Source organism: Pseudomonas sp. LBUM1645, assembly GCF_059716185.1.
Window position 1 is genome coordinate 5,975,999 of the sequence record NZ_CP166811.1, and the last position, 57,671, is coordinate 6,033,669.

Genomic DNA, 57,671 nt, shown 5'->3' on the forward strand with positions numbered 1-57,671 from the left:
CAAGCCACTCGAAAACTTGACTGGCATGAGCTTACGCGCTCCAAGAAAGACCATGTAACCATCGAACACATCTACCCGCAAACTGAAACCGACTATTGGGCCGCGAAGTTCAATCCGTATACTAACGAACAGAAGCGTTTTCTTTCACACTCGCTAGGCAATCTGCTGCCCCTTTCTAGAGCCAAAAACGCCTCATTGCAGAATGACTCCTTTGCGCTTAAGAAAAACAATGGTAACGGTGTTGGATACTACAATGGCTCATGCGCAGAAAATGAAGTAGGTCAACTCGAATGGTGGAATCCAGGAGAGGTTCTTTCTCGTGGATTGAGACTTTTAAAATTTATCGAGGAGCGCTGGTCGATAGCACTTGGTGACGAGAATGTTAAGAGGCAGTTGCTTTGCTTAGACTTTGTCAAAGCTGATAATCAGCCAATTTGATAATGAACCATAAAGAGGAATTAAAATGAGCAGCGTCAACGTCTATATTCGTGAAAGCTCGGCGCCATCTGCTGGAAAAACATCTCGATTGACCCGCAACGGGTTCAATTCGGTACCTTAGCATTCAAGGAGCTGCGGCTTAGGTATCATGAGCTGTCTGGATATCGAGGCCATAGATGCTTACCTCGACACCGAATGCATACGACTTTTAAGCGCTTAATTGTGGGCACTGAGATTAATGATGGATACGCAACAGCTCACCCAAGGCCTGCGGCAGGCATTGTTTACAGAGAATCACCGAATCGTGTTCTGGTACGATCCTGAGCAGAGCTTTGTTAGCGAGCTGGAGCAACTCGACTTATCCGATGTGCAGGTGTTGAACATGCAGGGGAAGTCCACCTTCGGTACCAAGCTCAAGCTAGAGCTTGAGGACACAGAGGGCAAGTACCTGCTTTATTTCCCCTGCGCTGAGCCTGACGCGAACGATGACTGGCTACTAGACATCAAACTGTACTCGCGCAGTTTCTACGCTGATAAGGTGTCACTGATCTTCAATGAACTGGGCTTGCACCAGCAGGTACTCCGTGAACATCTAGCCAGCCGTGAGCGCTTCCTTAGCAGCAAGGCTCGCCTAGCCAGCCTGAAGCGTTTGGCCAAACCAACTGACACCGAGCATGAGTTGGATCTGGCGATGATTGCCGTTGTGCTAGCTGCTAGTGGCAGTGATGTCATGACGCTGCTTTGCACCTTGGCTGATGGTGCCGTCCGTGACGATCTGGGTCTTGAGCAAAATCCTGCGGTCATCGAGGAGCTGTACAAGTTCGGCCTAATACCGGCTTTGCTTCAGGCCCTGCGTGAAGAGGTGGGCTATCCGGCCTCCATCGAGGAAATCAGTGGCAATAAACCCTTCAGCTTTGGGCATTTTCTTATTCGACTGTTGGCGACCGGGTTCTGCGAAAGCATCGGCGATATACCCAGTTGGGCCTCAGCGATTGTTATTCCCTCAGCCAGCGCTCGCGCCACTTCACGTGCACTGCTTTCCCGGTGGCGTGACAGCTCACGTTTTTACCACGCCTATGATGAGATTTCCGGTTGGGTCGGTGAAGCCCTGCATATCACCCAGAAGATTGGTGAGATCTCGCTGGAGAGCTTGGCCAATGTTGCAACCTTCGAAGCTGTCGAGCGGCAGATCATTGTCGACCTGACCAGAGCTATTCCGGAGGCAGATCCACGTGATCTCGGTCTGTTTTCGAAGATCATCTCCGAGCGACTGGATAATTACTGGGCGACTCGCCATAAGGACGATGAGATCCGACGCAAGTACCGGCTGCTATACACGGCGCTGTCGTCTGCTATCGACCTGTTTACGCATCGTCACCAGTACGCTGCAGGCTTCCACTTCGCCAGTACAGAGGCGTTGTACAAAGCCTATGAGAGCGAGTTGTACCGTTTTGACACGGCTTACCGCCATTATTTCGCCGCCTCCCAACGCGCCCACGTCGAGTTGCTGAAGAAGCTCGATGAGGCCGTCGAGCAGTGCTATGCGTATTGGTATCTCGATCAGCTCGGACGCTCTTGGGGCGACCGTGTTGAGGCCGAACAGCGCTTGAAACACTGGAAAATACCCGGTGTTCCTAACCAGCATAATTTCTATGAGCGTTGGGTAGCACCTTTGTTGGAGGGGCATCGCAGCAAGCGCGTAGTAGTGATCATCAGCGATGCCTTCCGCTATGAAGCAGCTGTCGAGCTATGCCAACGCATCAATGAAAAGCGCTACAGCAAGGCCAGCCTGAATAGTCAGCTGGGCGTATTGCCGAGTTACACCACGTTGGGCATGGCTTCCCTGCTGCCACACCAGGCGCTGGAGTATCGCGAAGGCAGTGATGGTGTTTTCGTAGACGGGCTCAATACTGGCAACACCATTGCTCGCGACAAGGTGCTTTCCCTGCATGGCGGCATGGCCGTAACCGCACTGCAGGTCAAAGAGTGGTCCCGTGACGCTGGGCGTGAAGCGCTTAAGGATCAGCAACTAGTTTACGTCTATCACAACGTGATCGATGACCGCAGTGATAAGGGCGGTGGCTCCGAGGTGGATACCTTCCACCACGTCGAGTTCGCCATTGAGGAGCTGACCGAACTGACCCGCAAGATCCTCATGCACTTCAACACCAGCACAGTGTTGATCACGGCCGATCATGGGTTCCTCTTCCAGCAGAGCAAGCTTGAGGCGGCGGATCGAACCTCACTCGCAGAGAAGCCGGATAGTGCGATAAAAAGTAAGAAACGCTATGTCATTGGCCATACGCTGCCTGCTGCCAAGGATGTCTGGCAGGGATCGACCAAGCAGACTGCGGGCACAACATCGGACACTCAGTTCTGGATACCCAAAGGCGCGAATCGTTTCCACTTTGTCGGCGGTGCACGCTTCGTCCATGGCGGGGCCATGCCTCAGGAAATCGTTGTTCCTGTGCTGACGGTCAACCAGTTACGCGGTGAGAAAGCGGAGAAGCGCACCAAACGCAAAGTGGGGGTGATCTCACCGAAATCTACCCTGAAAATGGTCACCAATATACAGCGCTTTGACCTGATCCAGACCGAGTCTGTCAGCGAGCAAGTGCTACCAGTTACGGTTGCTGTGGCGATCTACGAAGCGGAGCAGCCGGTCTCCAGTGAGGAGGTTGTCACGTTCGACTGCGTGACGGACTCCATGAGCGAGCGCCTTAAGCAGGTACGCCTGTCACTATCAGGCAGCGACTTTGATCGGCAGAAAGATTACTTCCTGGTGATCCGCGATAAAGATCTGAACACTGAGCTTGAGCGCTACCGTGTGACGATTGACCTGGCCTTCACCGACGACTTTTTTTGAGGGCACGACACTAGATGGAAACCCAAGTGGATAAAGATCTCGATCAGTTGCTCAATGAGCACTTTGCCGGTCGCGTGGTGCGCAAGGACCTGACCAAGCTGATAAAGGAAGGCGCGAACGTACCGGTTTACGTGCTTGAGTACTTGCTGGGTATGTACTGCGCGTCCGATGATTCAGAGGTAATCGAACAGGGCCTGAAGAACGTCAAGAAAATTTTAGCGGAGAACTATGTTCGACCGGATGAGGCCGAGAAGGTCAAGTCTCTAGTTCGAGAGCGCGGCACATACAAGGTGATCGACCGAGTCACTGTACGGTTGAATGAAAGAAAAGACCGCTACGAAGCCTCTTTCAGCAACCTCGGCATCAAGGACGCTGAGATCTCTGCTGGCATCGTCAAGGAATACGAAAAGCTTCTAGTGGGCGGTATCTGGGTGATCGCAACGCTGAGCTATTACCACGAGGAAGGCCAATCGGGATCGCCTTTTGGCGTCACGCTCCTCAAGCCGATCCAGATGCCGAACATGAACATGCAGGAGCTGTTCGCCGGACGCGCAGCACTGAGCACACCGCAATGGCGTGAGGCTTTGATCCGTTCCATCGGTATGGAGCCCTCGACTCTGGATGAGTCCGTGCAATGGCATCTCTTGGCCAGGATGGTTCCTTTCGTGGAGAACAACTACAACGTCTGCGAGCTCGGCCCTCGCGGCACCGGCAAGAGCCATATCTATAAAGAGTGCTCGCCGAACAGCATGTTGGTGTCCGGCGGGCAAACCACCGTTGCTAACCTGTTCTACAACATGAGCAGTCGCCGCATAGGCCTGGTCGGTCTTTGGGATGTGGTGGCCTTCGATGAGGTGGCCGGCATCAACTTCAAAGACAAAGACGGAGTGCAGATCATGAAAGATTTCATGGCCTCTGGTTCTTTTGGCCGCGGGCGTGAGCAAATGGAAGCCTCGGCCTCCATGGTCTTCGTTGGTAATATCAATCAAAGCGTTGAATCGCTGGTGAAAACCAGCCATCTGCTGGCGCCGTTCCCAGAACAGATGATCGACGCAGCCTTTTTCGACAGATTCCATGCTTACATTCCTGGTTGGGAAATTCCAAAAATGCGCCCGGAATTTTTTACCAACAGATATGGATTAATAGTCGATTACCTAGCAGAGTTTTTCCGCGAAATGCGCAAACGAAGCTTCGCGGATGCCATCGACAAACACTTCAAACTTGGTAACAACCTTAATCAGCGCGATGTGATCGCTGTACGCAAAACAGTGTCTGGTCTGCTCAAGCTGCTCTACCCTCACGATGTATTCACCAAAGAAGACGTACGTCAGTGTCTCGAGTACGCGCTTCAGGTCCGCCGACGTGTGAAAGAACAGTTAAAGAAAATTGGGGGCATGGAGTTCTACGATGTCCACTTCAGCTACATCGACAATGAAACACTCGAAGAGCATTTCGTCACCGTCAAAGAGCAAGGCGGCGGGGGCCTCATCCCAGAAGGTCCAGGTAAGCCTGGTTTCATACATACCATAGGCTTGAGTGGTAAAGGTATGCCTGGGCTGTATCGGATCGAGCTTCAGGTCACAAAGGGCAGCGGAAAGCTGGCAACCTCTGGTCTCTGGAATTCCAGTATCGCCAAGGAGCAAGTGAAGATTGCTTTCGATTATTTTAAAGCCAATGCATCGCGCATCAGCGCTTCGGCAAAAGTCCTCGACCATGACTTCCACCTACATGTGGTTGAGCTACAAAACACCGGACCGTTAACCCATATGGCGCTCGCCAGCTTAGTAGCTTTCGCGTCCGGCTTACTTGGACGTCCAGCCCAAGGGCAGATGGTGGTCCTGGGCGACATGAGCCTTGGGGGAAGTGTCAATCCGGTTGAAAGCATTGCGGAGTGCCTACAGGTCGCCTTCGATGCAGGTGGAAAGCGGGTATCGCTACCGATGAGCAGCGCTAAAGACATCCCTACTATTCCGGCAGAACTCTTTACCAAGTTCCAGACAAGTTTTTATGCGGATCCGGTAGACGCGGTTTTCAAGGCTATGGGCGTGGATTGAGGTCGGATGTTCTGGGCGTTGAACGTAGGTGAGCGCAGGTCTGACACTCCTTGCGTAGCCTAGAAGACGCTCACCTATCTGAATTTTCTAAAATCTCGCCCGCTGAGCCGACAGCCTGATTTTTGGTTCAGGGCATCAAGAGGATGCAGGCAATCCTCCCGTCTCCCCGCTAGACGGGAACGCGCATCACCAACGAAACGGTGGTTCGTCTGCATCCATAATTCTTAAAAATGCAGAGAGCGTGCCCGCCTGTACATTCAGTTGCAACTACAAAATATTCGCGGGACTTGTTACTCCGGGCGATTAGCTTGCTTTCGTTCCGCGCGAACTTAAGATTTTTTGACTAGAATTTCCAGCCAACTGATCTCCCTAGGACTCCCCTAACTTAGCGTAGTGGTGACCTGATGTCTGCAAGTCCACAGGGGCATGCCATGGCTCAAATCCAGCATAATCGCTCAAAAAAAAGTGGCCGCCCTCGGTTGGAGACACAGTACGCTCGGTATGCGATACAGATAGCAAGTTGGGATTTCAGCTGGTCCTTCTATTTATCTGGACCTACGGATCGATGGCAGAGTAAGAGTCACTTCAAGGAAGTGGCCACTTTGACCTTGATGGGCCGCGTGATTGAGCCCGAGGGATTCAAATATCCTGAAGCCCTCCTGCGTCTGGTTGCAAATCCATGGCTGGACAGCCTGATAGAGCAACCAAAGGCCGTTGGCTCACTTTACATCAACGACCAACAGCTCACCGGCTATGTATCTATACCCAGCAAACAAATGTCCATACTGGTGAGCGCAGCAAGTCGATTGTTATTTGTTGAACTCGATGGGACTCCATTACGATATCGCAGGGCTTTGATCAACGCTCTTCATTTGAGTTCGACCCCTGACTAACATGCACCCGGATCGGCTTCACCTCATCCGGGTGACCTCAATTTTATTGCCGGAACTGGCAGTAAAAAGGCCACCGGCGCGGGCTTTTCTGTGGGGCGGCATTTAACGAAAACGCCGTTATTAGCAGTCTCGTTCGCTTACCTGGACTCGGCTTCGCAGTCGGACTGCAGCGGCTGAGGGATCGAACCAATGGACACAAATATCTCAACTGTCCGCGGGGTAAATATCTGGCAGCTACGACGGACCGGTAAGGGTCGAAAGCGCCCTAATTTCATTTACTCTTTTTGGTCAATCAATTAGCGATAACGCTCAAATTTCTTCCGCTGATTTTGGCGACATAAAGTGCCTTATCAGCGGCGCCGATCAAGTCGTCGGATGAATCTCTCCGACTTGGGGTGCAGGTATGGATTGATTGCAGGCCTTCACGACGGGCATCAATCGGCAAGAACCGGACGATCGTAATGTCAAAACGAGGGAAGGTTTCCTCCATGACAGTTCAAAAGTGATTTTCACTTGCCGACTCCATGAGCCCCCTCCTCAGCCAAGCCGGGGAGGCACCGTTACCACCGTCAGAAGGTCATTGCGATAAGCAGCCCTCGGGGATAGATTGGGTATTGGCGATTTTCGATCGCGCCGATAACTTTTGGGAGGTTGGTATGACTTTCAGTACTGACACGGTTGAAATCGTTCAGGAGTCGCTGGTGGTTGAGATTGAAACCCCATCTCAAGAAACGGAGGGCTCTGGGCATAAGATTGTCATTACCGTGGATGCGAAGTCACGGGACCTAGTCGACGCCTACGTATGCTCCGTAGAAATGCTCACCCAGGCATTTTTCGTCCACATTCACCCCCTCCCTGCCGATACGATTTCTTCCATCGTCTCCCTAATGGTTCCTAAGAAGCCGGTGCCGTCGACGTTGCTGCGTGAGGCCCGAATGCTGGCACAGGCGAAAACCGAGATCCTTCAAAGTAACGACTGGGTGACGGCCAACGAGATCTCGAATCTCGCACAGTTCAGCTCCGGCAACCCCAGCTCGCAGCCCAACAAATGGAAGCATGCCGGGAAGATTTTTGCTCTGCGCCATGAAGGGGTCGATTATTTCCCGATCTACGGACTCGACCCAGCACAAGGGTTTCGGCCGTTTTCTGCGCTGGAGAGTGTAATCGCGACGTTGGCCACGATGAAGGATGGGTGGGCACTAGCGTTCTGGTTTGCATCGCCAAATACCTTCCTCGGCGGGAAGCGGCCGAAGGAAGTGCTCTCGGCCAATCCCTCAGGGGTGCTCTCAGCGGCAAAGGAAGAGATGTCCGTCCACGGATGAGGTGTGTTCAAGCATGTGACGGAAACAGACGTCATGAATGCGGAAGTGCGTGACATGCGGCGCTTAGTATTCGTCTTGAGCCAGAGCGCTAGCTCTACCTAGTTAGCATCATAGAACTGTAGCCAACGTCTGCTTGGGACGATAGGGTAGGCTGACTGCACGCGGCATATGTTGCGAGACATTCGGACGCCCGATCAGTCGGTATTAGAGCGTCTACGCTGTCAAAAAACCAGACGTGCTACAAGCCCCTAGAAATGGAGTTGATGTGATAACGAACGTACCCTCCGCCGCCGATTTCTACCGTACCGGCAAGGAATTATTGGTATTCGCGTGGGATGCCGTCGCGAAGCTAATAGTGGGGTTGCATGAAGCAGAACAATGGGGGCATGACACTAAAGCGGTTTCGGAAGACTATTGGGCGCTGGCTCAGCGTCAATTGGCGACTTCCTTGACTGTCATGCAGCAGGGGTTGGAATTCATAATCAAAGGTCGCATCTGCGAGGTAACCCCTTTTATTCTGATATCAGATGCACCTTCAAAGTGGCCATCTCCTTATGTGGGTGACGTGGATTTCAGCAGATTTCGCACCATCGATGCCCAAGACCTGGTTAAGGTGCACGATTCATTTGCTGCTTCCAAATTTAGTAGCGTATTTATCGATAAGTTTAATGCGCTGCGCGAAACTCGAAACTCACTAATGCACTCTGTGAATGCTTCTCTGCAGGTGAATTATATGGAGGTTATCGAGTCCTTATTGTTCATGCATAAAGAACTATTTCCAAGGGAGGCCTGGGCTAAGCTGCGACGCGAATCTTTGGAGGTTACACCTGGAACTGAGCTGGGTGAATATCAGTATGTCTCGAATCAGGCGTGTCAGGAGTTATCGATAATCATAAAGCTGTTGGGTGCAGGGAGGGTTACCAATTACTTTAAGATTGATAAGAAGCGACGCGGGTATTTATGTCCGAAATGTCATTCCGATGCCAGTAGCGACATCGATTTTGATTATAAACTCGCAAGACTTACAACTACTAAGCCGAGATGCAAGACGATCTATTGTCCGGTCTGCGATGACGAATACACCGTTTCAAGGAGGAAATGCTCTAGTAAGGATTGCGCTGGAAATGTCCTCGGCGGAGACTTCGACAGCTGTCTGACCTGCGGGCAATAGCTAAAGATTTAAGTGTTCGACTCGACGCGCCCTGCTTACGCATGGACGGATTGCCCATGTTGAACAGGGGAGAGCCTTTTTATGCAGGGACTTCGTGTGTAACTGGTTAGTCAGATCAAATATTACTCTCAAGCTTTGGCAGCGCTAAGCAGCAGAATCGTACCTCGTTTAGTAACGTCTGCTATCGGCCCAGGCTGTGTGAAAACATTTTTACAGCAGATTTTACAGTCAGGACTGGAACGAAAACCACGTTTATACGCAAATTTCCGGCCGGCGAATTCACCAAACGATGGCAGATTTTACGTAGTAACGCAGACTTCCAAACGCGTATGCGTTTTCACACAGCCCTGGCCAAAAGCGGATCTTCTGCTTTGGGTCTATTTCCGGTCAAAAGCAGCAGTCGTGTAAGTGTAGGTCTTCAGGGGCGATTTAGAGCGAAGAACCGAGATAATTCGCTACCTCCTAAGCGCTTCGGGGGTTGAGCTGTACAACGTGTAGCCCTGTGTCGACTGGCTGAACGAAGACCGCCGCATCGTCACGTGCGCCTACAAGCTCGCAAGATGCTTTGCCACGATTGGCTCAATGGTTTGTTCTGTGAGGTGTTTGCAACATTACTTTTTCGTACAGAGTCTAGTTCTGACGGTGGACGTCATAAAGGCGTTTTGATATCGTGGACTTCTACGAGCTAGATGGTGACATGTCAAAATTTACGAACAGGCAATAGCCTACTTACAGGGACAAGTATTATGAGCAATTCAAGCCGACACATTCAGATTTTTCTCAAGGATGGATTCCGACCGGGAACCGTCCACGGTGATGACGTTGATACTGTGCTAAAAGCAATTGAAGGACATACGAAACCGTCGACGATTGGATTCGAACAGGGTGGCAAGCCCTTGGAAGGAGATTATATGGAAATTACATCGAATCTCAGAGTGTCACTAGATGCAAATCGTGCACAGTATCTTCAAGAGGGTCAAATTTTGGTAGTTGTCGGGGCTTACAATAAAGCTAACCTGCACTGATCGAAACCGACGATTGTCACTCGCGTTGAAAATATTCTCTTAAATCGAGTAAGAATAGTGCCGTCAATTTGGACTATAGCTGCAACAGTGGTGGCTGCAATTCTTGTAGCATTAATGGCGCGCCAACTGAAAATTTCGGAATTCAGGCAAGCATGGATTGATGGAGTAAGGGAGGATGTTTCCGAGTTTATTAGTAAAGCCCATGAATGGATTGATCTATACTTGGTCTTCAATGGTGAGCCAGATCAAGAAGTGAAGGCGGAACTATCAATGAGACTTGATCGCATAAAATACGATTCTTTCCACGTATTACGACGAATTGAGTTAAGGTTCAAGCCGGACGATGGAGAAGCTAATGACTTGTTAGTTTCATTGATAAATCTCCTTGACCCAGCAAAGCTTGTACCAAATCGCCAGTATAGTAGTTGGCGCGATTTGGCTGGCATCGCAGTTATGAAATCCAGGTATCTCCTGAAAGAGGAGTGGGAGAAGACGAAGAATCCCTTTCGAAGCCTTCAAAAAAATATTTATAATTTGATTTTCGGACGAATTTCTAATTAGAAAGAAGACTGCCTCGCGGGAAAGGTAAGAACGTAAGACTATTTTTTAAAAGTCTAATGTCTGCATCCCAATTACCAATACCAAGATTTCAACCAATGAAAAAAATTCGTTCATTTGATTTGCTCTGGCTGGCGGTTGCCGCCCTCGTTGGCTTTTTCGGCTCTATCTATCTTGCCGTTCTTATGGCTCAACCGGTCGTGGCTGGCTTCACCCTGATTTTGGCTTCCGTCGTTATGCTGGGTTTGGTAATTCGGATGCCGCTTAAGCGGATGACGAAAGGGCTTCTGCTTGTTGGGATCGCAGTGATTTCGCCAATGATCTATGCAATTGCTGTCGAGTCCCAATTCGATCGAATTCCAGCCGAGGGTATCGAATGGATCTCACAGCTATTTGGATGGGACAAAGTAGCCGTACTGAAAATCGGCCAAGACGTGCTGAAATCGATGTCTACATTCATCAACCTAGCATGCGCTGGTGCAGGTGGCAGCATCATTGCTGTTGAGGGTGACAAAACGATCATAGAGCCAACCCTCACTCCTGCCTCAGTCCAGAAAGTCGAGCAATCTCCGAGTCAGCCTGTGATTGATAACACAGCGGTGATCCAGTCAATCCCTGCAATGCTGGATAACCAAGAGAGAAAGGTTGATTCCTTGGACCAGCAGCTCACGACGCTTGCGGAAAAGCATGATCGCCTGGATCGGCAGCTACTGGGCATCGGTGGCGGGCTGGTATCAGCACTGGTAATTCTTTCCTTCGTAGCGCTCTTTCGTAGATGAAACTCAGCCATTAGATTCAGTGCAGCCGATTCCTTTTGACTGGCAGCTAAGGGTTGTGGAGCGTTCTTGCCACTCGGTCGAACACACGCCGATTGTGCTGGAGTATTCCGGTCGTTGAACCCCAACCCCGCATGTTTTCATGGGTTTCAACACCCTTTCCAGACGCACGCATAAATGCATTATTGACATTGAATAGCATTGTTTGGCGTACTGTTTACCCCATTTTGCCCCCCATCCCTAACACCCCCTCCTTTAGTTTACGGTCACTCCAGGTAATCCTAGCGATGGGTAATCTAAATTCCGCTGACAGTCGTTTCGCCCACAAGCGGTTTAGGCAACGTTGACATTTTCCGAATGCAGATCGGCGACGAGGCAACTTGCAATTCAGTTATCATTCGCCCCCATCAACGACATGGAACGCGGGAACATTTAGCGATGCAATTAGGAGTTGTCCTACAGCCAGCGCTTGAACTTCCCGGTAACGTCATTCTACCCCAGCCTCAGGCCGGGATTCCCAAGGACGAGAAGGAAGCTCAACGTGAGTGGATACGTACCAAACCCGCCGAAGGGCTACCGCAACAGCGGCGTTGAACCTGTTGAAACTCATGCCCAGCATTGGGCGGAATACAAAGATCTCTCACCGAAGACAGACGCTCAAGCCGCCCCCTTAGGCTGCGTGTTTGCTAAGAGCTGTAACCTTCCTGACGGTGCAATCAACCACAAGAAACCAGCCGGATTTGTGCCTGTTGAGAAACTGGCCGACTATGGGCTGTGGGCGGTGCTTGGCACCGGGGCAGCGATTACAGCGCAAGGCACCCCACTGCAGCTGGTAGGCGGGTCTGCTACTGGCAGTGCAATTGCTGAACGTCTTGGCGGATCACTCGCACTCATTTTGCTGAAAGGATCAACAGCTGTTTCGGCCGGCGCTGCATTGGGCACTGTTGCATTACTAATGCCGAACACCAGCATTTCGCCTGATAGCGCTTTCTACAAGAGCGAGCAGTACGCAACGCTTGATACCGGCCGCACGCGTGTGCGTGTCAACGTGAAGAACTTACCGGATGGCTCCGTTAACGCTTACGGTTTCTACACGGGCGGCAAAACGGAGTGGGAAAATGTCCGCGTCATCAAGGGCAAGAAAGACGGTGAGAGATTTGTTGCTGACATCGGCAACGGGATTGGGCTTACTTGGACGCCAGCGGCAAGCCCTGATGGTGTACTGGGCATCCCAACACTGGAAGGTGCTCCACAGCTACCGCCTATGTGGGTGTACCCACCCACAGCACAATCTGACACCGTGCTGGCGAGTCCAGAGCATCCGCCTGAGTTCCAAGATGCAATTATCTGGTTCCCTCATTCGGGCATTCAGCCAATCTACATTGTGCTCAGCACGCAGCTAGAGAAGAACAAGAAGAAGGGCAAAACCTTTGAAGACGTGTCTTATGGGGAATTCAGCGACACCAAGCCCGAAGCCGTCCGTGAGGTCACGGTTAAAACGGACAGTGGTGTTCGGACGCGTATTGATTTGGTGGGGCGAGACACTGACGGCGAGATTGCATGCGTTGAATGCAAGTCATCTGATACCGCACCACTGACCAAAAATCAGAAAGCAGCCTTCCCGGAAATTGAAAAAACTGGTGCAACCGTTGTAGGCAAAGGTAAACCCGGCTTCCCCGGAGGCACCAAGATTCCCCCCACCAGAGTCGAAATCCTTCGACCTGATCCGACCCTCTGAGGGAGCAGATATGTCCATCGTAGAAACGAAAGTCGTTGATATTATTGCCGTACCAGAGTGGGAGCCCAAGAACGTAATTCTGGTCATTACTGACCACCTCGAATGGGGCGACAAAGCCCAACAGGGCGAGCACCTGTTGTTGCTTCAAGAGAAAATCAACACCTACATTGCCTTCATTGAAAGCGGCGAGATTCTGGAGAGTTATCCGCCATCCAAAGGCAAGCTACCCATCATCCGCATTAATGGCCTGTACGAACTACCAGAGCAAGCCGAGTTCTTCGTTGACCGCGTTGCCCAGACACTAAAGGCAGTGGGAATCGGATTTGAGTTCGTGCTTAAAGCGGACGAAGACATTCGCAACATGTGACCGGCGATAATCCCAGGCCTAGCCTCCGCCCCGAAACCCGAGCACCTTTGCAAACGCCCGAGTTTCGGGCTGTAAAGTAAGATGGTTGCTCGCTCACACCTAAGGACTGTCATCCTGCACGGCGGTAAAACTGAGGATGTGAGCAAGCGATGGGGATTGTACCAGTAGCCCGTTTTTGCTGGGGATTTAGCACAAACTGAAATCCTCAGTATTGCCGGCGCCTGCAGGCGAGTGAGATCAGTCAGTTGCAGTCGCATCGGTAGATGCCTACCCAAGTCGCACCAGTCGAGGTGGGGGCAAACGATTATGTCGACTTTTTCTTCGCTTAAAAATTAAGCCGGTCAGTATTCTGCCGATATAACGTCGAATCCGGTTGTAAGGCACTAACGTGAATATTTCTTGGGAATGGCAACTGAGATTGGAGGCGCTTCGAGTTGGCGTATTCGCTATTGGTCGGGCTACTGTTCGGCTCGTTCATTTTTTTTGGCGGGTCGTATCCAGCGCGGGATTCTCGGGCGTCCTTTCACTCGCAGCGACGACTGCGTCTGCAATCGCCGCTTTGTATACGTGGCAGGCCGCACTGAGCGCAAACAAGGTCGCCGAAGCTTCACAGGCTTTCGCTCAGAAGATATATAACGACCAAATCGCGCTTGGCCACCCCTCGATCTCCGTTCTCTCTGGAGAGACGTTCATGTACGAAAAAAAGCAAGACTCGTATTCTGACCGGGTGACGAGAGACTATGCGACTACGATTATCTTGAGAAACTCCGGTCTACGTGATACAGCAAGAGCCTGGGTCGCACTTTCAGCTGATACGGGGTTTAACGATGCGGACAGCATTGCTGTTGCTCTAGTGAAGCTTCCTAAGGACACGGACGTTCCTGTTCGGTTCGAACTTCGCTGGCCACCGAGCACGGATTCAAATCGAAACTCCTAGTACGTCGGACTCGTGTACGAGGACGAGGTACCTGTCGAGGGTTTTAGTCCAACAAGTACATCACCGATAAAGCCCCCTCTTCGCGTGAGTTGCTCAGGTGCAGCAGTCTTTCAGATGTCCTCGTGGCCAAAAGATCTGGCTCAAGATACATCGGTCAGTACCCTTTCGTCGGGCTCCCCCGTGACTGTAGATCGAATAGCCTTCGATCAGTATGGAAGACCAGCGACGGCTACAACTATAGAAGCTATCAGGAATCGCGTGGTAAATGCCACCAGGGCCGCAGGCGCATGTTCAGATGTAACGTACTGAGATAAATGAGTTGTCTTGTCCCATAGTACCTTCCTTTCCTGAGCATATAACTCTCACCAGAAGGCACCTGCCAATGCTATTTCAAACTCAGCAAATTTAGCGTCAGCTCGAAAGCGAGAATGCTACGCACACCTGTTTGTTGGATAGCGGTCGTTTCGTGCCCCTTCTTGAATCGCGCTGAGATAGAACTCGGCATCGAACAACGGTTCACCCTGGCCACGTTGAACTTGGCCACTTTTCGTTATCAAACAGCCTTGTATTTCTTTGCGAGGGCTGTAAAGATATCTTCTGAAAATGACGGAGAAGAAGCATCTAGGCTTAAGACGATATCATAAAGATGTTCGTTGTCTTCTCTACCGCCCCAGATTTTTATATATGAACCCTCTTTGTAGCCATTATTTTGCCTGAAGATATTTAGGATGTTTTTGGACACGTACCCTACATACAAAGAATCCCAGTCCAAATTACATTTTTGCATTAGGCTTTGAAAAACCGTGAAATTTCTTTGTCGGAGAATAGATGTTGCCGCCAGCATCTCGAAAAGAGTTTGCACATCAACTGTTTCAGTATCGTATGTTAATTTATCGATTCGAATTTCTTTTGATTTGGTACCGCATTCATCTAGCATTATCAGACCCGCAGATCTAATGTCACCACCAGTATCCAGCAAAATATCAGAAAGATAAAAATGTAAAATGTCGGAGATTTCAATTTGCACTTGAGGAATATCAGGCTTTTGTTGCTTCCACCATTTCCATCCATAGTGTTCTAAGGCCTCAGCAGATTCTACAAAAGCCGCTCTCAGATATGGAAAGCGTTTGGCGATCCAGTCTTGGTCAACCAGAGAATTAAGCTTGAACTGTAAATCAAGCATAATTTCAATTTGGCTTACACTTGGATTAGTCAGATTCATGAAAACTCCTTCATAGAATAACAATCGTAAACTTGTGCCACGTACCAACGCCCCGCGATCGTTTTAATTTTTTGTCAGGGTGATCATACAAAATTCCTACCTGGCTTTGATTTAAACTGGCGAATAATGCTGTGGCCACTCCACATGGCTTAGTTCCGATGGGAGCAACAAACATCTGACACTCTGCCCCCAAAGAGTTTTTAGTCTTCTCCAACAGTTCATAAGCGGCACTAGGATCATTTGCTGCGCAGTACGCAATATCGAAAGACTTGTCGCTTAAACTCGGCAGATGAGGAATAAAGGAGTTTAGTTCCCAGCCTGGTTTAAACGCCGGAACGCCGAATACTACTTTAATCTCTTTAGAGGCAATCATTTGATACTCCTCTAATGCGCGTTCAAGCCGCTCAGGTTCGTACCCTAAAAAAAACACTCCTGCTTCCACACTATCGCTCGATAAGTCGACCACTGCGTTGGGGATTGGCCTATATCCAACTATCTTGTTAGAAAGCGCGAAAGATTCGCCGCCGAGGCGTTCTTGGGTGTAATCAACTGGCTCACCGTAAAGCACATCAAATTTCTTAACTCCCAGGCTTATCACGGATCGCATTGTGCAGAATAGCTCTGCAAGCCCTAAGGTAGTAGCTTCAAAAACTATCGGCGCAGATATGTATTGATGTAAAACAGGGTCGCAATTGTCTGCATCTACTTCTTCATCACCAATTTCTAATCGCATGGTCTCATGGAAATAGGAAACTTTTAGTTTTCTTGCAGTCTTAGACTTGTCAAGTGAAAGAGCATTTTCTCCTCTGTCATCCAAAGATTTTCCATGAAATAAAATGCAGTCATTTGGAAGTACTACGTCTTTTACGTCATTGAACCGACTAGTGAATATTCTTATTGCTGTCATAGCTCAAGCCCGAGCTGAAAGTCATCTTGCTGTTCCGTTTTTTTAAACAGGCTCGAAGCAAGCTCGCTATATTCGTCCTCAGTACCCATCGCCAAAGTATGGAAATTCTCAATTGAGAAATCAACTTTCCTCTTCCGGCGATAACTAATCATGAAGTATGGAGAATATATGGGGTTGAGCTGGAAGTCCGTAATATCAGTACTGACGGAGCTTTTGGCTTTTGTTTCTAGCATTTCGATTAAAATCGCGTATTTCTGTGCCTCTGAAATGAAAAGCATCTCTTCATCGCTTAGTGATCGTTCACCAGAGTTTATTGTAAATTGGTTTTGTTCGGGCTCACTCATACTCGGAGCTGATTGAAGTGTTCTAAAAATGTTACCCAAACGCAACACAAAACTACGCAACTGTTCGCCAAATTCGCCAAATGTTTTGATTTCTCGAATCAATTGATCCGCTGCTTCATACGCCGCCCGAGCTTGGATTTCTATGGAGAAAGAATCAGCGGGTTCATCCTCAAGCTCTGACATTTCCAAAACTTTATAGGAAAGTATTAAGAAGTGACGTAAATTTTTGTTTGACATAGCGATAAATGTATCAAACCCGCTATAGAGCGGGCAAAAAGTTCGATATGGCCTATACAACTCAAGAAGCGAACCGAAAAGATTGTTATGTATCCAATTGTCAAACTTACTAACCTTTTTATTGCTATAGCTAATTAGCTGAGACAAAACAAGTTCTGGCGAATTGGTACTTCGGTTAAGCAAAGCTGGAAGCACTACTTTGGCCTCGGCTGGAAACTCCGCTCCAAAGAAGTCATCTACCGTTAACGTGGTGGTTTTTTTGGAAAGTGCTTTACCTATACGATCCCTTAAGATATTGGAAATCCGGGAGGTTTCAAATGCCTCAACCGCAAATTGTTTGTGCTCTTTGGTAGGAAACCTTTTCTTAATTGTATCGAGAACGCCATCTTTGTAAGCTTTCTCACGCCGACTTTCTAAGAAATTCTGGTCGCGTACTAAACGCAACAATGTGGAATCGGATTCACCCGCTGCAAGGTCAAGATTTGCTAGAAATACTTCAGCAAAGAAACAAGACCGCTCGGTATCGTCCATAAGACTGTCAATGTAACAGAGGTTGTAGTCATTAGTAGCGCTTATAGACTCTTTGCCCGTAGTACCATTCTCGTCAGACAGCTCTTTAGATGTAAAGCTAACAATTAATGGCTGCTGGCTGTGCCGTAGATATGTATTCAAGACGCGCCGCTGATAAGCAACAAGATTTTCTACTTCATCAACGTAGACATAAAAACAACTTTTTTCAAGACCTGGTGTATTCCTTATATCCGCAATTAGCGAGTCTAGAAAATCCTTACCGGGAGGAAGTATAGGCCTGGGAGCAGATGATAAATTGGAGATCCATAGGCTAAAACTTTTACGGGTTTTGTCTAGAAACCTCTCAAGTTCGACCGGGTCTGTAGGAAAAGAATAGTCCGCCGAAGAAGGAAGCTTCATATTTTTGAAATCATCGGAGGTAAATTCGGCGTATGAGCTTGATGCTATACACTTTAACGACCGAATAATTTCACCGGCTATTGCGAGAGAAAAATAGCAATTAAAGACATTTATCCATTCTGCCTCTTCAACCCCTCTTAACTTCATCGAATTGCAAAACTGAGTATCTACACGCCAATATATTCCAATATGATTAATCTCATCAGAAGGAATCGTGATTCTGTTGTGTGAAAAAAGAGTATGATAATCTAGGTACTTCAGCAGCATTGTCTTGCCGCAGCCTCGCTTACCTACCAAATAAGTCGATTTTGTTGCGCCCTTCAAAGACAGCGAGTCAAAATAAGGGGGGACAAAAAATTTCCCCCACACATCGGCAGGATGCTCTTCAGCGCGAGTCTTAGCAAGTATTGAATGATCAATTATTGGTTGCATAGTTATCTCTCGAAAAGAGGCTCCCACTTACTAGAGCGTTGCCAAAGCAGAGGAAGAGTATTATCTGGTATACCATGCTCGTAAACTACCATTAACCCTAGCTTACCCCATCCCGCAGCAGCGTCAGACATTTCCGCCCGTTTTGCTACATCCATATACAAATCGTGAGGATCGATGTGTTCGTAGGGCCAAAGTTTGTTGGTTACCCATGAACTGCAAACTTGCCTGAAGTTGTCTCTCTCAGTCAGTAGCTCCCCGTAGAAAACTTTAACTTGCGGGAAATCGATATTGAGGCGCTTTATCGCCTCTTCATGAGCTATAGAAAGGACAATGCCGCCACGCTGATGTCCACGCATAAGGTTTCGGCAATTTTTTAAGACATCCGAAATTTGCGTACCTGTAAATGATCCATCATCAACAATCAACAGGTATTCGTCTTCGGCGAGTGATCGGTCTTCGCAATATGTCTGAAAGCTTCGGCTTATTCCGAAGTTCGAATGCAGCAAGCGCGCAATTAGCTCGCCGCTTTTTCCAGGTGCTGCGAGCGAATCCATAATTGGAGGAGCAAAAAAGAAAAATTTACCGCTGCGCACTGGAAGAGTATTTGCTAGGACACTACGCCAGTCGTAAGTAATTTCGGAGCTATTAGGAGGTTCAAAATGAAGCACTGCTTCTTTCAGTGCTTGGCGGAGACATGACTCTATCTGAGCAGAGGTACGATAGATTAGATTCTTAAGAATCAGAAGGGCAAGGGTTTGCTCTTCCTGAGTAGTAAACTGCTTTAACCATGTTCTTACGCGCTCCATAGTAAGGGGTGTGCGTATCTTGGTTGCACATAGCTTACGTATAACTTCCTTCAGTTTCGTATTATCGGTTGATACGTCCATGTTACTTCGCCTCGGTCTAGAGGGGGAATTTTATAAGGTCGGCCTTTGTTAAGAAACGCGCACATGCACCGTGTATGTGTGCCTGCAACCAAGCTTTACCTTCACTAGATGTTAGCGCGCCGTAGAGTTCACCAGGAGATCGATCTTGTGACCTCGCGACATACAAACAATCACTAATCATCGCGCTACCACTTTTTACTAGATTGATCCCTTGCGATATGTTTCGACCCACGCGGGGTATTAAGATATCACCAGGTTTGGCGATCACTTTACCGTCGATTGTAGCGGCGCTGCTAAAATGTTCTGCAAAATGTACTTCACCAGACTGGAGTTGGTCTTTCAGATCTGTAGTGTGAAAAACATTCCACCCTAACGCGCGAGCTTGATTTGTTGATATACCGCCTCGATAAATTTCAAGCCTCCGTGGCTCCCCCTTGGACGCTACTACTTTGCTGCTGTTTCTCCACTCATAATAGCTGTAATCCATCCGATTAACGGCTTCAGCTGGCGAGATCCAAATTGGAGCCTCCACACTACCACCCTTGTTGCAGCGAAGTAGCGCGATATTTTCCGTGCTTGGGTTGTTTTTAGAAAGGTTCAAGATAAAGGTTTTTACTTCTGTACCCTTAAATGCATTTCCAGGCAACTCTACAACCTCAGTGACACAATGCTGCGCAAGTAATGCTTCTCTAATTATAGTATTTCTGTCGCCGCAAATAATCCCTGCTGGAATTATAATTCCTAATTGACCTTTATCTTTTAAAAGCCAAAGATTTTGAGCTAAGAATAGCAAATCCGCGCCAACCCTCAAGGCTTTGCTCGGCATTGGAAATCCCGCACGGCCGAGTAACGTGGAGTACGACGATTTCCACTCCGCAGCAATAAATGGAGGATTGCAGACAGCCAAATCAGCAACTCCACTGCACAGCCCAATAACCTCATCCAGCTCCAGATTCAAGGCATCCGCGCAATAATGGGAATGCTGGAGAGGTCTTGGAGGTGGATGACGTGTATGTGCTGGATCGATGTCGACTGATACGCAACGAGCTTCCGGCCAACGGCCACTGACGGCGGATAGAAGGGCTCCGCCACCGACCCCAAGCTCAAGGGCAACAGACACAGCATCTTCTTGAAAGCGATTCACAAGAAGGTCGCCGTAGGCCGATTCAGTGTAGTACTGGCCGTGCAGCTTCTTCTTTGTTTGCGTCTGCATTCGGCGAAATCCCTTTGGAAAGCTTGCATGTTACATGGTAGGTGATGTTTGCTTCACTATTCAGCGTAGTGTTTTTTGGGCAAGGCACTTTCGTTAAGGCTTGGGGGAGGAAGGCTGCAATCCCATGACGGAACATATTGTGCCCTGTCTCATATACGCCTCTATCAAACGGCTTTTTTATAAGCATCTTCACGCCCGATTGACAGCGGACATTTTGGCTGACGCCGTCAAGATTAGTCGCAATGCTATCGACACCATTCCAGAATTTTGCTACGAGTAATGCTACCTATCTGTCAGCTTCCAAAACCGATAGCGATAATTCGATTCTCCTCACCAACTCGCCGACTCACGGTGCGAAATGCCGGATGCTACACGGCAGAGCCGAATTAAAAATGGTGACTCATGTTTGCTGAAATTATGGGCGAGAATGCTTACGAAGCCTATCGGATACGGCTGGAAGCTCTCCTCAATATCCCGACGGACGCCTCGGATCTACTCATCCACGAGCTGATAGAACTGGTTTCGTGGCTAGGAGCATCAAGCCCCTTTACGACCTTATCTCGATAAGCTCTCTGGAGTGCGGACAGATCATACCGCTCAAAACCCTAAATACGAGATTGGCGCGCGGTCAGCGACTGACGGTGAATGATAGTGATCACCTGTTCCGTGTTGCACACATCACGGCCATGTCCGAGGTCATCTTTGGGGGACGAGGTAAAGGCCAAGCATTGGCTCTCCAATTCCAAGGATCATTTTTCGGGCAAAAACCCAATCGCGATGCTCTCTACCGTCCCAGGAACCCGCCTGGTTGAGGAGATGCTGATTCAGGTAGCGAATGGATTTGCATTCTGATTCTGCGGAACATCAGAACTTCTTCGCCGATGATAGCTGAGTGAAGCCAATTACACCGATGTAGTTGGTGATGCTTTCCAGCGCGAAAAATCAAACAAATGCGAGTGGGTGGAATAACGATGTTCCACCTTGCTCATTTTCTTCAAAAAACGCTTGCCTACATTATGAAAACCAAAAGCTCATGGAGCCCGGCGTATGACCCGGTGTGTGCAATGCCACGCCGCAGCCGCAGGCCAGTTCTTCATCATCGGCCAACCAGCGATCCGGTGGCGGCACCGGCGTGTAAGGGACGCCGAACATCTGGCACTGCATCTCCAGGTTGTCCCACAGAAATTGATCTTCTTTGTGCAGATGCAGGGTTGCGCCGGTTTTCTCCTTCAACTGACCGGAAGCCAGGAAGTGGTCGAGGTGCGCATGGGTATGAATGATGCTGACCACTTTCAGACCAAGAGCGTCGAGCCGCGCGAGGATCAGTTCGTGATTACCGCCCGGATCGACCACGATGGCCTTTTTGGTGATCGGGTCGCCGATGATCGTGCAGTTGCACTGCAAAGGGCCGACGGGGAAGGTTTCGCGGATGAGGGCTGTATTCGGGGTTTGCATGGGGTTAATCCTGGTGCCAAGGCTGGGTACTGCGGTTATGATCCGCAAAATTGATAGGTTATCCTCGCGCCGCGCCTATTTTGAAACAAGACGGCAGGAAGCCAATGTCTGGTTCAAACGACTCTTGAAGCGTTTTTTGTAACGCTCAGCCCAAAAAGGATAATCCCATGCAAGAAGACTATCTCCTTCGTCAGGACATCAAAGGTACTGAAGCCCGGGCACAGGTCTGAACCATGCCTGAGATCCCGGAAGACTTCAGCTGTAAAACGACCTGCGCGTTTGTGCCAGGACGCTCGCACCTCCAGACTCAAACGCCTTGCCAGGACTATGTCGCGGCCAGAGAGTCCAACGAAGTGACCTGCATTTCATTGGCCGACGGGGATGACTCCAGAGCCAGATCCGACATCGGCGCCCAAGTAGCGGTCACGGCGACCCTGGCCTTTGTCTGCAAAAACTTTGAAAGCCTCTGGCAAAACATGGACAAACACAACGCGAAGGCAGCCCAGCGACTGGTTAATCGCTGCCTGGACGCGTTCAGACGCAAATCTGCAAAGCTCGGCGGCGATATCAACGACCTGGCCTGTACCTTGTCGTTCGTCGCTTACTCACGAGGCCGTTACCTGGCGGGCCACTTGGGTGATGGCGTTATCGCAAGCCTTGATGCGGACGGACAACTTCAGGCCCTTTCTCATCCAGAAAATGGCGAGCTCGCCAATACCACCCCGCTTCTGACTGACCATAAAGCGGCGTCGCGGCTCAGGTTGTACCGTGGGCAAATCGAAGCCACCACTGGCTTCGCGATCATGAGCGACGGCACCGCAGAAAGCCTCTATGACAAATCCAGCGCCGTCCCCGCCCCGGCGATCCAAGAGCTGCTGGAGTGGAATGCAACGTTGCCCAGAAAAAAAATGAGGGAAGTATTGGGAGACAACCTGCAACAGTCCATCGCCAGTAAAACCGAGGATGACTGCTCCATAGGCTTACTGTCGATCCTGAAGCACTCCATCGACGTTGGGCAAACATCCGGAGTGACGGTCTCAGAGGATAAATGACCGAAAACCTCTGATCGCAAGGCCCAACTTGTTTCGGAGGTCTTCAAACGGTGATTACTGCAATACACCCAACTCTTTCGCCCTGGCGACCGCTTGCGTTCGCCGCTCCACCCCAAGCTTGCTGTTGATATGGCTGGCATGGGTTTTCACCGTGTGCAGCGAAATAAACAACTGATCGCTAATCTCCTGATTCGAACAGCCTTGGGCGATCAGTCGCAGGACAGACATTTCCCGCGTACTGAGTTGTTCCGCCGCGGTGGATGACTCCGCGGGACGGGCTGCCACTGTCGGAAGCTGTTCTGAAAGGCTCTGTGACACGGGCGTCGGCGCACCGAGTTGAAGTTGTCCACGCAGCCAGTCCGAATGTTCAGCCAACAACCTGTCAAACGGTTGCAGCACTCCACCGGCCGCCGCTTCCAGCGCCTGACTCAGGGCCTTGCGGGCTTCGGGTTCGCGTCCGCACCCCAACAATAACGTCACTTTTTGAGTCAGTGCCATCACGCTGAGCAACTGCCTGCCCGTTTGCTGCCCATCCTCAAGCAACGCGTTCAATCGCCCTTCCGCCAGCATCGGCTGCCCTTGAATGACCTCCAGCAAGGCCTGCTGCAACTCGATATGCAGCGGCAGTTGCGGATGGAACTCCGGAGGGGCTGCCGCGTGTTCACCGTTGTAGGTCTGGCCCAAGCGAGCGAGCCAGGCTTCGGCCAGATCGGTACGCCCCTGAGCCAGCCAGAGTTCGCATTTGACCAGGGTGATCATCGCCAGGTAGTAGATCGGTGGCACGTCCCAGATGTGCATCAGGCGCTCGGCTTCGGCGAGTTCGGCGAAGGCTTTGGCGAATTCGCCGCTGCTGCCCTCAAGCCTGGCGATCACGCAGTGACCGATCAATACGCTGATATCACGACAGGCGCGTGCTTCATTCAAACCGGCTTGCAAGCGTGCCCGCGCGGCGTGGGGCTGCAAGCGCAGGGCTAACAAAAAGCCTTCGTACAAAGTCAGTCGGGCGCGTACGGCATAGAGCCGTTGCGGGGATAACCGTTGCAGGCGTTGCAACCCCTGACGCACTTCATCCAGCGAACGAAGGATTTCCCCTCGCGCTTGCAGCACGCGAGCGCGATCGTAATGGGCCAGCGCTTCGAACAGCGGGTTGCCGACCCGTTGCGCCAACTCCAGAGATTCACGGTTCAGCCCACGTGCACGCCACAAATCGCCGTCGGCAATGGCCAGGTTGGACAGGGTCGAGAGGCACATCAGGCGCTGCCCGTAGCGTTTGGCGGGCAGGCTCTCCTGCGCTTCGGTGCAATAGAGCAGCGTCAGCTCGCGATTGCCGCGCCCGCGAGCGATGATCCCGCTCAGGGCCAGCCATTGCGCCAGCATGGATTTCTGCGCCGTGGCCGATGGGGCCGGCAGGAAGCGACTCAAATGACTGGCCAGCTCCTCGGCGGCGTCCAGCTGACACGCCAGCCCCAACGCCCAGCTGTACAGCACGATCAGCCGTGGCGTGCTGATCAGCAGGCTGTCGGGCAAGTCCATTTTCCAGCGCAGCAACATGCCGACGTTCTGTTCGGCCAACAGTTGTTCTTCGGAGAGGTTCTGCACCAGGTTCGCCGCGACGTCCAGGTGCCCGGCACGCAACGCCTGCTCAACCGCTTCATCGAGCAGCCCCTGGGCATTGAACCAGCGACAGGCGCGCAGGTGCAGGCTGGCCGCCGGCACCATCGCTTGCGCGGTAGGCCGGGTGCGCAACAGATCGGAAAACAAATGGTGGTAGCGATACCAGTGACCGTTTTCATCCAGAGGCACCAGGAACACCTGATGGGCCAGCAGAAAACGCAGGATCTCGGCACTGTCATGGGCTTCGCGAACGGCGTCGCACAGTTCGCTGCAAAAGCGTTCCTGAGGTGCTGTGTCGTAAAGGAATGACTGCACCTCGGCGGGCAGACAATCGATGACTTCTTCGAGCAGATAATCGCGGATCAGCCCTTCCCCGCCATGCAAGGCCTGCGGCAAAGCACCCTGGGAGCCCGCTTCAGATGCCGCCAGCAGCCAGAAACGCAGTCCGGCGACCCACCCTTCGCTGCGCTGGATGAGACTCTCCAGCGCTTCGCCGCGCAAGGAGCTGCTGTGCCGATCAAGCAGGGTCAGGGCTTCATCGTGAGTCAGGCGCAAGTCCTGCTCATTCAACTCGAGCAGTTGCCGCGACAGCCGCAGGCGCGCTAGATGCCAGTCCGGCCGCTGCCGACTGGTGACCATGACCAGCAAGCCGTCAGGCAGGTGATTGAGGAAAAATTGCAGGCAGCGATCGAGAACCGGGCCCTGCGCCAGATGGTAGTCATCAAGCACCAACAGCAGAGGCGTATTCGAAGACAGGTGCACGGCCAACTCATCGAGCAAACCGTCCAGCCATTCTTCAAAAGCAAACGGTTGATGCCGCTGCCGCATTTTCAGCAGGCCCAGGGACTGGCTGCCAAGTTGCGGAAAATAGTCCTGGAGGCCTTCGAGCAACCGCTCAAGAAAACGTCCGGGATCGCTGTCTCGCGGACTCAAACCCAGCCACAGACTTTGCCAGTGAGCCGGCAAGCCCTGACAGAACTCCACCGCCAACGAACTCTTGCCAAACCCCGCCGGTGCGCTGACCAGCAACAGCCTGCCACCGAGGCCCGCACTCAGGCGCTCGCACAGACGAGGCCGCAGCACATGGCCGTCAGGCAACGGAGGCCGGAAAAAACGCCCGTCCAGTACCGCGACGGCAACGCTTGCAGGGCCCGGGTGTGGGGACAGATCAGTCATGGCCGGCTCTTGTTTGAATGGCGGTTGGCGGCGTTGCAGATGTCCGCAGACTAGCGGTAAACGAAGAGGGAATGAAGGTTATTGCTACAAATGGCTACAAAAAGAATACAAGCAGAAGTGTCGAACAAACCCGACAGTCACACCGCCCTCGTAGCAGCTGTCGAGCCTGCGAGGCTGCGTTCGGCTGCGAAGCAGTCGTAAAACCATGCAACGCGGTCTGTCAGACAAACCGCGTGCACCGAATTTGCGAGGACTTCGTCCTCGAACGCAGCCTCGCAAGCTCGACAGCTGCTACAACGATGGTTATGAAATTCAAAAAAAACGCCCCGAACCAGTCGGGGCGTTTCTCGAGGATGCGGCCTCTGTTCAGGGCAGCTTAGCGAACACCATCCTGGCGCAGAGCGGCCGGAGTGAAGTCGCTGGTGGTGGCGGTGAAGCCGAAGTCATACGCCGACTTCTCTTCGTTCTTCATACCCAGTGCCAGGTAGCGGCCCGATTGCAGGTCGTACAAGGTTTCCAGGGTGTACCACGGCACTTGAACGTTGTAGTAGTTCTGGGAGTGAGCTTCCGCCACACGCCACAGTTGATTACGACCGTCGTAGTGGTCGATCACGGCCGCTTGCCAGGTGTCTTCGTCGATGTAGAAGTCACGTTTGGCGTAGATGTGACGCTGACCTTCCTTCAAGGTAGCCACCACATGCCAGACCCGGCGCAGCTCGTAGCGAGCCAGATCCTGGTTGATGTGACCGGCCTTGATGATGTCGTCGTACTTGAGTTGCGGCGAGTCGAGTTTGTAGCTGTCGGAGGCGATGTACATCTCTTTCTTGCCTTCGAGCTTCCAGTCGTAACGATCCGGTGCACCGTTGTACATGTCCAGGTTGTCGGAGGTACGCAGGCCGTCGGCTGCGGTACCCGGCCCGTCATAGGAAACTTGTGGTGCGCGACGCACACGACGCTGACCGGCGTTATAGACCCACGCCGAACGCGGTTCTTTCACCTGGTCGAGGGTTTCGTGCACCAGCAGCACACCACCGGCCAGACGTGCCGGCGCGGTCACTTTCTGCTTGAAGTAGAACAGGATGTTGCCCGGGTTCGCCGGATCGTAATCCTTCATCTTGTCGCGGAACACGAACTGGTCCTGGAAGTACACCAGACTGTACGAGCCGTTCGGCTGCGGCGTGGCCTGGGTCACCAGACGGGTCACGCTGCCACCGCGATAGCGGGTGATGTGGTTCCAGATGACTTCGACGCCGGTCTTCGGAATCGGGAATGGCACTGCGGTTTCGAAGTTCTCCAGACCGTTGCCGCCGGACACCAGGTTAGTGGCGGTGGCATTTTTCTTGATGGAGGCAAACACGGCATCCGGCACGGTCGCGCCGCGATGGGACGGGTAGACCGGCATCTTGAAGGTTTCCGGGTAGCGCTTGAACATCGCGTACTGACCCGGAGCGAGTTTGTCTTTGTACTGGTCGACGTTCTGCGCCGTGATAGTGAACAGCGGTTTTTCACTGGCATACGGGTCGGACAGGAAGCCTTTGCCGTCGACGTTACCGGCGTTTTTCGCCATCGGTTTCCAGGCCGGGATCGATCCGTCAGCGTTGCCTGCCATCTCGGCGCCCATCGGGGTCAGGCTCTTGCCCAGTTTGTCCGCTTCGGCCGCAGGGACCGCCGCCATGACGCCGGTCGCCAGCAGCGAAAGCCCCAGAACACCGACGTGGAACAGACTCTTTGTTATTTTCATAGGTGTGTTCGTCCTGATAATGCAGTGCTTAGAAGTTCACGCCGAAGCTGAGCGCAACGAAATCGCGGTCATCGACGGTGGTGTACTTGCCATCAAAGAAGTTGGTGTAAGCCAGGCTCGCGGTGTAGGTGTTCTGGTACTCGGCATCGACGCCCAGGCTCACCGCTTTGCGACCTTCCTCGAAGTTGCCGCCAGGGCCAGGCGAGTAGCCTTCCACGTCATGAGACCAGGCCACGTTCGGCTTGAGGTTCACACCGGCGAATACGTCGTTGTATTCCCAGATGGCACGACCGCGGTAGCCCCAGGAGTTTGCGGTGGTGAACCCGTCGTTTTCGCAGTAGCGACTCACGTTGTTTTGTGGTCCGCCGGCCAGGGTGCCGCTGTTCAATGTCTGGCACTGACCACCTGGCAACGGGCCCGGGCCGTAGCTCGGGTCACGGCCGTAACGCGCTTTGTTAGTGCTTTCCAGACCACCAACGTGAGTAAAGCCGACCTCGCCCACCAGGGTCAGTCGCTCAGCGCCCATCACCTGGTCGAAGAAGTGAGTAAGGGTCGTCTGGAGCTGGGTCACTTCCTTGCGGCGATAGCCTTTTTGATCCGCCCCTGGCGTACCCTGGAGTACGGAAACGTTAGGGTTCAGAGGTGTCAGACCGGAAAAGAGAATGTCGGTGGTGTTGAGCTGAACCGGAGCATTCGGCCGGTAGCTGACTTCACCACTCCACGCAGTACCTGTCGGTAATGTGGTGGAGAAGCTCAAGCCATACAGGCGAATATCTTCAGGGTACTCGACGTAGTAGCTGGAGTTACCGGCCACATTCAATGGCAACAAGGTCGGTGCCAGGTTACGCGCGACAGCGAGAGGAACACCCCTGGCCACCAGCGAGCCCACCAGGCCCGCCGCGCTGTAAGCGCTCGCCGGAGCTCCTTTGCCGCTGAAAATCGGCGCACGGCTGTGGTAGTTCATGAAGTAGGCGCCGAACTCGGTGTCCAGCGGATCGAACATGTATTTGAAGGACACGCCAAATTGACCGCTGTCACGGGCATCGCGATCCGGACCGCGACGAACGATTACGCCTTCATCCGGGTCACCCCACGTCACGCCATTGGCAGCGAGGGTGTTGATGCTGGCATTACGCAGCGAAGCCGGCAGCCCTGCAGACGTCAGTGCGCTGTTGAGTCCGTTACGGGTGCGCAGTACGGCCAGGTTGTTGTCGCAGCCATCCGAAATCACGTCCGGTTGCGAGAAGAAGGTGCCGCAGTTGTCGGTAACGGTCTGGTCCCATTCGAGCTGGTAGAAGGCTTCGGTCGAGAGGTTCTCGGTGAGGCTCTGGGACACGTAGAACATGTTGACCGGGATCAGGCCTTCCTTGATCTCGGCACCGGGGCGACGGAACGCGGACACGTCGATCGGGTTGATCGAGTTGATACCCCCGCCGATGAAGGTACTTTCACCCCAACTCACTACTTGCTTGCCCAGACGCACGGAGCCCGGCTGATCGGCAACGGAGTAGTTGTGGTAGACAAAGGCGTCGAGGATCTGGCCACCGGAGGACTTGGCGCCTTCCTTGCGGTTGTTGTCGCTGATGTCCTTGAACGGACGGTCTTCGTCCTTGAGTTCAAAGTCGTACCAGTATTTGCCACGGACGAAAACGCCGGTGTCGCCGTACTTCAACTCAAGGTCATGGATGCCCTTGAAGATCTTGGAGAACGTTTCGCCGCTCTTGAAGTTCAGGTGACCGTCGTCGGAAGTCTGGGACAGGCCTCGGCCGCCGTTGTTGACACCGATGAGGTTCTTGTTGGCACTTTCAGTAGACCAACTGGCACCGATCGACAGGGACGAGTCGAACTGACCTTCGATTTCACCAACGTTGAAACTGACGCCGAATGCTGGCCCGGCGAGCGTAGAGGCAAGACTGACAGCCAGGGGCAGTTTTGCCCGGCGCCAGAACTGGTTTACTGATGTCATCGACGCTACTCCATGTGCATTATTGTTATGGCAGTGAGCACTTCTAAAAACGCTGTGGATGACTGGGAGCCAAGGTGTCCCTAAGTCATTCCAAAGTTGCATCGCCCCGGTTTGTGCGTTTGCTCCGTTCTTAAAAATCCTTGAGCGGACTATAGCCAGCAGGTAGTACTGCTTGATCCCTCTAAAGTGTGATTTGCAGCTGCCAGCCACTCTGGAACAGTCCTTTGCCAAGCCGACGCCCGTCGGCCCGTCTAGGATGGCTGAAAATTCGGATTTGACAAGCCAAGCGCTTGCTTGGTGGGGCTGGCGTGCCCTTTTGGGCACGCCAAGTGACGCTTAAAGCGTCGAGAGGAAGGTGCTGTTGTTGGCTTGCCATTCGGTGATGTCGACGCGAATACGTTTCTTGTCGAGTTTGCCGACACTGGTCTTGGGAATTTCAGTAACAAGGGCGATCTGGCTCGGGATGGCCCACTTGCTCAGGTGCCCCAGTTCCACGAACGGTTTGAGGTGTTCCTTCAGTTCTTTGGCCCCGATCACATGGCCTTCGCGGACCACCAGCAGTGCGAACGGACGCTCGCCCCACTGCGGATCGGCAATCCCCACCACTGCTACTTCGCGTACCGCAGGGTGGCGACTGATCAAGTCTTCAAGGTCCAGGGAGGAGATCCACTCGCCGCCGGTCTTGATCACGTCTTTGATCCGGTCGCGAATGTCGATCACACCCATGCTGTCCAGGGTCGCTACGTCACCGGTGTGCAGCCAGCCCCCGGCCCAGAGCTCGGCGCCCTTTTGCGGTTCGTTGAAATAGCCCTCGGTGAGCCACGGCGCACGCAACACCAGTTCGCCTTGGGTCTCGCCATCGGCGGGCAGGAAGTTGCCGTCGGTGTCGACGATCGCTGCCTCCACCAATGGCCCCGGCACACCGGCCTTGATCCGGTACGTGGTGCGTTCGTCTTCGGTGCCGGCCATCAGCTCATCGTTGAGGTGTGCACACGACACCAACGGCCCGGTTTCCGACATGCCGTAAGCGGCGGTCAGTTGAATGCCCTTGGCCTTGGCTGCGTCGTAAAGCGCACGGTTCAGCGCACTGCCGCCGATGACGATTTTCCAGCCACCGAAATCCGTGCCTTGCGCCGCTTTGGAATTGAGGACCATTTGCAGGATGGTCGGCACGCAATGGGAAAAGGTGACCTTCTCCTTGCGCCACAGCTCCACCAGGTACTCAGGATCATAGCGACCGGGATAGACCTGCTTGAGCCCGAGCATGGTCGCCACATACGGCAAGCCCCAGGCGTGCACATGGAACATCGGGGTGATCGGCATGTACACGTCGTTGGTGCCCAGCAACCGCACGCTGTCGATGGCGCCCATGATGGTCGACACGCCCATGGTGTGCAGCACCAATTGCCGATGGGTGAAGTACACGCCTTTGGGATTACCGGTGGTGCCGGTGGTGTAGAACGTGGTCGCGACCGAGTTTTCGTCGAAATCCTGGAAGTCGTACTGAGTGCTCGCCGCCGCCAGCAATTGCTCGTACTCGCCAATCAGGTTCGGCAAGTCGGCGGTTTTCTCCGGCAAATCGGTCAGCAGCAGGGTTTTCTCCACCGTGGTCAGGTGCCCGGCAATGGCCTGGTACAACCCGACGAACTCGCTGTTGACCAGCACAAAGCGGTCCTCGGCGTGGTTCATGGTGTAGAGGATCTGTTCCGGCGACAGGCGCACGTTAATGGTGTGGATCACCGCGCCGATCATCGGGATGGCGAACATGCACTCCAGATAACGATGGCTGTCCCAGTCCATCACCGCCACGGTATCCCCGGCCTTGACGCCGGCCGCCGTCAGCACGTTGGCCAGCCTTGCGACCCGTTCGATCAGGGTCGGATAGCTGTAGCGCAACTGGTCGCGGTAAATGATCTCGCGGGTTTTTTCATAACGAGCGCCGGACATCAGCAGCCGTTTAATCAGCAGCGGATACTGGTAAGCGCCTTCGGCTGGAGGGATAACGCGAGTCTGCAACATAAGAGTCCCTTTTCTGACTGCACGGTCGTGGCTGAAAGTAAGCACTTTAGTGCTCTTCCATGACAACCAAATCAGCCGAAGGAATGATTTGCAACATTCAGCAAATGCTAGCGTTGCGCCAGCATTCGTAGGCGCTACCGTAGGCTGTGATCTTTTGATCCTGGCTCTCTGAAAACCCCAAAAGATCGCAGCCTGCGGCAGCTCCTACCTCGATCAATGCATCTCGGTAAACGCGAGTTTCACACCGATGGCGATCAGTACCGCGCCCATCGTCCGATCGAACCAGTGGCCCATCCGGGCAAAACCTGCGCGCACGCGCTGCTGGCTGAACAGCATCGCCACCAGGCAGAACCACACAGCGGTGGCCACCGCGAGGTAGATGCCGTAGCCAGCCTGCACCGCCAGCGGCGTGTGCGGATTGATCACCACGGTGAACAGCGAGAGGAAGAACAGCGTCGCTTTCGGGTTCAGACCGTTGGTCACGAACCCCGACGTGAAGGCGCCGCGAGCAGTGCGCTCACCCGCTTCCTTGTGCAGATCGTCAGCCGCAGGTTGGGCCGGCTGTGCTCGCAAGGCCTTGAAGCCGATGTACAGCAGGTACGCGGCGGCAGCCCATTTCAGGGCATTAAACAACACGATCGACTGAGACACGATCAGGCCAATGCCGAGCAACGAATAGCCGACGTGCAGGAAAATCGCCGTGCCGACACCCAGCGCCGTCCAGGTGCCAGCGCGACGACCATGGGTCACGCTCTCACGCACCACCACGGCAAAGTCCGGGCCAGGGCTGGCCACGGCCAGCAAGTGAATCAGGGCAACGGTCAAAAACTCTGTCCAGTACATGGGGGGATCCTTTTCGCCAAGCGTAACTGTTTGTTTCATCTGGTAGGCTCGGAAGATTACGCCTTCAGTTCATTGCACAAAAGGTACAGTTGATGACGAACACTCACCGCGCCGTTTTCCTCGACCATCCGTCCCTGGACCTGGGCGACCTCGACCTCAGCCCGCTGCAAGAGTGTTTCAGCGACTTACAGCTTTTCGCCCAGACCACGCCGGAGCAGGTGATCGAGCGCCTCAAGGGCGCCACCGTTGCCATCAGCAACAAAATCCTGATCGACGCCGCCGCCATCGCAGCCAGCCCCGAGCTGAAACTGATTCTGATCACCGCCACCGGCACCAACAACGTTGACCTCGCCGCCGCCCGCGCCCACGGGATTACCGTCTGCAACTGCCAGGGTTACGGCACACCGTCGGTGGCGCAGCACACGATTATGTTGCTGCTCAATCTGGCGACGCGCCTGGCCGACTATCAAAAGGCAGTCGGCGAAGGTCGCTGGCAGCAGGCAAAACAGTTCTGTCTGCTGGATTATCCGATTGTCGAACTGGAAGGCAAAACCCTCGGCCTGCTCGGTCACGGCGAACTGGGCGGCGCGGTCGCACGACTCGCCGAAGCCTTTGGCATGCGTGTACTGCTCGGCCAGATTCCCGGACGCCCTGCCCGACCGGATCGTTTGCCACTGGAGGAGCTGCTGCCGCAGATCGACGCGCTGACCCTGCACTGTCCGCTCAACGAACATACCCGCCACTTCATCGGAGCCCGTGAGCTGGCCTCGATGAAACCCGGTGCGTTCGTGGTCAACACGGCACGTGGCGGCCTGATTGACGAACAGGCCCTGGCCGACGCCTTGCGCAACGGTCACCTGGGTGGCGCGGCCACCGACGTGCTGAGCGTCGAGCCACCGACCGCCGGCAATCCGCTGCTGGCCCAAGACATTCCACGGTTGATTGTCACCCCGCACAACGCCTGGGGCAGTCGCGAGGCACGCCAGCGAATCGTGGGCCAGTTGACCGAAAACGCGCAGGGATACTTCAGCGGTAAAGCACTGCGGGTCGTCAGTTGATAGACTGCGGCACTTTTTTTCACAGGAGCAGAGTATGGATCCGCGCAGTGAAGTACTGCTTCGTCAGGCCGAGTTATTCCAGGGGTCGGTGCTGCTGGCCGGTTTGCCCGCCGATGACCTGCTGGGCCGTCTGCCCGATGCTCATGGCTGGTGCTGGCATGCCGGCGATCAAGCAGCGCTGGATGCCCGCTTTGCCGAGCGCAGTCATTTCGGTGTGACTGTAACGGAACGCGCGTTCGACACCGCCGTGGTGTTTCTGCCCAAGTCCAAGGACCTGACCGACTACATCCTCAACGCCCTCGCCTCTAAACTGGCCGGTCGTGAACTGTATCTGGTGGGTGAAAAGCGCAGCGGCATTGAAGGCGCGGCCAAGCAACTGAACCCCTTCGGCAAACCGCGCAAGCTCGACAGCGCGCGGCATTGCCAGCTATGGCAGGTGACCGTGGCCACTGCGCCAGAAGCCAAGTCGCTGGAAAGCCTGGCCCAGACTTATGAGTTGCCGCTGGCCGAAGGTCCGCTAAAAGTCATCAGCCTGCCGGGCGTGTTCAGCCACGGTCGGCTGGATCGCGGCAGCGCGCTGTTGCTGGAACATTTGGACAAATTGCCGAGCGGCCATTTGCTGGACTTCGGTTGCGGCGCCGGTGTGTTGGGAGCGGCCGTGAAACGTCGTTATCCACACAACCAGGTCACCTTGCTTGATGTGGATGCGTTTGCCGCCGCCAGCAGTCGCCTGACATTGGCTGCCAACGGTCTGGAAGCTGATGTGATTACCGGTGACGGTATCGACGCCGCACCGATGGGTCTGAGTGCGATTTTGAGCAACCCGCCGTTCCATGTCGGGGTTCACACCGATTACTTCGCCACCGAGAACTTGCTGCGAAAAGCAGCCAAACATCTGAAAAATGGTGGCGAACTGCGCTTGGTAGCGAACAGCTTCCTGAAGTATCAGCCGCTGATCGAAGAGCATCTGGGCGTGTGTGCGATCAAGGCTGAAGGACAGGGTTTCAGAATCTATCGGGCCAAACGCGGCTAGAACCTCTTTTAAAAAAGAGGCTTGCCCAATCGGATTTGCCTAGGCAGAATCCGCTCCGTCCTAGGGGAGTAGTCTCCCACGAGCGCCATGCTCGTCCGGCATACGTCAACATACTTGGTCAACAGACCATGGCGTATGCGACCCAAGCGTCCGCATCAGACGGATCGCAGGGTTTGACAAGACCTATGACACGAACACCTTACCCGGGGCGGGAAGGCTGTACGTGTCATAGCCGTGTCGACCCGCCCCTTAGGAAAACCCTGATGCTGGATTCACTTCTCGTTCCCACCGCAATCGTTGCCTTGGCCGAAATCGGCGACAAGACGCAACTGCTCGCGCTCATTCTCGCCGCTCGCTTTCGCAAACCCTGGCCGATTATCGCCGGTATCGTCGCTGCAACCCTGGCCAACCACGCAGCAGCCGGCGCGGTAGGCGCCTGGGTCGGTAGTTTCTTCTCGAACGCGACGCTGCACTGGATCCTCGCCGCGAGCTTCACCGCGACGGCGTTGTGGACCCTGGTGCCGGACAAGATGGACGACGACGAAACCAGCACCGCCCGCAAGTTCGGACCGTTCCTGACCACGTTGATCGCGTTTTTCCTTGCGGAGATGGGCGACAAGACTCAAGTCGCCACGGTGATGCTCGCTGCGCAATACCCGGAACTGTGGCTGGTGATCATCGGCACTACCGCCGGCATGTTGATTGCCAACGTGCCAGTGGTTTTGGCGGGTAACTTTGCCGCGGATAAATTGCCGCTGACCCTGATCCGTCGCCTGGCGGCGTCGGCGTTCTTCGTCCTCGCCATTGTCGCGGTGTACAAGGCGATGCAGAGCAGCGGGTGGGTTTGACACGGTAGGCCAGAAGACCGCGTTATCGTTCATCGCGAGCAAGCTCGCTCCCACAGGGGTCAGCGTCGATCACAAAACCATGTGGGAGCGAGCTTGCTCGCGATAGCGTCAGTGGCCTCACCGTATGACTATCAGGACTTTTTGGCTTTCTCATACAGCGGCATGACTTTCGGAATCGCCGCCTGCAAAGAAGCAATACGACTCGACGACGCCGGGTGAGTACTCATGAACTCCGGCGGCGAACCTTCCGAGGCCTTGCTCATCTTGTTCCACAGGGTGATCGCGGCGTTCGGGTTGTAACCGGCGCGAGCGGCCAGTTCCAGGCCGATCAGGTCCGCCTCGTTTTCATTGGCGCGACTGTTGGGCAAGGTCATGCCGTAGTTGGCCACGGTATCCGCCAACGCCAGGCTGTCCTGACCCAGACCGAACAAGGCACCGGCGCCCTGCTTGGCCATTTCGATGCCGTAAGCCTTGGACATCGCTTCACGACCATGCTCGCGCAGGGCGTGGGCGATTTCGTGGCCCATGATCGCGGCGATCTCATCGTCGGTCAATTTCAGGCTGTCGATCAGGCCCGTGTAGAAAATGATCTTGCCGCCAGGCCCGCAGTTGGCGTTGAGTTCGTCGCTCTTGATCAGGTTGACTTCCCATTTCCATTGGGCCGAATCCGGACGGAAAACCGGCGCTTGGGCAATCAATCGGTCGGCAATCACCTGGACACGCTTGGCCTCGTTACTGGTCTTGTCCAGCACGCCTTTGGTGTTCGCCTCGCCGACAGTCTTTTGATAGGACTGGGCGTACATCTGGTTGACCTCGTCGGTCGACAGCATGCTGAACATGTACTGTTTACGCTCAACGCCTACCGCGCCACCGCTGGTGGTGTTGACCGATTGACAACCGGCGAGCAGCAAACCTGCGCTCAGTGCACACAAAACCAATGTCTTGTTCATCAAAAATCTCCCTGAAAATATGCGGCGTATCCTAGGCGGTGAATTGTATCGGCGCCAGATACAACGGACGTGTAGCACACACTAATTCATTTACGACATCAAACATTCCAAAACAGCCAATTCGCCAAACCCCGCTCATGGCCATCGACACCCCGCCGATACAGCACCGCAGACGTCCTCTTGCGTGCGGAGCACCCATGAAATTCAAGTCGATCCAGTTTTCCGTGGCGGCCCTCGCCGGCGCCATCGTTCTTAGTGTCGTAGCAGCCCTGGTGCTGTACGCGTTGTTTTCCGGCGCACGGACACAAGACATGGTCCAACAGCGGACCCAGGCACAATTCGAGCAAGTCATCGAACAACGCCTGACGTCACTGGCGCAAACCCAGGTCAGCCAGATCCAGCGCGAGCTCGAAGCGCCACTGCTGATTGCCGGCGGACTGGTGCGAGTCAACGCATTGATCGGCACACCGGGTGCCGATGGCCAGCCACAGTTGAACCTGAGCCGTGAGCAATTGATCAGCCTGATCAAGGAAAACGTCGTCAAGAACCCGAAAATTCTCGGCACCTACATCGGCTGGGAAAAAAACGCCCTCGATCACAACGACGCGGCCTACGTCGACACCCAGGTTGTCGGCATCGACGCCAGCAACGGCCGCTTCCTGCCGTGGTGGTTCCGCAACGAAGACGGCAGTCTGGGCCTGGACAAACTGGTGGACGTCGACGACCAGAAAACCTTGTCCACCGGCGTACGCGCCAGCGAGTACTACCTGTGCTCGAAAGAAACCAAAAAATCCTGCGTGATCGATCCGGCGCCCTACAAGGTCGGCGACAAGATCGTCATGCTCGCCTCCTTTATAGAACCGATCATGCTCAACGGGGCCTTCCAGGGCATCGTCGGCGCCGACCTCTCGGTGAACTTCATCCAGGAAATGCTCCTCGGCGCGAATCAGAAGTTGTACAGCGGCGCTGGTGAAATGGCCCTGATTGGCGGCAACAGCCGGATCGTTGCCTACACCAAGGACCCGAGCAAATTCGGCGAGAAAGTCAGCGACATCCTCGACAGCCAGCAGATCGCCAACATGGCCAATCTCAAGCGCGGCGAAGTCACCTACACCGTCGACAAGGCCCAGGGCCGGATCGAGTTGTACCTGCCGTTCGGTATTGGCCAGACCGACGCTCGCTGGACCCTCATGCTGCAATTGCCGCTGAACGCAGTGATGGCCGACCTGCAAAAACTTCAGGGCGATCTGGACGCCCAGCGCAAGTCCGACACCTTCGGCATGGCCATGGTCGGCTTGTTGATTGCCGGTATCGGCTTGCTGGTGATCTGGCTGGTGGGCCACGGCATTGCCCGGCCGCTGAAGCAGATGGTCGCGATGCTCGACGACATCGCGAAAGGCGAAGGCGACCTGACTCGCCGCCTGACCAGCGACCGCGCCGACGAACTGGGTGCGATTGCGAAAGGCTTCAATACCTTCCTGGCCAAGTTGCAGGCGATGATCACCCAAGTGGTGACTTCGGTGCAGAGCGTCAGTGATTCGTCGGAACACACCGCCGACATCGCCATCCGCACCAACATCGGCGTGCACAAGCAAATGGCCGAGATTGATCAAGTCGCCACGGCGGTGCATGAAATGACAGCGACCGCTCAGGACGTGGCGCGCAACGCGACTCAGGCTGCGCAAGCCGCCAGCCATGCCGATCAGGCCGCGGCGCAGGGCATGCAAATCGTGCGGGACACGTCGAACTCGATTGGCGTGCTGGCGATAGAAATCGGTAAGGCTGTCGGCGTGGTGCAGACCTTGGCCAAGGACAGCGAGAACATCAATGCGATCCTGACGGCCATTCGCGGGATTGCCGAACAGACCAACCTGCTGGCCTTGAACGCCGCCATCGAAGCGGCGCGAGCCGGCGAACAGGGACGCGGTTTTGCGGTGGTGGCCGATGAAGTGCGCAACCTGGCGCAGAAGACTCAGAAAGCCACTGAAGAAATTCAGACCATGATTCAGCAACTGCAACAAGGCACGCGCGATGTGGTGCGGGTGATGGAGGACAGTCAGAGCCGCACCGATGAAAGCGTGCAGCATGCGGCGAAAGCGGCCGAAGCGCTGGAGACGATTACTCAGGCGGTGTCGGTGATCAACGACATGAACACCCAGATTGCCAGTGCGGCTGAGGAACAGAGTGCGGTGGCTGACGACATTAATCGGAACGTGATCAACATCGGGCAAGTAGCCAATGAAGTGGCTGGCGGAGCGGATGAATCGAGTGCGGCGAGTGCGGATCTGACCAAACTGGCTGAGCAGCAGCGGCGGTTGATCAATCAGTTCAAGGTTTGATCCAAAGACCCCATCGCGAGCAAGCTCGCTCCCACAGGTTTTGTGAACGCCACAGACCCCATGTGGGAGCGAGCTTGCTCCGGGCGGCGTTCCGACGATGGCGGCGGTACAAGCGCCGAATCAGCCCGGAGTCAAACACTCCGGCCCATTCAGCTTCGGATCATTCACCAGATTCGCCAACACCCGCTCGCGCAACGCCGCGGGTTCACTGGCGAGCAACGCTTGCAAGGCATGCAACGGAGTCTCTGGATTGAGCCACGCCTCCTGCCCCGCCGCATCGAGAATCAACGGCCGACGCTGACTCGCCGCCGGCTGCGTGATCACCGCCGTGCTCAGCCACACCTGCTCCTGCACCGGATACGCTTCCCAAATCGCCGCAAAGAACAGCGTCGAGCCCTCCCCCGGTGTCAGCCAATACGGACGCTTGCGTGTGGTGCCGCGCCATTCGTAAAAACCGTTGGCCGGCAGCAGGCAACGGCGTTCGCGCAGGGCCTGGCGAAACATCGGTTGTTCGGCAACGGTTTCGGCCCGGGCATGGGCTGGCGTGCGGGACAAATCGGTCAGCCACGGCGGCGTCAACCCCCAGCGCGCTCGGGCCAACTCGCGCTGGCCGTCAACGCCCGCACGCAGCATCAGAACCGAATCGTTGGGAGAAATATTCCACTGGGCCTGCTGATCGGCGGGGAAGCCAGGCAGGGCCGCGAAGGCGGGGTTCCAGCGAAACAGGGCATAACGTCCACACATGGGGCAACACGACTCTTGATAAAACGAACGTCAGCCTAACAGACCAGCGTACCGGGAAAACTTTCCGGTTCATCGCCGGGCAGTGGCAGCGCGGCATTGTACGCAGTGATCAACTCCCGGGCGTACTCGGCCTCGTCGTTATCGACCGACAGGCCCAGCAGGCCAAAGATAGGCAATTCGCCGCTGCCACCGAGCAAATCGCGGCCCACCAAATGGGCTTCGATGCCCTCGCTGGCCAACATGCTTTGCAGCAACTCACCTTCCATGAGGTTTTCCGGCTCGTAGATTCGCTGCATGGGGTGCCCCTTCATTCGTTTTCGCTATGAACTTCGAGCAACCATTCCTGACCGTCAGTCTGCAGAACAAATGTGATCGGGCGACAACACACCGGACAGTCTTCGATATAGGTCTGATCGCCACCGGACAAGTCCAGAACGGCCTCAGCCTCTTCACCACAATACGGACATTCGTAGCGCTCGGTTTCCAGCATCGCGGTCTCCCAGGTGACTTGTGCGTATAATCGCCGGTCTATTTGCAGGGCTATTTTTGTCTGGCTAACTTTTCAGACCGTGCCCCGTTGGTTTTCGATCAAAACCTTTACTTACCCTAGCCGTTTCTAACAAGAGAGCATGATGGGCGAATTCGATGCCATCCGACCGTACGACGATAGCGAAGTCCCAGCGGTGCTGGACAGGCTGCTCGGCGACAAGGCGTTTCTAGACATCCTCATCCACTTCCGCTTCCCGCGCTTTGCCGGTGCTTTCGGCTGGGCGCTCAAACCTCTTATAGCTCATCGGCTGCGCCGTGAGTTCGCCGGCGTTACGTCGGTGGCCACGTTGCAGGATAAAGTCGAGATGTACGTCGACCACACCATCGAGCGAGCCACGGACGGTGTGACGTACACCGGCGTCGAGCAGTTCAAGTCCGGCAGCGCCTACCTGTTCATCGCCAACCACCGCGATATCGTGATGGACCCGGCCTTCGTCAACTACGCCGTGTACCACGCCGGCCTGCCGACACCGCGCATCGCGATCGGCGACAACCTGCTGCAGAAGCCCTTCGTCAGCGATCTGATGCGCCTGAACAAGAGCTTCATCGTGCACCGTTCGATCACCGGTCGACGCGAGAAGATGGCGGCGTATCAGCTGCTGTCGGCCTACATCAACCATTCGATCCGCAAGGATTGCGCCTCGATCTGGATCGCCCAGGCCGAAGGCCGGGCCAAGGACGGCGACGACCGCACCGAGTCGGCGATCCTCAAGATGTTCCACATGAGCCGCAAGGACGAGCCGTTCGGCGAGGTCATCCGCTCGCTGAACGTCACCCCGGTGTCGATCAGCTACGAATACGACCCGTGCGATCAAGCCAAGGCTCGCGAACTGTTCATCCGCGCCACCACCGGCAGCTACACCAAAGTGCCGGGTGAGGACGATGTGAGCATCGCCAAGGGCATCACCGGCTACAAGGGCCGTGTGCATGTGAACTTCGCCTCGCCGATCACCGAGCTGTTCGATGACACCAAGCAATTGGCGATCGAGATGGACCGGCAGATCCTTGGTGGCTACCGCCTGTTCCCTGTGCACTACCTGGCCTACGCCCAGTGGAAAGACGCCGACCCGCAATTGCAGGTGCCGAAAGCTGCCGAGGTGTTTGCGGCGGACGAACTGGCCAAGGCTCAGGAGCAATGGCAACAGCGTCTGGACGCGTGCCCTGAGGAGCATCGTCCGTTCATGGTCCTGCAATACGCGACGCCGGTGCGCAATCAGTACCGTGTGAAAGCAGGTTTGCCGCTGTAAGGTTTTTTTAAAGCAAGATCAAAAGATCGCAGCCTCGTTTCACTCGACAGCTCCTACAGGGCGAACGCTATCCCGTGTAGGAGCTGTCGAGTGAAACGAGGCTGCGATCTTTTGCTTTTTAGCGATTCAGACCCGTGTGCTGATCCACGACACCAGCAGCGCCAACCCCAGACAGGCAAAACCGAAACGATAGAAAAACCGGTTCATGCGCAAGGTCGCCCCATCCAGCATCAACGTCGGTTCATCGATACGACGACTCTCGCTTTGCGCTTCGAGAATGGCCCGCGCGCGCTGTTCGCGGCGACGAGTGGCATGCAGCAACCAACCGCCCGGAAAGGCAAACAACAAGGCCAACAGGTTGATCAACTTGGCGGGATGGTTGGTAAACAGCGAAATCAAATGCAACGACATCACGAACCTCAGCAAAACAGGTGGCAGACGCCGAACCGACGACCGCGGCGCGAATTCTACCGAAAGCCTCGCCTTGTGCCCTTGCTTTCCGACAAGTAACGAACCATTTGACCGATTGGGCATCAGCATGCGGATTTGCTGGAGATGGATTTGCTGACGGGCGTGAGTGTGCTGGATTTTTACTCCGAAGCAGCCTGACACCGCTGAACCCCTGTGGGAGCAGTCCCACCAAAAATCGACAGGCATGAAAAAACCCGGGACCATCACTGGCCCCGGGTTTTTTTGAATCCAGCGAACGCTTACTCGCCGAGAACCTGACCAATCGTCGGATCCTTGAACAGACGCGTCAACGCATCGCTCAACACATCGCTAACCAGCTTGGTATTGGTTTCCTGATTCGGCGCCATACCAAAACGCTGATCCAGGGACGCACCATAACGACCGCTGTAACGACGATTGGCATTCTGAACATCGGAACGGAACGTCGCGCCAATGGTGGCCTCAGTCACATACATGCCTTCTTTAGGCGACTGATACTTCAGCTCCGCCAGGGTCACGGTCAACTGCGGAGCATTCAGCGCATTGGAGGTTGGGGTGAAGCCCAACAACCGTACGGCCGCTTCGGCCTGAGCCTGCAACTTCGGCAGAATCTGCGCGCCCTGCACGGTGATCGCGCTGGTCTCAGGGTACAGGCCACCACGGGTGCCCAACGTCGGCGACGGACGACCGTCCACCACACGCACCACCACCGGTTGACCATGGCCGACCGGTGCCAGCTGAGTCGTCAGCTTAGGTTCCGGATTCAGTTGTTGCGGGCTGTGGGCGCAGCCAACCAGGGTCAAACTGGTCACAGTGATCAAACCGAACAACAGGCGTTGCAACATGCTCTTCTCTCCAGAATCAGGCACAAACAGGCCCGCAGTATAGCGGTGGGCCACTGTGGGTAACTAGCACCTCGCAGTGAATACTGAAATCTCTGACAAACCCTCAAGACTGCGGTTCCTGTCACAGATATGTCACCGCCCATACACTTGCTCGTCACGGCTCACTGGCAACCTTTACAGCAGTCACCCCACAAGGTACTTCGCCATGCGCTATCTCGTCTCGCTGTTCAACCCACGTCCTCTGCATCGCTGCTTCGCCCTACTCGACCGCAACGGCCACTGCCAGGCATTCAAACAGTGCAGCCTCCAGCCAATGGGCGATGGCTGGGTCGAAATCGAAGAAATCCGCCTCAACTGGTTGCACCATCCCCTGCCCCCTAGCGCCCGTGTCAGCCAGCGCCAGCCACGTGCGCGGGCTCAGCAACTGTTGACCACCTGACCAGACGCCTAATAAAAGTCATTAAACACGACCATTTCCCTGCGTTTCTTCGCTACAATCTCCCCCCGATTATAAGGACGTCTCCTGATCGGGCCTCGCAGCATCGTCAATGCGCTTGTATTGACACCCCGCACCGCCCACAGAGAGCCGCCCACACAGATCGAGTGAAGCTGGCGCGCTTGCTGTTCCTTGAGCAAAAACCCCACTTTTCGCGAATCTGCAGAGCTGTCATTACGCTCGGTCACTGAGCTGTTTGCCCGTTTTGACTGTCATGTATCCCATGGCGGCAATCCATCCGGGCACAGTGCCAGGCTGGGGCAGCCCTTTTTTGAGGTTCACGTCTTCAAAAGAGCGTGAAAAAAACGGGTTTTCACAACTTCACAAGAGTGTGGCGAGCAAATGAATAGTTTTGCGTCTGAATATGCACCATTAGCGTCTGAAACAGCCCAACGACACAGGACCGAGTACGCCTCGAACACCGGAGCCTGAAGCCTGTCCTCTACGGATTTGGTTGCACAAACGGATGTATCGACCATAAGTCGAATTGCCAGCCGCGCGTTGAAGTGAGTTCATGTAACTCTTTTAGACCCGGCCGGTAGCGTCCGTCGAAGTTGCAAAAAATTGCGAAGATTCGGACATGGCGATACTGCCATGGGTACTTGGGGCCTCACTGACACGCCCCTGAACGCCTGGCAGCCATGCCGACAATTTGGTGCTGCAGATTTTGGAGACGCGTTAAATGGCGCATAACGAAGCAGTCGACGTAGTACTGGTTGGGGCCGGCATCATGAGTGCCACCCTCGCTGTACTGCTCAAAGAGCTCGACCCCGCGATCAAGCTGGAAGTCGTCGAGCTGATGGATTCCGGTGCCGCGGAGAGTTCGAACCCGTGGAACAACGCCGGTACCGGTCACGCCGGGCTGTGTGAGCTCAACTACACGCCGCAGGCCGCCGACGGCACCGTCGACATCAAGAAAGCCGTGCACATCAACACCCAGTTCGAGGTGTCGAAGCAGTTCTGGTCCTACCTGACCAAGAAAAGCACCTTCGGCTCGTGCAAGACGTTCATCAGCCCGGTGCCGCACCTGAGCTTCGTCCAGAACGACGATGGCGTTTCCTTCCTCAAGGAACGCTTCAAGACGCTGAGCAAGCACCACGCCTTCTCGGACATGGAATACACCGAAGACAAGGCCACCATGGCCGAGTGGATTCCGCTGATGATGCCTGGCCGGCCAGCCGACGAAGTCGTCGCCGCCACCCGCGTCATGAACGGCACCGACGTCAATTTCGGCGCCCTGACCAATCAATTGCTCAAGCACCTGACCAGCGCACCCGATGCCCAGGTCAAGTACTGCAAGCGCGTGACCGGCCTCAAGCGTAACGGCAACGGCTGGACCGTCAGCATCAAGGACGTCAACAGCGGCAATTCCCGTGACGTCGACGCGAAATTCGTGTTCCTCGGCGCTGGCGGCGCGGCACTGCCGCTGCTGCAAGCGTCGGGCATCGAAGAAAGCAAAGGCTTCGGCGGCTTCCCGATCAGTGGCCAATGGCTGCGTTGCGACAATCCAGAAGTGGTCAAGCACCACCAGGCCAAGGTTTACAGCCAGGCGGCCGTGGGTTCGCCACCGATGTCGGTGCCGCACCTGGACACCCGCGTAGTCGATGGCAAGAAGTCCCTGCTGTTCGGACCTTACGCCGGTTTCACCACCAAGTTCCTCAAGCACGGCTCCTTCATGGACCTGCCGATGTCGGTTCGCGCCGGCAACATCGGCCCGATGCTGGCCGTGGCCAAAAACAACATGGACCTGACCAAGTACCTGGTCAGCGAAGTGATGCAGTCGATGGAGCAGCGCCTGGATTCCCTGCGTCGCTTCTACCCTGAAGCGAAAGCCGAAGACTGGCGCCTGGAAGTGGCCGGCCAACGGGTGCAGATCATCAAGAAAGACCCGAAAAAGGGCGGCGTTCTGCAGTTCGGTACCGAACTGGTCGCAGCCAAGGACGGCTCTCTGGCCGCCCTGCTCGGCGCTTCGCCAGGCGCGTCAGTGACCGTTTCGATCATGCTGGAACTGATCGAAAAATGCTTCCCGAACAAAGCGTCCGGTGAGTGGGCTGCCAAATTGGCGGAAATCTTCCCGGCCCGGGAAAAGGTTCTGGAAACCGATGCTGCGCTGTATCGCAAGATCAATGTGCAGAACAACGTCGCGCTGGAACTGGTTGAAGCCAGCAATGAGACCGAAAGCTACGCTTGATTCGGCCGCATAAAAAACGCCCCGTTCTCATTGAGAGCGGGGCGTTTTTTATGACCGGTGAAACGGATAATTCAAGATCATCAGTGTTTGTTCCGGCCCCATCGCGAGCAAGCTCGCTCCCACAGTGGATTGGTGTACACAAATCCACTGTGGGAGCGAGCTTGCTCGCGATGGGGCCAGCACCAACAACCGGTATCTCTGGGGTTAACCGCGAGCTTTGTTGATCAGTTCGATGTACTCGGCCGCGTTGCGCTGATCTTTGATCAGGGCGACGAAGTCATTGCCGTGCTCATCCTTGCCGTCCAGATCCAGACCGGCTTCGACGAAGAACGTCAGAAAACGCTCGAAGTCATCGATGCGCAGGCCGCGATAGGCCTTGATCAGTTTGTGCAGCGACGGCGACGTGGCGTCGACCGGTTCGAAATCGAGGAACAGCTTGATCTGCTCATCGCCGATCTCGTCACCAATCACTTGCTTCTTATCTTTACGCATTGCCGACTCCAGCTCGCAGACATTTCACGGGGCGGGCAGTTTACCCCTCCCTTGCCACCCGGCTCAACGCGGACGAACAGCGCCCGTGTGCAGATCGGCCCAAACATGACCGTTGGCGTAGCTGAGGAACTGGCAATACACCGTGTCATTGCGCAACAAGTCGATCACCACCCGGTACTGAGCCATCGGGTAAAACAGCGTCAGGGTTTTGCTTTTGTCGTCGTAGATCGGCTTTTTCAGGCTTTTGCTTTCGCCATCGAAATTGACCAGCACCTGGTTGATGGTCGCGCCCTTGTTCAAGGATTTGCCCTTGAGGCGGATCAGCAACGGTGAGGTCACCGGAATTGGCTGCTGGTTGGACTGGCGCTGGCTGCCGACCACCACCGAGTACTCGGTAACCTGCAACAGCTGTTGCTGCTCGGGTTCCGCGTCACGCAGGGTCAGGTCATCGGGGGGCAGGAACTGCGCGTGCATCGGCGCCGGGGCCGCCGCCAGAGGCAGGCTGACGGTCAGCAACAGGGCGGCGCAGCTGCGGATCAAAAGGCTCATGACAGGCTCCGGAGGGCGAGGCCGAGCACTGTAGCAGCTGACTGAACATCAATCGAACTGCGCGCGCATCCACGCGTGATACTCGGCCACACCCGGCTCGCCTTCGCGCGGAGCCCAGTGCGCAAGCTCACCCTCACCGACCGGGCGATAAGGGCCAGCCTTGCATTCGAACATCAGGCTGTCGGCTTCCAGTACCACCAGACCATGGAACACACCGGTCGGCAGGTCCACGCCAACACAATCGCCACCGGCCACAAGGACTTGTTTCTTCAGGACCGCGCCAGACTCATCGAAGATCAACACACCCAGTCGCCCTTTGAGGACCAACAGGGTTTCAGCCTTGTTTTCCCCCAAGTGCCGGTGAGGCGGAATGTAGGTGTCGGGCTGCAAGCCAACCACCATGCGATGACAGGCGTCTTCCATCTGATGGAAGTTGTGATGCTGACGCCCGCGAGGATTGGCCGCGGCTTTCTCGGCCAATTCAGCGAACAGGGTTTGATCGAGAAAACTCGGCGTGGTCATGTTCTTACATACCTTTAACAGCAAAAATCCCGTTGGCGTTACGCCAGTAGCCTTTGTAGTCCATGCCGTAACCGAAGATGTAACGGTCGATGCATGGCAGGCCGACGAAATCGGCTTTCAGGTCCGGACGAGCCTTGCGGTCGTGGTCCTTGTCGATCAGCACGGCGGTGTGCACCGCGCGGGCGCCGGCGTGTTTGCAGAAGTCGATGATCGCGCCCAGGGTGTGACCTTCGTCGAGAATGTCGTCGATGATCAGCACGTCACGGTCAATGAACGACACTTCCGGCTTGGCTTTCCAGAACAGATCGCCGCCGCTGGTTTCGTTGCGATAACGGGTGGCGTGCAGGTAGGACGCTTCCAGCGGGAAGTTCAGATGGGTCAGCAGCTTGCCGGAGAAAATCAGCCCGCCATTCATCACGCAAAACACCACCGGATTGCTTTCAGCCAGCTGGTCGTTGATTTGTGCACCGACGCGGGCGATGGCCGCCTCGACTTCAGCTTCGGTGTACAGGCAGTCAGCCTCTCGCATGATTTGACGGATATGCTCGAGATCAGCGGACATGGCGCTCTCCTGGGGGGTGGTAACGGGGGGGACTAAGTGAGGAAAAGCGGGCAAAGGTACGCATCAAGCGAGGCCAGATCAAGCGTTTGTGGACTAACGTACTTTATGTCTATAGGACAACACCCTCGGATAGATTAATCTAGGCCGGTTTTTTTGCCCGCCGCCGGAGCCTTTCCCATGCCCATCCTCGAGATCCGCCATCCGCTGATCCGCCATAAACTCGGCCTTATGCGCCGCGCCGACATCAGCACGAAGAATTTCCGTGAGCTCGCTCAGGAAGTCGGTGCCCTGCTGACCTATGAAGCCACCAAAGACCTGCCGCTGGAAACCTACGATATCCAAGGCTGGGCCGGCACTGTGTCGGTCGAGAAAATCGCCGGCAAGAAAATTACTGTAGTACCGATCCTGCGCGCCGGCATCGGTATGCTCGAAGGCGTGCTGAGCCTGATCCCGGGCGCCAAAGTCAGCGCCGTCGGCGTGGCTCGCAACGAACAAACCCTGCAGGCCCACACCTATCTGGAGAAACTGGTTCCGGAAATCAACGAACGCCTGGCGATGATCATCGACCCGATGCTCGCTACCGGCAGCTCCATGGTCGCGACCATCGACCTGCTGAAAAAAGCCGGTTGCCGGGATATCCGCGCGATGGTGCTGGTGGCTGCCCCTGAAGGTATTGCCGCCGTAGAGAAGGCTCACCCGGACGTGACCATCTACACCGCGTCCATTGACGAAAAACTCAACGAACACGGTTACATCATCCCAGGCCTGGGCGATGCCGGTGACAAGATCTTCGGTACCAAGCAGAAGGACGCTTGAGCATGCAGCAAGAGTTCAACGATCCGCTCTGGCGCACGGTGCTGTCGGGTGCGCAGATGCTGTTCGTGGCCTTCGGCGCCCTGGTGTTGATGCCGCTGATTACCGGCCTCGACCCGAACGTGGCGCTGTTCACCGCAGGCCTGGGGACGATTCTGTTCCAGATCGTCACCGGGCGTCAGGTGCCGGTGTTCCTGGCGTCGAGCTTTGCCTTTATCACCCCGATCATTCTCGCCAAGGGCCAGTTCGGCCTCGCGGCGACCATGGGCGGCGTGATGGCGGCCGGTTTCGTCTACACCTTCCTCGGCCTTGCCGTGAAGATCAAAGGCACCGGTTTCATTGACCGTCTGTTGCCACCGGTGGTGATTGGCCCGGTAATCATCTCCATCGGCCTGGCCATGGCGCCGATCGCCGCCAACATGGCGATGGGCAAGGCCGGCGACGGCACTGAGCTGATTCATTATCAGACGGCGATGCTGATCTCGATGCCAGCACTGCTGACCACCCTGATCGTCGCAGTGTTCGGTAAAGGCATCTTCCGCCTGGTGCCGATCATCTCCGGTGTGCTGGTGGGTTTTGGCATGGCGTTCTACTTCGGTGTGGTCGACACTGCGAAGATTGCCGCTGCACCGTGGTTTGCCATCCCGCATTTCACCGCGCCGGAATTCAACTGGCAGGCGATTCTGTTCATCGTTCCGGTGGCCCTGGCCCCGGCCATCGAGCACATCGGCGGCGTGATCGCAGTCGGTAGCGTGACCGGTCGCGATTACCTGAAGAAACCCGGCCTGCACCGCACCCTGCTCGGCGATGGCATTGCCACCACCGCAGCAGGCCTGTTTGGCGGCCCACCCAACACCACCTATGCCGAAGTGACGGGCGCGGTGATGCTGACCAAGAACTACAACCCGAAGATCATGACCTGGGCGGCGATCTTCGCCATCAGCCTGGCGTTCGTCGGCAAGTTCGGCGCGCTGCTGCAAAGCATTCCGGTGCCGGTGATGGGCGGGATTTTGTGCCTGTTGTTCGGTTCGATCGCGGCGGTGGGCATGAACACGCTGATTCGCCACAAGATCGACCTGGGCGAAGCGCGCAATCTGGTGATTGTCTCGGTGACCCTGGTGTTCGGGATTGGCGGCGTATTGGTCGGCACCGGCACAGGGCCGGACGACTTCGGCCTCAAAGGCATCGCGCTGTGCGCGGTGACGGCGATTGCGCTGAACCTGTTGCTGCCGGGTAATGACAGCTGGAAGCACAAGAAGGCGAATGATCAGCTGCTTTGAAGACTTAAGGTCTTTATTGCAGTGAGATAGCCATCGCGAGCAAGCTCGCTCCCACACTGGATCTTCAGTGAGCACAAAGATCAAATGTGGGAGCGAGCTTGCTCGCGATGCTTTTAAAGCGCCAACGGTGCTCTTTCGCACAAGGTGCTCAACGCCCGCGCCCACTGCGGATCGTCGTTGAGGCACGGCACCAATACCAACTCCTCTCCCCCCGACTCGCGGAACAGCTCTTTACCGCGATCACCGATCTCTTCCAGCGTCTCGATGCAATCGGCAACGAACGCCGGGCACATCACCAGCACTTTCTTCACGCCCATTCCAGCCAACTCATCAAGGCGAGCTTCAGTGTAGGGTTCGATCCATTTGGCCCGTCCCAGACGCGACTGGAACGACACCGACCACTTGCCGTCCGGCAAACCCATGCGTTTGGCAAACTCTGCAGCCGTACGCAGGCATTGCCCGCGATAACAGGTCGCGACCACTTCCGGTGGCGCACCGGCGCAGCAATCGCCGCCACCCTCAAAACTGTGGCCAGGATTGAGCTTCTTCAGATGCCGCTCCGGCAAGCCGTGAAAGCTGAGCAGGAGGTGATCGTAATCCTGCTGCAGATACGGCTTGGCACTGGCCACCAGCGCATCGAGGTATTCCGGTTGATCGTAGAACGGCTGGAGAATCGAAAACTGCACATCAAGATTCTTTTCCCGCACGACCCGTTTGGCTTCTTCGATCACTGTGGTCACGGTGCTGTCGGCGAACTGTGGATAGAGCGGCGCGATCGTGATCCTCTTGTGACCCTGAGCCGCCAGGCGCACCAGCGTCGATTCAATAGACGGCTCACCGTAACGCATCGCCAGTTCCACCGGACCGTGGGTCCACTGGGCCGTCATGGCCTGTTGCAGGCGACGGCTGAGCACCACCAACGGCGAACCCTCCTCCCACCAGATCGAAGCGTAGGCGTGGGCAGACTGCTCCGGGCGCTTGAACAGGATCAGCGACACCAGCAAACGTCGCACCGGCCATGGCAGGTCGATCACATACGGGTCCATCAGAAATTGATTGAGGTAACTGCGCACATCTGCCACCGAGGTGGAAGCCGGAGAGCCCAGATTGACCAGAAGCAATGCGTGATCGGTCATGCAACGTCCTATTTCAAAGGCGGCTGGAAAGGTCGTCCAGGGCCGCGCGCAAATCAGTGAACTGGAAAGTGAAACCCGCTTCCAGCAAGCGAGCCGGTACGGCCTTCTGGCCGCCCAGCAACAGCAATGACAACTCGCCCAGGCACACCTTTAACGCCAGGGCCGGCATGGGCATGAACGTCGGGCGGTGCAGCACGCTGCCCAACGTCTTGGCAAACTCGCGGTTGCGCACTGGCTTGGGCGCGCAGGCATTATAAGGACCACTGGTGTCTTCCTGATGCAGAAGAAAATCAATCAGGGCGATTTGATCGTTGATATGGATCCACGGCATCCACTGCCGGCCACTGCCGATAGGCCCGCCCAGCCCCACTTTGAACGGCAGCAACAGCCGCGACAAAAAGCCGCCCTCGGCCGACAACACCAGCCCGGTACGAATGAAGATCACGCGAAGGCCCAAGCCTTCGGCACGCTGGGCGGTTTCTTCCCAGGCGATGCACAACTGACTGGCGAAATCATCGATGACCGGTGGAGACTTCTCGGTCAATTCCCGCTCGCCCCCGTCACCGTACCAACCGATCGCAGACCCCGAAATCAACACCTGCGGTTTTTGTTCACGGGTTTCGAGCCAGGCCAACAGGGTTTCAGTCAGGGTGATGCGACTGCTCCACAACAGTGCTTTGCGTTTGGTCGTCCAGGGGCGATCAGCAATCGGTGCACCTGCGAGGTTGATAATCGCATCCACCGGCTCCTGGCCGATGTCCTCGAGGCGGGCCACTCCGCGCACTTGGGCACCACAGATTTTCGCGACTTTTTCAGGCTTGCGACTCCAGACCGTCAGGTGATGACCCTGACTCAACCAGAGGCGGCAGAGTTGACGTCCTATCAAACCAGTACCGCCGGTCAGCAATATGTGCATGACTACTTCCTCGCGTAGCGTTTTACCCTGATCACTAGTCTATTTTTATAAGCAGGGATCTTTGGTATCGGGCAGGCTCTGTGATTAACAATAGGCCAAGCTGTCAGAACGAGAACGCTAAAAGTTATACCAAAAAACAATATTGTACAGGTTTCAACCACGGCGTAGTCTGTACAGAAAGGTAAACGAGGCCCCTATGACTGTACCTATCGCAATCATCGGCACCGGCATCGCCGGGCTCTCCGCCGCCCAGGCCCTGACAGAGGTCGGGCATGTCGTACAACTTTTCGATAAAAGCCGCGGCAGTGGCGGACGCATGTCAAGCAAGCGCAGCGATGCGGGTGCTCTGGACTTGGGCGCGCAATATTTCACTGCCCGCGATCGCCGCTTCGTCACTGAAGTCCAGCGCTGGCAAGGCAACGGCTGGGTCGCTGAATGGATGCCGCAGCTCTACACCTACCACGGTGGCCAGCTCAACCTGTCACCGGACGAACAGACGCGCTGGGTCGGAACGCCGCGCATGAGCGCCATCACCCGTGGCCTGCTCGGCGACCTGGAAGTGCATTTCGCCTGCCGCATTACCGAGGTCTATCGCGGCGAAGAGCACTGGCATCTGCAGGACGCCGAAGGCTTCACCCACGGCCCGTTCAGTCATGTGATTATCGCCACGCCGGCGCCTCAGGCGACTGCACTGCTGGCCTCCGCGCCGAAACTCGCCGGTGCCGCCGCCGGGGTGAAAATGGACCCGACCTGGGCTGTCGCGCTGGCGTTCGAGACACCGCTGGATACGCCCATGGAAGGCTGCTTCGTACAGGACAGCCCGCTCGACTGGCTGGCTCGCAACCGCAGCAAACCCGGGCGCGATAACACTCTCGATACGTGGGTGCTGCATGCGACCAGCGCCTGGAGCCGGCAACATATCGACCTGTCCAAGGAAGCGGTTATCGAGCAATTGCACGGCGCATTTGCCGAGCTGCTGCACAGCGCCATGCCCGCCCCGACCTTCAGCCTCGCTCACCGCTGGCTCTACGCCCGGCCCGCCAGCAGCCATGAATGGGGCGCCCTGGCCGATGCCGATCTGGGCCTCTATGTGTGTGGCGACTGGTGCTTGTCCGGTCGTGTCGAAGGCGCCTGGCTCAGCGGCCAGGAAGCCGCCCGCCGCTTGCATGCGCATCTGCAGTGAACCGCATCGATCCGGTAGGAGGCCCGACGGCAAAACCTATACAAACAATTTGACTTGTACACCTTGGAATCTATGATGAAGTTATGTTGTACAGATCGAGCAGTCTGTACAGGTTTAGATTCGAGGTGCTCCGATGCCCCACGTGACCGTGAAACCGAAGATCGCCATCAGCGCCTGCTTGATGGGCGCAGAAGTGCGTTACAACGGCGGGCACAAGGCGTCGCGGCTGTGCAGTCGCACCCTCACTGACTATTTCGATTTTGTCCCGGTCTGTCCGGAAGTGGCCATCGGTCTCGGCATTCCCCGTGAACCGATCCGTCTGGTGGGCGATCCACAACATCCAGAAGCCATCGGTACCGTTAACCCAGCACTCAATGTCACCCGCCCGCTCGCCGAGTACGGTCAGAAAATGGCCACGGAACTGGGCGACATCTGCGGCTACATCTTCATGCAGAAATCCCCGTCATGCGGCCTGGATCGGGTCAAGGTCTACCACGCCAACGGTGCGCCGGTGGACGGTGGTGGTCGTGGCATCTACGCCCAGGCGTTCTGCGCGCGGCATCCGGATTTACCGGTGGAAGAAGACGGACGACTCAACGACCCGGTGCTGCGAGAAAACTTCCTCACCCGCGTGTTCGCCTACAGTGCCTGGCAGCAGTTGCTGCGCGAAGGCCTGACTCGCCGTGGCCTCACGGACTTTCACTCGCGCTACAAATACCTGCTGATGGCCCACAACCCGGAGCAATACAAAATTCTGGGCAACCTGCTGGGCAACATGGGCCAGACCGACCCGAACGAACTCGGCCCACGCTATTTCAGCGAGCTGATGGAGGCCTTGAAAAAATGCGCCACACGCCGCAGCCACACCAACGTCCTGCAACACATCAGTGGCTATCTCAAACTGGCAATCAGCCCTGAAGACAAACAGGAAGTGCAGCACGTCATCGGTCAGTATCGCCACGGCATCGTGCCGCTGGTGGTGCCGCTGACGCTGCTCAAACACTACTTCCGTCAACACCCGGATCCATACATTGCGCAACAGGTTTACCTGCAACCGCATCCGGAAAATCTCAGCCTGCGAAACGCGATCTAATGACAATCCAATGAAAAGCCCACTCGACACCAGCGCCAGCGAAGACCTCGGCGCCGACTTCAAGAAAGCCCTCGACGAAGGCTGGCTGCCGATCCGTGAAGTCGCGCGGCAGACCGGCGTCAACGCCGTCACCCTGCGGGCCTGGGAGCGGCGTTATGGCTTGATCGTGCCGCAACGCACGCCCAAGGGTCATCGGCTGTTCTCTGCCGAACACGTTCAACGCATCCTGATGATCCTCACCTGGCTCAACCGTGGCGTGGCCGTCAGCCAGGTCAAGCAACTGCTCGACACCCCGCAGGCCTTTACCGAATCTGTCGAAAACGATTGGCAAGTGCTGCGCCATACGCTGCTGCAGGCGGTCACTCAACTGAACGAGCGCACTCTCGATGACACCGTCAATCAGGCCATGGCGTTGTATCCACCACGGACCTTGTGCGCACAACTGCTGATGCCGTTGCTGGCGGAACTGGAGCAACGCTGGCAAGGCCAGTTCGGCGCGCAGATGGAGCGAGTGTTTTTTTACTCCTGGTTACGTAGCAAATTTGGCGCACGCATCTACCATAACAACCGTCAGTTACGCACTGCGCCACTGTTGTTGATCAATCAATCGGACCTGCCACTGGAACCTCACCTGTGGCTGACCGCCTGGTTGATCAGCAGCGCCGATTGCCCGGTGGAAGTGTTCGACTGGCCACTCCCCGCCGGCGAACTCGCGCTGGCGGTCGATCATCTGCAAGCCCGCGGCGTACTGCTGTATTCCAGCAAAGCCATAAACCTTTCGCAGCTGCCGAAACTTTTGAATGGTGTCAGTTGCCCAAAAATGATTGCCGGACCCACGGTGTGCATCCACCACGCCGAGTTGTCCGCACGAACGTTCAAGATTACTGACTTGTTCCTGGCTGAAGATCCGTTAACAGCGCATCAGGGCCTGGTTCAGCGTGGGCTCATTTAATGGCGAATTTTTAATGAATCGTGCGGACACCTCTCTGCAATTGATCTGGTTGCGCAGCGACTTGCGCCTCCATGACAACACCGCCCTCTCGGCCGCCGCAGCCCGCGGCCCGACTGTGGCGGTGTATCTGCTGAGCCCGGAGCAATGGCTGGAGCACGATGACGCGCCGTGCAAAGTGGATTTCTGGCTGCGCAACCTGAGCGAGTTACGCAGCGCGTTGGGTGAGCTGAACATTCCCTTGTTGATCCGCAAGGCATCTCGCTGGGAGGACGCACCCAAGGTGCTGCTCGACCTTTGCCAGCAGCTGAAAATCCACGCGGTGCACGTCAACGAGGAGTACGGCATTCATGAAAGCCGTCGTGACGCAGCTGTGGCCGAAACACTGAAAGCCAATGCCATCGAGTTTTACAGCTACCTTGATCAACTGCTGTTAAAACCGGGCACCGTACTGACCAAAACGGGCACTTACTTTCAGGTTTTCAGCCAATTCCGCAAGGCGTGTTACGACCGCCTGCGCGGGTCGTTACCGAAGCGGATCTCAGCACCCGCCGTACAGGCACCGCTGGCGATCGGCAGCGACAAGATCCCATCAAGCGTTGAAGGCTTCGCAACGCCCAGCGAAAACTTGCGCAGTCTTTGGCCTGCCGGTGAAGCCGAAGCCCACCGCCGCCTCGTCACCTTCGCCGATGCTCAGATCGACTACTACAAAAACGAACGCGACTTCCCGGCCAAACCCGGCACCAGTCAGCTGTCGGCCTATCTCGCCGCCGGGGTGATTTCCCCCCGGCAGTGTCTGCACGCCGCGCTGCAAAGCAATCAGGGTGAGTTCGAAAGTGGCAAGGTAGGCGCCATCACATGGATCAACGAATTGCTGTGGCGCGAATTTTACAAACACATTCTGGTGGGCTACCCACGGGTCGCGCGTCATTGCGCCTTCCGCCCGGAAACCGAAGCCCTCGCCTGGCGCGATGCCCCGGATGAACTCCTGGCCTGGCAAGAGGCCCGTACCGGCCTGCCGATTATCGACGCGGCCATGCGCCAATTGCTTGAAACCGGCTGGATGCACAACCGCCTGCGCATGGTGGTGGCGATGTTCCTGACCAAGAACCTGCTGATCGACTGGCGTGAAGGCGAGCGTTTTTTCATGCGTCATCTGATCGATGGCGACCTGGCGGCGAACAACGGTGGCTGGCAGTGGAGCTCGTCCACTGGCACCGATTCGGCGCCCTACTTCCGGATTTTCAACCCGCTGAGCCAGTCGGAGAAATTCGACCGCGAAGGTCTGTTTATCAAGCACTGGCTGCCGGAACTGGCCGGGCTGAACAAGAAAGAAGTCCACAACCCGGCGAACGTCAGCGGGTTGTTCGGCGCGGTGGATTATCCGTCACCGATCGTCAATCTGAGTACTTCCCGCCTGCGAGCCCTGGCCGCATTCAAGAACCTGCCATCACGACAAAATGACGGGCGATTGCCTGGTTGAAAAGGAGAAGGGGATGAGTTTTACACCTCCACGGCGCTACTGGTTGACTGGCGCCAGCAACGGCATCGGTGCCTCGCTGGCCGAAGAAATACTGAAAACCGGCGCTCACCTCGCGGTGAGCTCTCGCACGATGGCGCCACTCAAAGTCTTGTCCCAGCGTTATCCGGGACAAGTGCTGGTGGTGGCCGGAGACCTGACCAACAGCCAGACCGTGCGAGAAATCGGCGAGCGGATTGCCGGGGAGTGGGGAGCTCTGGACACGGTGATCCTCAACGCCGGCACTTGCGAATACGTCGACGTTCAGCAGTTCGATTCGTCGATCGTCGAGCACGTAGTGCGCACCAACCTGCTGGCCAGCAGCTATTGCATCCAGGCCGCCCTGCCACTCTTGCGCGCCGGCATCGCGCCGCATCTGGTGGGTGTCGCCAGCTCGGTCACCTACCTGCCGCTGCCGCGGTCCGAGGCTCATGGCACCTCAAAGCCCGGGCTGCGATACCTGTTTGAATCGTCGCGCATTGATCTTGCACCGGAAGGCATCGAAGTCACCGTGGTCAGCCCGGGGTTTGTCGAGACGCCGCTGACGGCGCAAAACGTCCCCATGCCACTCAACTGGCCGGTGGGCAAGTCCGCACGCTACATCTTCGCCGAACTCAAGAATCGTCCGCTGGAGATAGCCTTTCCGGCGTTGTTCATGGCCGACCTCTGGCCACTGTCGAAAACACCCATCCGGGGGAAACTGGCGATCGGCAAACGCATGGTGCGCAGCAATCCGCCGATCAAGGACCAGCCGTGAAATCACCATCGCCGGTAGCCGCATCTCGGGGCTGATCGCACCTGGCTGCTGAATCGCAGCCATGAGATCACCCTGTTCGAACCCGGCTACCAAGCGTCCGTCAGGCCTTTCACACAGCACCGGCCCACTGCCTTACACTGGGCGCCATGAAAACCATTCCCCATACGCAAATCGCCGAGCCTGCGGTCACCTGCTCGACCTGCGCAGCTTGCTGCTGTCAGCTCGAAGTCATGCTGATCACGGACACGGGCGTGCCCGAACGTTTTATCGATACCGATGACTGGGGCGGGGAAGTCATGCTGCGTCTGGATGACGGCTGGTGCGCCGCGCTGGATCGCAACACGATGATGTGCACCATCTACGAAAAACGCCCGTTGATCTGCCGGGAGTTCGAGATGGGCGCACCGGAATGTATCGAGGAACGCCAAGGGATTACCACGGCGTATCGCTGATCGAGAAAATACCGAAGATCTAATGTGGGAGCGAGCTTGCTCGCGATGGCGGCCTGTCAGTCAACATCAGTGTTGAATGTTAAATCGCTATCGCGAGCAAGCTCGCTCCCACATTGATTGGCAGTGTGTTTAGAGCGGCATCGTGTAATGCAGTGCGTAGCTTTCTACACCATCGTTCGGGCTGCTCAGCCCGGCATTTGAATAGTGCGTCGCACGAATCCCGACTTCATGTCCGCCCGTAAAGCGCAGCCCAAAACCGAACCGGTCTTCAAACTGAAAGGCATTGCCGAGATTGTTGTTTTCGACTTCGGTATTGGCGAACACTGCTACGCCAACTCCCAACTCAACATAAGGTTTGATGGTCTGCCCGGCAAACTCGTAAACCAGCACCGGTGCGAACGACAGGCTGTGGTTGCTGGAGGTCTTGTCGCCTTCCCAATAGGTGTAGGCACCGCTCCAGTAACCAGTCAAACGACCGATATCACTCTGCAACCAGCTCTTGTCCCAATCGAATT

General features: G+C 55.5%; 51 protein-coding genes, 2 pseudogenes and 1 riboswitch (2 of these 54 running past the window's edge). Of the genes and pseudogenes, 29 read left to right on the forward strand and 24 right to left on the reverse strand.

What is annotated here, in order from left to right; translation table 11 throughout:
* From ACA079_RS27130 to ACA079_RS27180, 11 genes are all read left to right on the forward strand, one after another.
* Positions 1–438: the 3' portion of a DUF262 domain-containing protein gene (locus ACA079_RS27130; protein ID WP_497701566.1), read on the forward strand. It extends 1,485 nt beyond the left edge of the window; 438 of the gene's 1,923 nt are visible here — the last part of the coding sequence; its start codon lies off the left edge, out of view; it ends in the stop codon at positions 436–438.
* 241 nt (positions 439–679) lie between these two features.
* On the forward strand, positions 680–3,304 hold the full coding sequence (gene pglZ, locus ACA079_RS27135) for a BREX-1 system phosphatase PglZ type A (RefSeq protein ID WP_497701567.1): 2,625 nt from the start codon (positions 680–682) through the stop codon (positions 3,302–3,304).
* Positions 3,305–3,318: 14 nt separating this feature from the next.
* Positions 3,319–5,358 (forward strand): protease Lon-related BREX system protein BrxL, encoded by a 2,040-nt coding sequence (brxL, locus tag ACA079_RS27140; protein WP_497701568.1) that lies wholly within the window; start codon positions 3,319–3,321, stop codon positions 5,356–5,358.
* A gap of 431 nt (positions 5,359–5,789) precedes the next feature.
* On the forward strand, positions 5,790–6,251 hold the full coding sequence (locus ACA079_RS27145) for a hypothetical protein (protein WP_497701569.1): 462 nt from the start codon (positions 5,790–5,792) through the stop codon (positions 6,249–6,251).
* Between the two features lie 656 nt (positions 6,252–6,907).
* A complete protein-coding gene (locus ACA079_RS27150) occupies positions 6,908–7,573 on the forward strand; it encodes a hypothetical protein (protein WP_497701570.1) in 666 nt (221 codons plus the stop codon).
* Between the two features lie 265 nt (positions 7,574–7,838).
* Entirely contained in the window at positions 7,839–8,744 is a 906-nt protein-coding gene (locus ACA079_RS27155) for a hypothetical protein (protein ID WP_497701571.1), read from the forward strand.
* Positions 8,745–9,490: 746 nt separating this feature from the next.
* Complete coding sequence (locus tag ACA079_RS27160) at positions 9,491–9,769, forward strand: hypothetical protein (protein WP_497701572.1); 279 nt, start codon at positions 9,491–9,493, stop codon at positions 9,767–9,769.
* A gap of 57 nt (positions 9,770–9,826) precedes the next feature.
* A complete protein-coding gene (locus tag ACA079_RS27165) occupies positions 9,827–10,330 on the forward strand; it encodes a hypothetical protein (protein WP_497701573.1) in 504 nt (167 codons plus the stop codon).
* Positions 10,331–10,425: 95 nt separating this feature from the next.
* Positions 10,426–11,106: a hypothetical protein gene (locus ACA079_RS27170; RefSeq protein ID WP_497701574.1), complete on the forward strand. Its 681-nt coding sequence runs from the start codon at positions 10,426–10,428 to the stop codon at positions 11,104–11,106.
* A 538-nt stretch (positions 11,107–11,644) separates the two neighbouring features.
* Positions 11,645–12,841, forward strand: coding sequence for an S-type pyocin domain-containing protein (locus ACA079_RS27175; RefSeq protein ID WP_497701575.1), 1,197 nt, complete (start codon positions 11,645–11,647; stop codon positions 12,839–12,841).
* 10 nt (positions 12,842–12,851) lie between these two features.
* On the forward strand, positions 12,852–13,208 hold the full coding sequence (locus ACA079_RS27180; RefSeq protein ID WP_497701576.1) for a DUF6572 domain-containing protein: 357 nt from the start codon (positions 12,852–12,854) through the stop codon (positions 13,206–13,208).
* Positions 13,209–14,698: 1,490 nt separating this feature from the next.
* Here ACA079_RS27180 and ACA079_RS27185 read toward each other — a convergent pair.
* The 5 genes from ACA079_RS27185 to ACA079_RS27205 form a co-directional block, all read right to left on the reverse strand.
* Positions 14,699–15,367 (reverse strand): dUTP diphosphatase, encoded by a 669-nt coding sequence (locus ACA079_RS27185; protein ID WP_497701577.1) that lies wholly within the window; start codon positions 15,365–15,367, stop codon positions 14,699–14,701.
* Positions 15,368–15,377: 10 nt separating this feature from the next.
* A complete protein-coding gene (locus ACA079_RS27190) occupies positions 15,378–16,184 on the reverse strand; it encodes a hypothetical protein (protein ID WP_497701578.1) in 807 nt (268 codons plus the stop codon).
* 86 nt (positions 16,185–16,270) lie between these two features.
* Positions 16,271–18,217 (reverse strand): ORC-CDC6 family AAA ATPase, encoded by a 1,947-nt coding sequence (locus ACA079_RS27195; RefSeq protein ID WP_497701579.1) that lies wholly within the window; start codon positions 18,215–18,217, stop codon positions 16,271–16,273.
* A gap of 2 nt (positions 18,218–18,219) precedes the next feature.
* Positions 18,220–19,104 carry a phosphoribosyltransferase-like protein gene (locus ACA079_RS27200; RefSeq protein ID WP_497701580.1) on the reverse strand — a complete coding sequence of 295 codons (885 nt, stop codon included), beginning with the start codon at positions 19,102–19,104 and terminating at the stop codon, positions 18,220–18,222.
* Positions 19,105–19,120: 16 nt separating this feature from the next.
* Positions 19,121–20,317 carry an N-6 DNA methylase gene (locus ACA079_RS27205; RefSeq protein WP_497701581.1) on the reverse strand — a complete coding sequence of 399 codons (1,197 nt, stop codon included), beginning with the start codon at positions 20,315–20,317 and terminating at the stop codon, positions 19,121–19,123.
* Positions 20,318–20,962: 645 nt separating this feature from the next.
* Between ACA079_RS27205 and ACA079_RS27210 the strand changes: the two genes are divergently transcribed.
* Positions 20,963–21,169, forward strand: coding sequence for an antitoxin Xre/MbcA/ParS toxin-binding domain-containing protein (locus ACA079_RS27210; protein WP_497701582.1), 207 nt, complete (start codon positions 20,963–20,965; stop codon positions 21,167–21,169).
* A gap of 168 nt (positions 21,170–21,337) precedes the next feature.
* Here ACA079_RS27210 and ACA079_RS27215 read toward each other — a convergent pair.
* Positions 21,338–21,772: pseudogene (locus ACA079_RS27215) on the reverse strand (MBL fold metallo-hydrolase); the annotation flags it as partial.
* Between the two features lie 233 nt (positions 21,773–22,005).
* On the opposite strand from ACA079_RS27215, the gene ACA079_RS27220 reads away from it, so the two are divergent.
* Positions 22,006–22,824: a PP2C family serine/threonine-protein phosphatase gene (locus ACA079_RS27220; RefSeq protein WP_497701583.1), complete on the forward strand. Its 819-nt coding sequence runs from the start codon at positions 22,006–22,008 to the stop codon at positions 22,822–22,824.
* A 54-nt stretch (positions 22,825–22,878) separates the two neighbouring features.
* On the opposite strand, the gene ACA079_RS27225 is transcribed toward ACA079_RS27220, so the two are convergent.
* From ACA079_RS27225 to ACA079_RS27245, 5 genes are all read right to left on the reverse strand, one after another.
* Complete coding sequence (locus ACA079_RS27225; RefSeq protein ID WP_497701584.1) at positions 22,879–25,614, reverse strand: winged helix-turn-helix domain-containing protein; 2,736 nt, start codon at positions 25,612–25,614, stop codon at positions 22,879–22,881.
* Between the two features lie 376 nt (positions 25,615–25,990).
* Complete coding sequence (locus ACA079_RS27230; RefSeq protein ID WP_415771337.1) at positions 25,991–27,355, reverse strand: DUF1329 domain-containing protein; 1,365 nt, start codon at positions 27,353–27,355, stop codon at positions 25,991–25,993.
* 28 nt (positions 27,356–27,383) lie between these two features.
* A complete protein-coding gene (locus ACA079_RS27235) occupies positions 27,384–29,321 on the reverse strand; it encodes a DUF1302 domain-containing protein (RefSeq protein WP_497701585.1) in 1,938 nt (645 codons plus the stop codon).
* Positions 29,322–29,657: 336 nt separating this feature from the next.
* Positions 29,658–31,340 (reverse strand): fatty acid--CoA ligase, encoded by a 1,683-nt coding sequence (locus ACA079_RS27240; RefSeq protein WP_033061300.1) that lies wholly within the window; start codon positions 31,338–31,340, stop codon positions 29,658–29,660.
* 213 nt (positions 31,341–31,553) lie between these two features.
* Positions 31,554–32,183, reverse strand: coding sequence for a LysE family translocator (locus ACA079_RS27245; RefSeq protein WP_046048281.1), 630 nt, complete (start codon positions 32,181–32,183; stop codon positions 31,554–31,556).
* 92 nt (positions 32,184–32,275) lie between these two features.
* Here ACA079_RS27245 and ACA079_RS27250 point away from each other — a divergent pair, with 92 nt between their 5' ends.
* The 3 genes from ACA079_RS27250 to ACA079_RS27260 all read left to right on the forward strand — a co-directional run bounded on the left by ACA079_RS27250 (position 32,276) and on the right by ACA079_RS27260 (position 35,122).
* Positions 32,276–33,241 (forward strand): 2-hydroxyacid dehydrogenase, encoded by a 966-nt coding sequence (locus ACA079_RS27250; protein WP_497701586.1) that lies wholly within the window; start codon positions 32,276–32,278, stop codon positions 33,239–33,241.
* Between the two features lie 34 nt (positions 33,242–33,275).
* A complete protein-coding gene (locus ACA079_RS27255) occupies positions 33,276–34,274 on the forward strand; it encodes a methyltransferase (protein ID WP_283189090.1) in 999 nt (332 codons plus the stop codon).
* A 50-nt stretch (positions 34,275–34,324) separates the two neighbouring features.
* A riboswitch (yybP-ykoY riboswitch) is annotated at positions 34,325–34,449 on the forward strand.
* Between the two features lie 88 nt (positions 34,450–34,537).
* Positions 34,538–35,122 (forward strand): TMEM165/GDT1 family protein, encoded by a 585-nt coding sequence (locus ACA079_RS27260; protein WP_497701587.1) that lies wholly within the window; start codon positions 34,538–34,540, stop codon positions 35,120–35,122.
* A 131-nt stretch (positions 35,123–35,253) separates the two neighbouring features.
* Here the strand turns inward: ACA079_RS27260 and ACA079_RS27265 are convergent, their stop codons facing one another.
* Positions 35,254–36,072: a M48 family metallopeptidase gene (locus tag ACA079_RS27265; RefSeq protein WP_497701588.1), complete on the reverse strand. Its 819-nt coding sequence runs from the start codon at positions 36,070–36,072 to the stop codon at positions 35,254–35,256.
* 1,286 nt (positions 36,073–37,358) lie between these two features.
* Between ACA079_RS27265 and ACA079_RS27270 the strand changes: the two are divergent.
* Positions 37,359–37,556: pseudogene (locus ACA079_RS27270) on the forward strand (HAMP domain-containing protein); the annotation flags it as partial.
* Between the two features lie 111 nt (positions 37,557–37,667).
* Positions 37,668–38,411 (forward strand): methyl-accepting chemotaxis protein, encoded by a 744-nt coding sequence (locus ACA079_RS27275; RefSeq protein WP_413696193.1) that lies wholly within the window; start codon positions 37,668–37,670, stop codon positions 38,409–38,411.
* Between the two features lie 120 nt (positions 38,412–38,531).
* On the opposite strand, the gene ACA079_RS27280 is transcribed toward ACA079_RS27275, so the two are convergent.
* The 3 genes from ACA079_RS27280 to ACA079_RS27290 are packed head-to-tail and all read right to left on the reverse strand — an operon-like array spanning position 38,532 to position 39,645.
* Positions 38,532–39,155 carry an SOS response-associated peptidase gene (locus ACA079_RS27280; RefSeq protein ID WP_046048287.1) on the reverse strand — a complete coding sequence of 208 codons (624 nt, stop codon included), beginning with the start codon at positions 39,153–39,155 and terminating at the stop codon, positions 38,532–38,534.
* 35 nt (positions 39,156–39,190) lie between these two features.
* Positions 39,191–39,451, reverse strand: coding sequence for a putative signal transducing protein (locus tag ACA079_RS27285; protein ID WP_008153386.1), 261 nt, complete (start codon positions 39,449–39,451; stop codon positions 39,191–39,193).
* 11 nt (positions 39,452–39,462) lie between these two features.
* Positions 39,463–39,645: a CPXCG motif-containing cysteine-rich protein gene (locus ACA079_RS27290; protein WP_008153387.1), complete on the reverse strand. Its 183-nt coding sequence runs from the start codon at positions 39,643–39,645 to the stop codon at positions 39,463–39,465.
* A 142-nt stretch (positions 39,646–39,787) separates the two neighbouring features.
* Here ACA079_RS27290 and ACA079_RS27295 point away from each other — a divergent pair, with 142 nt between their 5' ends.
* Entirely contained in the window at positions 39,788–40,951 is a 1,164-nt protein-coding gene (locus tag ACA079_RS27295) for a 1-acyl-sn-glycerol-3-phosphate acyltransferase (RefSeq protein ID WP_497701589.1), read from the forward strand.
* A gap of 126 nt (positions 40,952–41,077) precedes the next feature.
* Here the strand turns inward: ACA079_RS27295 and ACA079_RS27300 are convergent, their stop codons facing one another.
* Positions 41,078–41,362, reverse strand: coding sequence for a hypothetical protein (locus tag ACA079_RS27300; protein WP_497701590.1), 285 nt, complete (start codon positions 41,360–41,362; stop codon positions 41,078–41,080).
* A gap of 299 nt (positions 41,363–41,661) precedes the next feature.
* Positions 41,662–42,246 carry a YajG family lipoprotein gene (locus ACA079_RS27305; RefSeq protein ID WP_497701591.1) on the reverse strand — a complete coding sequence of 195 codons (585 nt, stop codon included), beginning with the start codon at positions 42,244–42,246 and terminating at the stop codon, positions 41,662–41,664.
* Between the two features lie 205 nt (positions 42,247–42,451).
* On the opposite strand from ACA079_RS27305, the gene ACA079_RS27310 reads away from it, so the two are divergent.
* The gene (locus tag ACA079_RS27310; protein WP_497701592.1) at positions 42,452–42,685 is read left to right on the forward strand and encodes a hypothetical protein; all 234 of its coding nucleotides are present in this window, start codon (positions 42,452–42,454) and stop codon (positions 42,683–42,685) included.
* Positions 42,686–43,424: 739 nt separating this feature from the next.
* Positions 43,425–44,933, forward strand: coding sequence for a malate dehydrogenase (quinone) (mqo, locus tag ACA079_RS27315; protein WP_497701593.1), 1,509 nt, complete (start codon positions 43,425–43,427; stop codon positions 44,931–44,933).
* 204 nt (positions 44,934–45,137) lie between these two features.
* On the opposite strand, the gene ACA079_RS27320 is transcribed toward mqo, so the two are convergent.
* The 4 genes from ACA079_RS27320 to ACA079_RS27335 form a co-directional block, all read right to left on the reverse strand.
* On the reverse strand, positions 45,138–45,425 hold the full coding sequence (locus ACA079_RS27320) for a PA4642 family protein (RefSeq protein WP_046053428.1): 288 nt from the start codon (positions 45,423–45,425) through the stop codon (positions 45,138–45,140).
* Positions 45,426–45,488: 63 nt separating this feature from the next.
* Positions 45,489–45,974, reverse strand: coding sequence for a hypothetical protein (locus ACA079_RS27325; protein ID WP_008153398.1), 486 nt, complete (start codon positions 45,972–45,974; stop codon positions 45,489–45,491).
* A 48-nt stretch (positions 45,975–46,022) separates the two neighbouring features.
* Positions 46,023–46,496, reverse strand: a complete 474-nt coding sequence (locus tag ACA079_RS27330; protein WP_497701594.1) for a WbuC family cupin fold metalloprotein — start codon at positions 46,494–46,496, stop codon at positions 46,023–46,025.
* A 4-nt stretch (positions 46,497–46,500) separates the two neighbouring features.
* On the reverse strand, positions 46,501–47,058 hold the full coding sequence (locus ACA079_RS27335; RefSeq protein WP_223488059.1) for a hypoxanthine-guanine phosphoribosyltransferase: 558 nt from the start codon (positions 47,056–47,058) through the stop codon (positions 46,501–46,503).
* A 177-nt stretch (positions 47,059–47,235) separates the two neighbouring features.
* On the opposite strand from ACA079_RS27335, the gene upp reads away from it, so the two are divergent.
* Together upp and ACA079_RS27345 are read left to right on the forward strand one after the other, a co-directional pair.
* Positions 47,236–47,874: a uracil phosphoribosyltransferase gene (gene upp / locus ACA079_RS27340; RefSeq protein ID WP_033061273.1), complete on the forward strand. Its 639-nt coding sequence runs from the start codon at positions 47,236–47,238 to the stop codon at positions 47,872–47,874.
* A 2-nt stretch (positions 47,875–47,876) separates the two neighbouring features.
* Positions 47,877–49,151: a uracil-xanthine permease family protein gene (locus ACA079_RS27345; RefSeq protein WP_497701595.1), complete on the forward strand. Its 1,275-nt coding sequence runs from the start codon at positions 47,877–47,879 to the stop codon at positions 49,149–49,151.
* A gap of 113 nt (positions 49,152–49,264) precedes the next feature.
* On the opposite strand, the gene hemH is transcribed toward ACA079_RS27345, so the two are convergent.
* Together hemH and ACA079_RS27355 are read right to left on the reverse strand one after the other, a co-directional pair.
* Positions 49,265–50,287, reverse strand: coding sequence for a ferrochelatase (hemH, locus tag ACA079_RS27350; protein WP_497701596.1), 1,023 nt, complete (start codon positions 50,285–50,287; stop codon positions 49,265–49,267).
* A 13-nt stretch (positions 50,288–50,300) separates the two neighbouring features.
* Positions 50,301–51,203, reverse strand: coding sequence for a TIGR01777 family oxidoreductase (locus tag ACA079_RS27355; RefSeq protein WP_497701597.1), 903 nt, complete (start codon positions 51,201–51,203; stop codon positions 50,301–50,303).
* Positions 51,204–51,399: 196 nt separating this feature from the next.
* Here ACA079_RS27355 and ACA079_RS27360 point away from each other — a divergent pair, with 196 nt between their 5' ends.
* From ACA079_RS27360 to ACA079_RS27385, 6 genes are all read left to right on the forward strand, one after another.
* A complete protein-coding gene (locus tag ACA079_RS27360; RefSeq protein WP_497701598.1) occupies positions 51,400–52,386 on the forward strand; it encodes an NAD(P)/FAD-dependent oxidoreductase in 987 nt (328 codons plus the stop codon).
* A gap of 133 nt (positions 52,387–52,519) precedes the next feature.
* Complete coding sequence (locus ACA079_RS27365) at positions 52,520–53,479, forward strand: 2-thiouracil desulfurase family protein (protein WP_497701599.1); 960 nt, start codon at positions 52,520–52,522, stop codon at positions 53,477–53,479.
* Positions 53,480–53,489: 10 nt separating this feature from the next.
* Positions 53,490–54,431, forward strand: a complete 942-nt coding sequence (locus ACA079_RS27370) for a MerR family transcriptional regulator (protein WP_497701600.1) — start codon at positions 53,490–53,492, stop codon at positions 54,429–54,431.
* Between the two features lie 34 nt (positions 54,432–54,465).
* Positions 54,466–55,911 carry a deoxyribodipyrimidine photo-lyase gene (gene phrB / locus ACA079_RS27375; protein ID WP_497704387.1) on the forward strand — a complete coding sequence of 482 codons (1,446 nt, stop codon included), beginning with the start codon at positions 54,466–54,468 and terminating at the stop codon, positions 55,909–55,911.
* 13 nt (positions 55,912–55,924) lie between these two features.
* On the forward strand, positions 55,925–56,704 hold the full coding sequence (locus ACA079_RS27380) for an SDR family NAD(P)-dependent oxidoreductase (RefSeq protein ID WP_497701601.1): 780 nt from the start codon (positions 55,925–55,927) through the stop codon (positions 56,702–56,704).
* 146 nt (positions 56,705–56,850) lie between these two features.
* Positions 56,851–57,156 (forward strand): YkgJ family cysteine cluster protein, encoded by a 306-nt coding sequence (locus ACA079_RS27385; RefSeq protein WP_074880229.1) that lies wholly within the window; start codon positions 56,851–56,853, stop codon positions 57,154–57,156.
* Positions 57,157–57,285: 129 nt separating this feature from the next.
* Here the strand turns inward: ACA079_RS27385 and ACA079_RS27390 are convergent, their stop codons facing one another.
* On the reverse strand, positions 57,286–57,671 hold the 3' portion of the coding sequence (locus ACA079_RS27390) for an acyloxyacyl hydrolase (protein WP_415759157.1). Its footprint extends 133 nt past the window's final position; only the last 386 of its 519 coding nucleotides appear in the window; its start codon lies beyond the right edge, outside the window; its stop codon occupies positions 57,286–57,288.

Coding starts and splice junctions, on each gene's coding strand:
- ACA079_RS27195 (WP_497701579.1), bottom strand. CDS start 18,217: ATGCAACCAATAATTGATCATTCAATACTTGCTAAGACTCGCGCTGAA.
- ACA079_RS27235 (WP_497701585.1), bottom strand. CDS start 29,321: ATGACATCAGTAAACCAGTTCTGGCGCCGGGCAAAACTGCCCCTGGCT.
- ACA079_RS27170 (WP_497701574.1), top strand. CDS start 10,426: ATGAAAAAAATTCGTTCATTTGATTTGCTCTGGCTGGCGGTTGCCGCC.
- ACA079_RS27265 (WP_497701588.1), bottom strand. CDS start 36,072: ATGAACAAGACATTGGTTTTGTGTGCACTGAGCGCAGGTTTGCTGCTC.
- ACA079_RS27365 (WP_497701599.1), top strand. CDS start 52,520: ATGCCCCACGTGACCGTGAAACCGAAGATCGCCATCAGCGCCTGCTTG.
- ACA079_RS27255 (WP_283189090.1), top strand. CDS start 33,276: ATGGATCCGCGCAGTGAAGTACTGCTTCGTCAGGCCGAGTTATTCCAG.
- ACA079_RS27290 (WP_008153387.1), bottom strand. CDS start 39,645: ATGCTGGAAACCGAGCGCTACGAATGTCCGTATTGTGGTGAAGAGGCT.
- ACA079_RS27335 (WP_223488059.1), bottom strand. CDS start 47,058: ATGTCCGCTGATCTCGAGCATATCCGTCAAATCATGCGAGAGGCTGAC.
- ACA079_RS27345 (WP_497701595.1), top strand. CDS start 47,877: ATGCAGCAAGAGTTCAACGATCCGCTCTGGCGCACGGTGCTGTCGGGT.
- ACA079_RS27385 (WP_074880229.1), top strand. CDS start 56,851: ATGAAAACCATTCCCCATACGCAAATCGCCGAGCCTGCGGTCACCTGC.
- ACA079_RS27260 (WP_497701587.1), top strand. CDS start 34,538: ATGCTGGATTCACTTCTCGTTCCCACCGCAATCGTTGCCTTGGCCGAA.
- ACA079_RS27225 (WP_497701584.1), bottom strand. CDS start 25,614: ATGACTGATCTGTCCCCACACCCGGGCCCTGCAAGCGTTGCCGTCGCG.
- ACA079_RS27160 (WP_497701572.1), top strand. CDS start 9,491: ATGAGCAATTCAAGCCGACACATTCAGATTTTTCTCAAGGATGGATTC.
- ACA079_RS27380 (WP_497701601.1), top strand. CDS start 55,925: ATGAGTTTTACACCTCCACGGCGCTACTGGTTGACTGGCGCCAGCAAC.
- ACA079_RS27180 (WP_497701576.1), top strand. CDS start 12,852: ATGTCCATCGTAGAAACGAAAGTCGTTGATATTATTGCCGTACCAGAG.
- hemH (WP_497701596.1), bottom strand. CDS start 50,287: ATGACCGATCACGCATTGCTTCTGGTCAATCTGGGCTCTCCGGCTTCC.
- ACA079_RS27310 (WP_497701592.1), top strand. CDS start 42,452: ATGCGCTATCTCGTCTCGCTGTTCAACCCACGTCCTCTGCATCGCTGC.
- ACA079_RS27355 (WP_497701597.1), bottom strand. CDS start 51,203: ATGCACATATTGCTGACCGGCGGTACTGGTTTGATAGGACGTCAACTC.
- ACA079_RS27220 (WP_497701583.1), top strand. CDS start 22,006: ATGCCTGAGATCCCGGAAGACTTCAGCTGTAAAACGACCTGCGCGTTT.
- ACA079_RS27285 (WP_008153386.1), bottom strand. CDS start 39,451: ATGCAGCGAATCTACGAGCCGGAAAACCTCATGGAAGGTGAGTTGCTG.
- ACA079_RS27360 (WP_497701598.1), top strand. CDS start 51,400: ATGACTGTACCTATCGCAATCATCGGCACCGGCATCGCCGGGCTCTCC.
- ACA079_RS27250 (WP_497701586.1), top strand. CDS start 32,276: ATGACGAACACTCACCGCGCCGTTTTCCTCGACCATCCGTCCCTGGAC.
- ACA079_RS27205 (WP_497701581.1), bottom strand. CDS start 20,317: ATGCAGACGCAAACAAAGAAGAAGCTGCACGGCCAGTACTACACTGAA.
- ACA079_RS27370 (WP_497701600.1), top strand. CDS start 53,490: ATGAAAAGCCCACTCGACACCAGCGCCAGCGAAGACCTCGGCGCCGAC.
- ACA079_RS27300 (WP_497701590.1), bottom strand. CDS start 41,362: ATGTCGTTGCATTTGATTTCGCTGTTTACCAACCATCCCGCCAAGTTG.
- ACA079_RS27275 (WP_413696193.1), top strand. CDS start 37,668: ATGGCCGAGATTGATCAAGTCGCCACGGCGGTGCATGAAATGACAGCG.
- ACA079_RS27185 (WP_497701577.1), bottom strand. CDS start 15,367: ATGAATCTGACTAATCCAAGTGTAAGCCAAATTGAAATTATGCTTGAT.
- ACA079_RS27200 (WP_497701580.1), bottom strand. CDS start 19,104: ATGGACGTATCAACCGATAATACGAAACTGAAGGAAGTTATACGTAAG.
- ACA079_RS27240 (WP_033061300.1), bottom strand. CDS start 31,340: ATGTTGCAGACTCGCGTTATCCCTCCAGCCGAAGGCGCTTACCAGTAT.
- upp (WP_033061273.1), top strand. CDS start 47,236: ATGCCCATCCTCGAGATCCGCCATCCGCTGATCCGCCATAAACTCGGC.
- ACA079_RS27325 (WP_008153398.1), bottom strand. CDS start 45,974: ATGAGCCTTTTGATCCGCAGCTGCGCCGCCCTGTTGCTGACCGTCAGC.
- ACA079_RS27230 (WP_415771337.1), bottom strand. CDS start 27,355: ATGAAAATAACAAAGAGTCTGTTCCACGTCGGTGTTCTGGGGCTTTCG.
- ACA079_RS27280 (WP_046048287.1), bottom strand. CDS start 39,155: ATGTGTGGACGTTATGCCCTGTTTCGCTGGAACCCCGCCTTCGCGGCC.
- pglZ (WP_497701567.1), top strand. CDS start 680: ATGGATACGCAACAGCTCACCCAAGGCCTGCGGCAGGCATTGTTTACA.
- ACA079_RS27330 (WP_497701594.1), bottom strand. CDS start 46,496: ATGACCACGCCGAGTTTTCTCGATCAAACCCTGTTCGCTGAATTGGCC.
- ACA079_RS27210 (WP_497701582.1), top strand. CDS start 20,963: ATGATAGTGATCACCTGTTCCGTGTTGCACACATCACGGCCATGTCCG.
- mqo (WP_497701593.1), top strand. CDS start 43,425: ATGGCGCATAACGAAGCAGTCGACGTAGTACTGGTTGGGGCCGGCATC.
- ACA079_RS27145 (WP_497701569.1), top strand. CDS start 5,790: ATGGCTCAAATCCAGCATAATCGCTCAAAAAAAAGTGGCCGCCCTCGG.
- brxL (WP_497701568.1), top strand. CDS start 3,319: ATGGAAACCCAAGTGGATAAAGATCTCGATCAGTTGCTCAATGAGCAC.
- ACA079_RS27245 (WP_046048281.1), bottom strand. CDS start 32,183: ATGTACTGGACAGAGTTTTTGACCGTTGCCCTGATTCACTTGCTGGCC.
- ACA079_RS27295 (WP_497701589.1), top strand. CDS start 39,788: ATGGGCGAATTCGATGCCATCCGACCGTACGACGATAGCGAAGTCCCA.
- ACA079_RS27320 (WP_046053428.1), bottom strand. CDS start 45,425: ATGCGTAAAGATAAGAAGCAAGTGATTGGTGACGAGATCGGCGATGAG.
- ACA079_RS27150 (WP_497701570.1), top strand. CDS start 6,908: ATGACTTTCAGTACTGACACGGTTGAAATCGTTCAGGAGTCGCTGGTG.
- ACA079_RS27305 (WP_497701591.1), bottom strand. CDS start 42,246: ATGTTGCAACGCCTGTTGTTCGGTTTGATCACTGTGACCAGTTTGACC.